This is a genomic window from Streptomyces sp. NPDC041970, assembly GCF_055588985.1.
The window spans coordinates 9,429-60,932 of record NZ_JBVJCD010000031.1 but is presented as its reverse complement, the minus strand read 5'-3'; the positions used below and the strand labels follow the sequence as shown (position 1 = coordinate 60,932).

Here is a 51,504-nt window from a genome sequence, read left to right as displayed (position 1 = left end):
TCCCCCCCCCCACAACCACCCCCCCCCCCCCCCCCCCCCTCCCCCCCCCCCCCCCCGCCCCCCCCCCCCCCCCCCCCCCCCCCCCCCCCCCCCCCCCCGCCGAGCGGGAAGACGAAACTCCCGCCAGGCCGGAGCGATCCGTACACCTCGGCGAAGAGGCCGAAGCGTTCGGAGGGCAGGAAGTGGCCGAACGCGCCGAGGCTCAGGGCCAGGTCGAAGGCGGGCGCGAAGGGCAGGGCGCGAGCGTCGGCCCGCACCCAGTCCACGGCCGGGCCCTCGCCTCCGGACGGGAACGCGGTTCGGGCCTCGGCCAGCATCCCCGCGCTGAAATCGACCCCGGTCACCCGCTCCCGGCACACCTGGCGCAGCACGCCGACCCCCGCCCCGGTGCCGCAGCACACGTCTAGTCCGGCGCCGAAGGGGCCCAGCGGGCGCAGCGCCCGTGCGACGGCGTCGAGCACGGCGTCCGGTGTGCGGTAGGGGGTCCGGTCGAACTTGGGGGCGAGGAGGTCGTAGCCGCGCTCGGTCGAGGAGAGCGCCTGGACGGCGAGTTCGCGCACGGTGGGGCCCTGGTCGGTGGACATCGGGACCACCCTACCGACGCGGCGCGCCCTGCGGGGCGCATCCGCCGGTCCGCGCACGGGACCGCTCCGGGCTCCCGCGTGCGGCTCGTGCCCGGTTCAGTCGTCGGCGTCCGCGCCGGGTGCGGTGGCTCGCGGCGCCGCGGGGAGCCGGCTGACGCAGACGTGGTCGTCCGACGCGGCGGGGAAGGGGGCGCGGCCCGCCGGCGTGCCTGGACTCCGGCGCGGGAGCGGCCAGTTGGGCCGGAGGGTCCGACGCGGACGGCCGGACGCCCCCGGTGGGGGCCGCGGAGCGGGCGGGGTCGCTCCCGCCGAGGCGGAAGTGGCACGAGACCGGGCGCTGACGCACGGCGTCGCAGGCGTCCGGTCCGGTGCGACCGGGGTCCGCCTGCCGGACGGTCGCGACGCGACGGGTGACACGGGGGCTCAACGGCCGGTGGGCTGCCGACGCTTGAGGGTGACGGCGGCGTCCGTGTCGTACGCCTGGGTCCAGACGCGGCCGGCCGGGGACTTCCAGGTGACGTGGACGGCGGAGCCGTCGGACCGCACCCCCTCCACGGCCATGGCCCGTGCGCCGTCCCGTACGTCGCCGCAGCGCAGCTCGCCCGCCCGGACGGTGACGGGCTCGTCCCCGGCGGCGCTCTCGGCCTCCTCGGCCGCCCGGAGGAGCGAGGCGGCCAGTTCCCGCGCCGCCTCGGGGGAGCAGGACCAGGCGAGGGGGCCGACCGGGGACGACAGCCGGACGGTGACGCGGGGGGCCTGGCCCGCCTCTTCCGCGGCGACCTCCGCCGCCGCCTCGCGGCCCTCGGCGTCCGTGATCCCGCTGCCCATCGCCGTCTCCTCGTGTCCGCCGCCGTGATCCGGCCGCCGCCATCATGACAGCCGCCGGGGCGGCGCGCGGGCCGCTGTCGGCGGCCAGGTGCAGACTGGGACCGTTCCGGCACAACGGCGTATCGGGAGGTTTTCCGACCATGACCGACGTACTGCTCACCGTGGGCACCCGCAAGGGTCTCTTCATCGGCCGCGGGCGCGGCGGCGCCTGGGAGTTCACCGGCCCGCACTTCACCGCGCAGGCGGTCTACTCGGTCGCCGTCGACACCCGCGGGACGACGCCGCGGATCCTGGCGGGCGGGGACAGCGCGCACTGGGGGCCGTCCGTCTTCCACTCCGACGACCTGGGCGGGACCTGGGTCGAGCCGCGGGAGCCGGCGGTGAGGTTCCCCCGGTTCACCGGGGCGTCGCTGGAGCGCGTCTGGCAGTTGCACCCGGCCGGCCCCGAGGCGCCGGACGTGGTCTACGCGGGGACGGAGCCCGCCGCGTTGTTCCGCTCGGCGGACCGGGGCGAATCCTTCGAGCTGGTGCGTCCGCTCTGGGAGCACCCGACCCGGTCGCGGTGGCAGCCGGGCGGCGGGGGCGAGGGGCTGCACACCGTCCTGACCGACCCGAGGGACGCGTCGGCGGTCACCGTCGCCGTCTCGGCCGCGGGCGTGTTCCGGACGAAGGACGGCGGAGCGAGCTGGGCCCCGTCCAACAAGGGCGTCTCGGCGGTGTTCCTCCCGGACCCCGACCCGGAGTTCGGCCAGTGCGTCCACAAGGTCACCCGCGACGCCGCCGACCCGGACCGGCTCTACCTCCAGAACCACTGGGGCGTCTTCCGCAGCGACGACTCCGGCGGGCACTGGCGCGACATCGGAGCGGGCCTGCCCTCCGACTTCGGCTTCGCCGTCGCCGCGCACCCGCACCGGGGGTCCACGGCGTACGTCTTCCCGATCAACGCCGACGTCGACCGGGTCCCGGCGGGGCACCGCTGCCGGGTCTTCAGGACGGCCGACGCGGGGTCCACCTGGGAGCCGCTCACCGCGGGACTGCCGGACGGCGCGCACTACGGCACGGTGCTGCGGGACGCCCTGTGCACCGACGACGCCGATCCCGCCGGGGTCTACTTCGGCAACCGCAACGGCGAGTTGTACGCGAGCGCGGACGACGGGGACAGTTGGCGGCAGCTCGCCTCGCATCTGCCGGACGTCCTGTGCGTACGGGCGGCCGTGCTGGACTGACGGCGGTTCACGGGTGCGCCGGCGCCACCAGTAGAGTGCGGGCCGTGGCAGCACGACCGTTGAAAGAGATCATCGAGCCGGGGTGGGCCGACGCCCTCGAACCCGTCGCCGAACGCATCGCCGCGATGGGCGACTTCCTCCGGGCGGAGATCGCCGCAGGGCGCACGTACCTCCCCGCGGGGGCCCATGTACTGCGGGCGTTCCAGCAGCCGTTCGAGGAGGTGCGGGTGCTCGTCGTGGGCCAGGACCCGTATCCCACGCCGGGGCACGCGATCGGGCTGAGTTTCGCCGTGGCCCCGGACGTCCGGCCGCTGCCGGGCAGCCTGGAGAACATCTTCCGCGAACTGCAGGCGGACCTGGGGCTGCCGAGGCCGTCCAACGGCGATCTCACGCCGTGGACGCGGCAGGGGGTGCTGCTGCTGAACCGCGCGCTGACCACCGCGCCCCGGCGGCCCGCCGCGCACCGGGGCAAGGGCTGGGAAGAGGTGACCGAGCAGGCCATCCGGGCCCTCGTGGCCAGAGGCACGCCGCTGGTCTCGGTCCTGTGGGGGCGCGACGCCCGCAACCTGCGCCCGCAGTTGGGCGACTACCCGGCGATCGAGTCCTCGCACCCCTCCCCCATGTCCGCGGACCGGGGGTTCTTCGGCTCGCGCCCGTTCAGCCGCGTCAACGAGCTGCTGGAGCGCCAGGGGGCCCGACCGGTGGACTGGCGCCTCCCGTGACGCCCCCGCCGCACCGGCCTCCGGGACGCTCCGGGGGCCCGAGGCGGCGGGAGAGCGCTTCGGGCGGAGGCGTTCGAGCGGGGGCGGCGGGAGAGCGCTTCGGGCGGAGGCGTTCGAGCGGGGGCGGCGGCCGGCAGCCCGCTGACCGGTGCGCCGTGGACCCCCGCGCCCCCGCCGCGGGGGTCCGCGGCTGCCGCGCCGTCCGACGACGCCGTTCGCGCCCGCGGCGGGCGTCCGGAGCGCGCGGGACGGGGGCGGGAATCCGGTCGTCGGCGCGACAAGACGTACGAACGGACGGACGGATCGGGGCGAAAGACGACGAGTTCGGACGACGACGACCAGCCGACAGACAGGGACACTCGGGCGGTAGGCCACTCATCGGACATAAGCGGATAGTTAACGCTCGATTGGGCCCTCCCCGAACGGGGCGGCGGGCAAAACCAGTAGCATTCCGCGCCATGAGCACCCCCACTGGGCCCGCTTCCGGCCTGCCTGTACGAATGCCGCGACCTCGCCAGTCCGGACGGCACCGCCGCCCAGAGCCGGTGGTCGCGCCCGAGGGCGCCGCGGCGCTGGTCCTCGTCGTCCCCGGTACCCCCTCCCCGGCCACGCGCAACCTGGCCGAAGAGGTGATCAGCATCGCCCGTGCCGAGCTGCCCGGCCTCGACGCCCGCATCGGCTACCTCGACGGCGAGGCCGACGACGCCGCGTACCCGGCCCTCGCCTCCGTCCTCGCCCGGACCGCCGCCGAGCGCGTCGCGCGCTACGAGCGGGCCGTCGCCCTCGGGCGCGAGGTCGCCGAGCCGTCGGGACCGGCCGCGGTCGTCGTCCCGCTCCTCGCCGGGCCCGACAGCGCGCTGATCCGGCGGATACGGCAGGCCGTGATGGACAGCGGCACGCAGGTCGAGCTGACCGACGTGCTCGGCCCGCACCCGCTGCTCGCCGAGGCGCTGCACGTCCGCCTCTCGGAGGCCGGCCTGGCCCGCGCCGACCGTGCCAGGCTGTTCACCGTCACGACCGCCGCCGACGGCATCGTGCTGGCCACCGTGGGCGGCGAGGAGGCCGTGCGGGCGGCCGGGATCACGGGGATGCTGCTGGCCGCCCGGCTCGCCGTGCCGGTGATGGCCGCGGCGCTGGACGTGGACGGCTCGGTGGCCTCGGTCGCGGAGCAGTTGCAGAGCTCCGGTTCGGGGCAGCTCGCGCTGGCGCCCTACCTGGTGGGCCCGGAGATCGACCCCGGTCTGCTGGAGGCCGCCGCGAAGGAGGCGGGGTGCGCGACGGCCGAGCCGCTGGGGGCCTACCCGGCCATCGGCAAGCTCGTGCTCTCCCTGTACGCCACGACGCTGGGCATCACGCCCGCGACCCCGCAGGGGGCCCAGGGCGCTCCGGTGCGCTGACCGGCCGCCGCCCCGCGCGGCTGGGGAGCTCGCACAGCGCGGCGGGCCCGGACCGAGGACTTCCTCGCTCCGGGCCCGCCGCGCTGTGCGGGGCGTGTCAGGCGAGGACGACGCAGGAGGCCGCCGGGACGTCGATGGAGCCCGCGTGCCGCGGCACGCCCGTCTCGGCGTCCACGGCGAACCAACTGACGTTGCCGGAGCGTTCGTTGGCCGCGTACAGCCACTGGCCGCTCGGGTCGAGGGTGAGGTCGCGGGGCCAGTGTCCGCCGCAGCCGACGGTGGCCGCCAGGGCGGCGTTCTCGCCGGTCTCGTCGAGGGTCAGCACGGAGATGCTGTCGTGGCCCCGGTTGGCCGTCCACAGGAAGCGCCCGTCGTGCGCGACGACCACCTCGGACGGGTACGTGCGCTCCTCGTCCTCGGCGGGCTCGTGCTCGGGCAGGACCGGCGTCGTCCGGAGGACGTCGAAGCGGCCCTCGACCGCGTCCCAGCGGCAGATCGTGAGGGTCGGCTCCAACTCGCCCAGGACGTAGGCGAGGCGGCCGCCGGGGTGGAAGGCGAGGTGGCGCGGCCCGGTGCCGGGGCGCAGCGCGGTCTCGCCGTGCGGGCTCAGGACGCCGGTGGCGGGGTCGAGGGCGCAGACGTGCACCGAGTCGGTGCCGAGGTCCACGCTGACGACCCAGTTCCCGGAGGGGTCGGCGAGCACCTGGTGGGCGTGGGGCCCCTCCTGGCGCTCGGGGTCCGGGCCGGAGCCCTCGTGCTGGAGCACGGAGGTCGCCTCGCCGAGCGATCCGTCGGCGAGGACGGGGAGGGCGGTGACGCTGCCGGAGCCGTAGTTGGCGGTGACCACGTGGTCGGCGGCGAGCGCGAGGTGGGTGGGGCCGTCGGCGCCGACGGGCCGGGCCGGGCCCAGGAGGACCGGCGTCTCGCCGCTGACGTCGAAGGCGGCGGCGACGCCCGGCGTGCTCTCGCCGACCGCGTACAGGGTGGGGGCGGCGGTCGCGGGCCCGAGCGCGAGGAACGAGGGGTCGGGCACGGCGTCGGTGGACCCGAGCACGGTGAGCGCGCCGGTGCTCCGGTCCACGGCGGCGGCGGTGACCCCCCAGCCGCCCGCCGTGGTGAACGACCCCACGAATGCCCGCCCGGCGCTGTCGCCACTCATCGCACTACCCCACTTCACCGTCGCCGTGATCTTCCGGGGCGACGGTAGCAGGGACCCTCGCGGTCTAGACCAAGACACGGCGGGAAGGCCACCGGGTCGTGGCCCGGCGGGGTCAGGCGCGGGCGGCCGTCGCCCGGCCGCCCGGCCCGCCGAGCGGTGCGGCCAGGGCGGCCAGCGCGTGCTCCAGACCGTGGAGGTGGGCGAGTGCGGGGTCGGCGGCGGCGGGCAGCTCGGCCGGGCGCCAGGTGCGGCGGTGCGGCCCGCCCGGCCGGGTGAGCGCCTCGACGGCCGCCTCGACGCGGGCGCAGGCGGCGGAGAGGCGGGCGTCGTGCGAGGCGTCGGGGCCGGCGGCGATGGAGGCGAGGCCGCGCACCTCCCGTACGCAGTCGTCGAGCGGCGCGAGCACCTGCCGGGCCCGCTCCTTGCGCGCCGCCAGCGGGCTCAGGGGGTGGACGAGCGGCGCGGGCGAGAGCCGGACCCGGCCGAGCAGCACCTCCAGCTCCGCGACGCGCGGGCCGGGGTCGGCGAGCGCCCGGCCGGCGAGGCGGTCGACGGTCTCGGCGGTGCAGGCGTGCACGCACCGCAGGGCCTTCTGGACCCACGCGTCGGTGACGGCGTGGGTCGTGACGGGCAGGACCAGCAGCACGGCGAGGGCCGCGCCGAGCGACCCCACGGCCGTCTCCGCGACGCGCAAGGCATCGGCCCCATCGTCCAAGCCGTCCGCATACTGCTGACCCGCAACTATTTAGAATGAAAGAGGCTCAGTTTCCGATCAATCAGTTTCCGATCAATGGGATAGCGATCTTTTCAATGCCATGATCTATCGAAATTCACGATCTTCCGCCGCGTATTTTTAGCCAAAAACATGCGGCAGACTTGCGCCGTGCCAAGAAAATAACTTAAATAGATCTTACCTGTGCCATTAATCTAGATCAACAAATACACCTTACCGCGATCTTGGCCGAATCAAGCGATCATCAAAAGTTGACCTTTAGGTATGACTTGACAGGTGCACGAGTAGCAGGAAGGCTGATTAAGCTACCCAGAGGTGGCAATTCTCCGAAATCGTGAGGAGGTTAAGATGAAGCGCACTCCGAAGTTCCAGACCAAGAGTCTCAAGACTCCCATCAGGACCTGTGCATGATGAGAGCACATAAGGGCATACGCCCTTAAGTTCAAAAGTTGATGTCGGCGCCTGTTTTTCCGGTGTCGACATCAACTCCAGGAATCAACTACTTCTTGCAATGGGAGATCGATCATGATGAAGGCAGGAATGACTTTTGGCACTTGGCTGCACCGCCCCTTCGTTGACCTAGGCCCGTTGCCCGGTGAGGCGGCTGCGTACACAGTTGCCCTGGACGTAGACCGGCTAGCACTAGTAGAAGAGCGCGATCACCCAGTTCTTTGGCAAACAATGAATCCATCATTCAGGTATGAGCTGTTCCTCGGATCCGGCTTGGAAGAATATGATGTAGAAAATCCTCTGGACCTTCCTGCGGCGCTCCGCACTGAGGATTGGAATACACTTTGCCATCATATCGAGAATTTCGACAGTTTGCCTCCAGGCCATCGAGTGAGAGCCGCTCGCCTTCTCAATAAGATGGGATTTTTTCAGACTTTAGCAGAGATCCTCCCTCGGGAGATTTATCTGCGTTCTCACGAAAGTGAGAGCTACGCAGGGCTGGCCTGGCTCCGTTCATATGCCGGATATCGCATGGCCCTCGAAGGACTGGATTCTACCTACGACCTGAGCGCTTTCCAGTACATAGCGAATAATGCCCCGAAGGGGCAATGGCGACTGGCTGCGCTATATCAGCTGGTAATGCAGAACGTTAAGCACAGAGGTGCACTCGACGAAGCTGAGGGGTGGCAGAACATCCACACTCGTGAAGTCAACGAACTGAAGCCGGATCTCGATCGGCAAGATTACCTCATGGCTGCAAGCCGGTTGCACCGGGTGGGAGCATTTATTCCCCAAATGAAACGGGACAAAGAGGGCACCAGACTGGAAATGGATCTTTCACAAGAGTACGCCGAGCAAGCGGCCATCAATGACGGCAGCCCGATTGGACAAGCTTATTCCGAGGAAATAATCTGGTCAGTTCGAGAAAGCCGCATCAAGGAAGCTTTGTGGACTAAGGAATACGATCTCGCACTTCAACGAGCCCATGCACATCGTGATGCAGGAATTTATGATGCACGCTCTTGGAACAACTGTGGCGAAGTCCACTTGGAGCGAGACGAACCAGAAGAGGCTCTCAAGTGCTACATAGAGGCATCACGACTTACGCCGCCGGGTGGAGCTTTACTCCACTTCATGGTTGGTCATTGTTACGAGCTGTTGGGTCAGCCCGATGCGTCCTTGAATCATTACCTACTTTCATTGAAGAATGATCCTCTTTCCGTTTCTGCAGCAGATGCCGCAGCAAGGACAGCAAAGAGAATCGGTTCTAAAGTGCAACCATGGCTTGCGTATCACATCGCGAAACTGAATGAAATTGAGCCGCCCCTGGCTACCATTAAGGACGCGCCTTATCGGAATTTTCCTCCTCCCGCCCGATAGACCACGTCTTGACTTCAGATACCGCTTGTCAGCCTTCGGTTCGATCTGTTCGACCAGACTCCAGTCGGGGCCACGATGAGGGACCAGATGGACAAGCCGATCCACCCGTAGTGACTCATCGGCCTTCGCCTCAAGTCAGGGGGCCACCACCCTTAAACCAGCAGAAGAACAACATACTCAGGAGGTTCCGGAATGACTGAGATGGCAAAATCTTATACATCCCTGAGGCCGGCACACCTAACCCATGGTTACGCAGTAACCGAAGAAGGTCATGCCAAAGAACTAGAAGAAACTTGGGAGTGGATCCGCCCCATAGTGCCTAGAGTGCCTATTACAAGGGTGTATGAAGCAACTCCAATAGACTATATCGGGTCTCCTGTTTGGGCAGCGGTCACCCCCACCGCCTGCGACTTGACGGTGCACGCCGGTAAAGGTTCCACCGACTTGGCGGCTAAATTAAGTGCAGTTATGGAAGCGATAGAGCGAGTGTCTGCGGAGAAGGTGGAAGAGCGATACGCGCTAAGGGGGACATACCAAGAACTAGAAGAAGTAGGCGCAGTTGATCCCAAGATTTTCAACTTACCCATTAACAGTGAATTCGATCCTGAAAAAATCTTCTCATGGACCGGCGCATATGACCTTATAAACGACAATTATCGCCTGGTGCCAGTCGACTTGGCCATCAGTCCTGGGCGAGAAGGAATGGCCGTGGGGCCAGAAACCAATGGGCTTGCTTCAGGGAACACTTATTCTGAGGCTGTCCTTCATGCATTGTATGAGGTCATTGAACGCGATGCCGCTGCTGAAGAGAATTTCTACAGCAGTCATTATGACTATGAATCGTCTACGCCCCGTCCTTTGCGTCTAATAAAACTGGACACTATACCGGAAGGAGTGTTGAGATCTCTCATCGTTTCCCTTCACGGTAAAGGAGTCGGCGTTCGCATTGACAATATTACCAATATTGTGGGCATTCCTGTGTATCGCTGCACCTTGGTGGACTCGAACTTTATGGGTTACGAAGGGCAGGCGATTACTTTTGTGGGCTATGGATCCGATTTGAATTCCGTTCGTGCGGCGCTGCGGTCCGTTACAGAAGCATGTCAAGCCCATACAGTTTTCACAGTAGGGGCACGAGACGAATTCGAAGGATTGGATTCTTCACCTTTAAGGTCTGCAACGCTGCGTAGGCTTGCCTATTTGTACTATGCGGAGGCGCACGAAAGTTTTGACCCTGAAATATGGGAGGGCCGTTGCATTAGATCGAACATAACGGAGGTGATTCGGCATTTGGAGAATGCCGGCCATCGTGAATGCTTGGTTGTGAAGTTGAGCCGTGAAGATCTGGGTGTCCCTGTTGTTCGCATCCTTGTACCTGGACTCGCTGCGCCTTATGGCGACACCTCCAAAGCTCCGACTAATCGAATTATGAGGACGGTGATGTAGTATGTCTACCATTGTCTTTTCAGGCCCCTCCATAGCTGCTGATGAGATTCACTCTCTACTTCCTCGAGCCACCGTTCTAGCTCCAATTGCACGTGGGGACTTGTACGCAGCCAGGGAAGCGGGGGCAACAAAGATTCTCATTATAGACGGGGCCTTCTCGCACAGCCTTGCTGTCTCTCCGCGTGAGGTGGTAGATGTTTCGCGTAGCGGAACAAGAGTTTTTGGGGCGTCGAGCATGGGAGCCATACGTGCTGCAGAGTGCTGGCCGGCGGGTGTACGTGGTATCGGAGCGATTTATCGGATGTATCGATCAGGTGTCGCTACCACTGATGACTTAGTGGCTGTGGCTACTGACCCGGAAAATCATCACCGTGCCGTAAGTGTGGCGCTGATCAATGTTCATGCGGCCTCAGTGATTCTTCGGGGGCGTGGACTAATAACGAAGAATGAGGCGATAAACCTAGTAAAAGTTGCGAAAGGAATGTTTTACCCTGATAGATTGTGGCCTTTGATGCTACGCAGAGCGAATATAACCGATCCGGACGGAAACCTGGCAAGAGTATGCGTGAATGTCGATATAAAGAAGTTGGATGCTTTCCGGGCTGTACGATTCATTGGCAGTGTTCCAGACCTTTCAGTTACCAAAGGCTTCGAATTACTGCCTCGAAAACCCCGTTATGCTGGATATGATCCTCTAGGGGGAGAGGCTGTAGAAAGCATAAGCAAAGAGCTTCTCTACTGGATTTTCGGTACAGGGCGCTATCAGAAGTACATATGGCCGCTCGTCGTTACATCCACCGCCTTCAGTCAGGGTAAAGGGCTCGATAGCACCCCAGAGTCCTTGCGTGAAATTCTCGCTATTGCTATTAAGGAAATGCTTAGCAATGTCGAGGATGCCGCTGCGCGGATTGTAGATGAAATGAGATTTCTGGGAGAGCTCGAGACGGAAGTAATGGTCTGGATAGCTGCCAAAAAACTTTATCACGATAGTTCACACAAAGAGATTCCGGTTGCTTTTTCCGTGCAACAGAAGGTGAGGGAGGAGATAGCCATATCGCATGGGTACGACGGATGGTCCTCCTTGATTTCAGACTGTAATTCAGGGAAAATATTTGACGCCATTCCAATGCGATGGATAGAAAATGCTTGTCTTGTCAAAGCCCGTGCTCAATCTGTATCTGCCGACTCGATTCCACCTCGTGTTGACAGGTGAAATCCCGCATTCGGTGTTACTGAGCCTCTTTCATCCTAAGTAGTCGCAGGTCGGCAGTATGGGGACGGCTTGGACGATGGTGCCGATGCCGCGGGTGAAGCATCTGGCTCGGTGGAAGATCCGCCAGGTCTTCCGCTGGGCGAAGGCGCGTCCGCCGCGGGCTCTGAGTCGTACGTGGTCGCGGTTGAACTGCTGGTAGTGCTCGGGCTGTTCGCGGTGGTGGTATGACGTCTGCCCGTTCTCCCCGCCGACGCGGGGGTGTTCCGTCCGACCAGCGTGCCCGATGGCGTCTCGTGCTGTTGCGAGCTTTCATTCAGCGCCTCGACTCGCGCCCGGCCTGTCACGATCCGACCTGCTACCGCCATACGCCGCCAACAGCGGGGCTCATGACCGGCCCGTGACCAGCAGCGTCCAGGAGCCGGCAGAGGTTCTCCCGTGGGAGTCCGGCCAGAGGTGGCGGTCCCACAGGATTGATAGGCGAAGACCGAAGCCGACTGCCCTCTTTCAGCTCGCCCCATGACTTGCTCCAGTACCGCGCCCTTGGCCGGGAACACGTGTCAGAGGTCCTCTCCACCTCTTCGTCCGCACTGGTCTCGTCCCCGATCGGGTACGTCGGCCGGCGTACGCTGCGGCGACAGCACACCACCACGCCGTCTTCCACCCTCGGTGGCGGGCTTTGTCGGCGACGATGAGCTGCACTCGGCCACCACGTACGACTGCGAACCTCAGGTGTTCACCGACGCCGTGTACGGGGCGTGGCTGAGCGGGCTCACGAGTTCGGCGAGGGCGCGTTCCAGGTCGTGGAGGTGGGTCAGGGCGGGATGTGCCGCGGTGGAGCGGTGGGCGTGGGCGGGTGCGGCCGGGATCGCGCCGGGCCGGGGCGAGGTGAGGACCTCGACCGCGGACCGGACCCGCCAGCAGGCGGCCGTGAGGCGGTCGTCGTGCGAGGCGTCCGGGTCGGCGGCGACGAGAGCCAGGCCGCGGACCTCGCGGGCGCAGTCGTCGAGGAGAGCCAGGACCCTGCGGGCGCGCGCCTTGCGGGCGCGCAGTGGGTTGAGCGGGTGGACCAGGGGCGCGAGGGAGAGCCGTACGCGCCCCAGCAGCATTTCGAGCTCGGCGATGTGGGGCTCCGGGTCCGTATCCGGGGTACCGGCGAGCCGCGCAGCGGCCTGGGCGGTGCACTCGTGAACGCAGCCCAGTGCGCGCTGGATCCACGCATGGGTCGTCGCGTGCGTGGTCACGGGGAGCACCAGCAGCACCGCGAGGGCCGCCCCGAGCGCCCCGATCCCGGTCTCCGCCAACCGCAGGAGGAGCAGTTCCGGGTTCAGCACCCCCAGCAGGCCGTAGAGGAGCGAGATCATCAACGTGACGGCGAACATCATCCAGGAATACGACACCGCGGCTGTATAGAAGATCCCGAAGACGCACACCGCGACGACGGCCGCGGTCGGGGCCCCCGCGCCGTCGAGGGGGAGGGCCACGACGAACCCGGCGGCGATGCCGACGACGGTCCCCAGGACCCGCCGGAACCCCCGGACCAGGGTCTCTCCGCGCGAGGTCGTGTTCACGAAGACCCACCAGGTGGCGCCGACCGCCCAGTACCACCGCTGGTCCGACAGCACCTGCCCGAGGCCCAGCGCGAAGGCCCCGCCCAGCGTGGCCTGGACGGCCTGCCGGGTGGTGATCCGGGCCAGCCCGCGGCCCTCGGGGGGCGCGGGCTGGACCGCGGCGGGCAGCCGCCGCTCGTAGCACCACACGCCGAACCGCACGGTGGAGGAGGCGGCGAGGGCCAGCGCGACGGCGGCGTACAGCTCGGGCAGCCGCTCGGGCGCCGTGTGCAGGAACTGGGCGGCGAAGAACATCATGAACGCGAAGACGCCGAGCGCGTGCCCGCGCGGCCCCCACCGCCGGGCGTACACGCCGGCGCCCATGACGGCGAGGAAGGCGAGGTCGCGGGCGACGGGATGGCCGTGCAGCGTCGCGGCGACGGCGAGCACGGGCAGGCCGGCCACCGGCAGCAGGGCGGTGGTGACCGCCTGTCCGCGCACGGTCGGGTCGCTCACGGTGAAGAGGGCGAGCAGCGCCGCGAGGCCGCCGGTGACGGCGGCGTCCAGCGGATGGCCCGCGAGGCCGCACAGCACGACCGCGAGAGTGATCCCCAGCACGGCCCGCGCGGCGAACCGCAGCCGCACCCGTCCGGGGTCCGGGGCCACGAACACCCTCTTCAGCACGTTTCCACCCCTTCCGCGTCCACCGCGGCACTCGCATGAAAAAGGCGCCGCGGAGATCCGCAGCGCCATCGACACCCCCATGACAGCACCCGGTGGGCGCGTGGATCAACCGGAGCGGGTCGCAGTGGGCCATTGGCCCAGCACATCGAGCAGACGGTCGACCATCGGCAGGCCAACGGACCACAGGGGCGGACATCGGGGTGATCCGGCCCCCGGATACAGTCGGGGCCGCACCGGACGCGACGGAGAGGACCCGCGGATCATGGCGGTGGACGTGCTCGACACCCGCATCCTGCGCCTGCTGATCGAGCGGCCGCGCACCAGCGTGCGGGAGTACGCGCGCATCCTCGGCGTGGCCCGCGGCACGTTGCAGGCCCGCCTGGACCGGCTGGAGCGGGACGGCGTGATCACCGGGACCGGGCCGACCCTCTCCCCCGCCGCCCTCGGCCACCCGGTGCTCGCCTTCGTCCACCTGGAGGTCACCCAGGGGCGCCTGGTGGAGGTGGGCGACGCGCTGGCGGCCGTGCCGGAGATCATCGAGGCGTTCTCCACGACGGGCGGCGGCGACCTGCTGACCCGCGTCGTGGCCCGCGACAACGGTCACCTGGAGGACGTGATCCAGCGGTTGATCCAACTGCCGGGGGTGGTCAGGACGCGGACGGACGTGGCGCTGCGCGAGCGGGTGGCGCACCGGGTGCTGCCCCTGGTGGAGTCCGTGGGCCGGGCGGCGGGGGGCCGGGAGCGGAGCGGACCGGCGCGCTCCGCCGAACCGGCCGGGGGCGACCCGGCCTGACCGTCCGCTGCGCCATGCTGGGGTCCATGACCACGCACTCCGCCGCCCCGTCCGCCGCGCCCGTCCACGTCGTCTTCGATCTCGACGGGACGCTGGTGGACAGCGAACCGAACTACTTCGAGGCGAGCCGCCGCCTGCTCGCCCGGTACGGGGTGCGGGACTTCGGCTGGGAGGACCACACCCGGTTCATCGGGATCGGCACCCGCGAGACGCTGACCGCCCTGCGCGCGGAGTACGGGATCGACGCCCCGGTCGACGAGCTGCTCGCCGGGAAGAACGCCCTGTACCTGGAGTTGGCGGGGGCCCGCACCGAGGTGTTCCCGCAGATGCGCGCCTTCGTGGAGCGGCTGCACGCCGCGGGGGCGCCGATGGCGGTCGCCTCCGGCTCGTCCCGTGCCGCGATCGGGGCGGTGCTCGCCGTGACGGGGTTGGACGCGTACATCCCGCTGTACGTCTCCGCCGAGGAGGTCGCGCACGGCAAGCCGGAACCCGACGTGTTCCTGGAGGCGGCGCGGCGGCTGGGGGCGCGGCCGGCCGACTGCGTGGTGCTGGAGGACGCCCCGCCCGGTGCGGCGGCCGCGCGGGCCGCCGGCATGAGGTGCGTCGCCGTCCCCTACCTGCCCGCGACCGCCGCCGACCCGGCGTTCGGGGCGGCGGACCTGCTGTTCGCGGACGGGCAGTCCGCGTTCACCGCCGAGGCCGCGTACGCCTGGCTGTTCGGCTGATCCGCCCGCGCGGCGCGGACCGCGTACGCCCGGCCGCCCGGCCGGTCCGCGCCGCTGCTCGCGGGGAGGGGCGCGCAGGGGCGGGCGGGCCGTCAAGCGGGCCCGGCGAAAGGGCAGTCGGGGCGCCTGGGGTCCGCCGGACGGATATCCTGATCATGTCCTTCGCCCCACCGCCCCGGACTCCGCCGGAGACCGGTCGCGCGAGGTGGGCCGACTGTCGGAACGGGCCACCATTCGAGAGAGGTGTACAGGTGCTGGTAGCTGGTCGGTACCGGTTGGTATCCCCCATCGGCCGTGGCGGCATGGGCGAGGTGTGGCGCGCCACGGACGAGGTGCTGGGCCGGTCGGTGGCGGTGAAGCTGCTGCTGGGGGACCAGGCGGACGCCTCCTCGACCGCCCGCTTCCGGCTGGAGGCGCAGACCGCCGCCCGCCTCAGCCACCCGCACCTGGTGGCCGTGTTCGACTTCGGGGCCTGGGAGGACCGCTTCTTCCTGGTGATGGAGCTGGTCGAGGGGCAGAGCCTGGGGGACCTGTTGGCCGCCCAGGAGCGGGTCCATCCCGAACAGGTCGCGCTGATCGCGGGTCAGGCGGCCGCCGGGCTGGCCGCCGCGCACCGCCAGGGCGTCGTCCACCGGGACATCAAGCCGGGGAACCTGATGCTGGGCGCGGACGGTTCGGTGAAGATCGGCGACTTCGGCATCGCCCAGTTCGTCGACGACCCCTCCACCGCGCTGACGACGGCCGGCCAGATCGTGGGCACCAGCCTCTACCTGGCGCCCGAGCGCGCCCTCGGGCGCACCGCGGACGCGGCGTCCGACATGTACTCCCTCGGGTGCGTCGTCTACCAACTGCTGCTCGGCGATCCGCCGTTCCGCTCCGACACGGCGACGGCGACGCTCTACCAGCATGTCGACACCCCGCCGGTGCCGCTGCGCCAACGGGGCGTCGACATCTCCCCCGCCTTCGACGCGTACCTGCTCGGCCTGCTGGCCAAGCAGCCCGAGGAGCGGCCCACCGCGCAGCAGGTCTCCGACTGGTTCCGCACCGACGCCTGGCGCGGCCGCCCGGAGCCGCTGCCGATGCAGGCGGCGGCGCCCCGCCGGGCCGCCGCCCCGGCCCCCGTGCCGTCCGTCCCGGCGGGTCCGCCCGCGGCGCCCACCGGCCCCATGACGTACCGGCTCCCCCAGCCCACCGGTCGAAGACGCGGCGCGCCCGCCCGGTCCGCGCCCGCCCGCCGGGGCGGGGCCCGCGAGGCGATCCGCCGGCGGCCGAGGGTGGCCAGCGCCATCGCGGGGACGGCGACGTTCCTGGCCGCCGTGTATCTGGGGATGATCCTGTTCTCCCCCGAGTCCAGCTCGGCCGACACGCCGAACCCCGGCACGTCCACCGGCCCTGCCGAGACCGTCGGGGACGGCGGGGAGCGGCAGAGCCCCGAACCCGGCGGGGGGCAGGGGCGGGGCGAGCAGGACGACTGACGCCCGCGCTGCCAGGACGGGTTGGGCGGACCTCGGGCCGCGGCGCGGCGAGGGGCGCTGCCGGGACGGCGGTTCGGACGGCGTACGGTTTCGCCTGCCCACGGACAAGCGGTGGGCGGCCACCGGAGGAACGGACCGAGGACGGCATGGAGATCAGCGCACGGGAACTCAACCGCTCCACGCTCGCCCGGCAGTTGCTGCTGGGCCGAGAGCCCCTGGACGCCGCCGAGGGGGTCCGCCGCGTGGTCGCGCTCCAGGCCCAGCAGCCGGCCTCGCCCTACCTCGCCCTGTGGAACCGGCTCGCGGAGTTCGACCCGGCCGAGCTCGACCGGGCGTTCGCGGACCGCACCGTCGTCAAGGCGACGCTGTTGCGGCTCACGCTCCACGCCGTGCACGCCGACGACCACCCCGCCTTCCGGGAGGCCATGCACCCGGTGATCCTGGCCGCCCGACTGGGCCCCCGGTTCGCCGCGTCCGGGCTGACGGCCGAGGACGCCGACGCGCTCGTCCCCGCCCTGCTGGAGTTCGCGGACCGGCCGCGCACCACCGCCGACTGCCTGGCGTGGCTGGGCGAACGGCTCGGCGCGCCGCCGGAGCCGGAGGCGTGGTGGGGGCTGCGGCAGTTCGCGCCGCTGCTCCACGCGCCCACCGCCCCGCCCTGGTCGTTCGGGCACCGGCCCTCGTACATCGCGCCCCGGACCGGCCCCGTGCGGACGGACCCGGAGGCGTCGGCCGCGTCCCTGCGGACGCTCGTCACGCGCTACCTCGAAGGGTTCGGGCCCGCCTCGGTCGCGGACGTGGCGCAGTTCGCCCGGATCACCAGGGGCCGGGCGCGGACGGCGCTGACGCAGCTCTCCGGGGGCCTGGAGCGGTTGGCGGGGCCGGGGGGCGAGGAGCTGTTCGACCTGCCGGGCGCGCCGCGCCCGGACGGGGCGACGGCCGCGCCGCCCCGGCTGATGGCGATGTGGGACAGCGTCCTGCTGGCGTACGCGGACCGCGGCCGGGTCCTGCCCGAGCCGTACCGCAGGACAGTGATCCGCACCAATGGCGACGTACTGCCGACGCTGCTGGTCGACGGGTACGTGGCCGGGGTGTGGCGGCCGGTCGCCGGGGGCGTCGAGGCGACGGCGTTCCACCCGCTGTCCGACGAGGTCTGGGAGCGGCTCGGCGCCGAGGCCCGCGCGCTGGCCGCGTTCCTCGCCGACCGCGAACCGGAGGCGTACCGGCGCTACGGCCACTGGTGGAGCCGCCTCCCGGAGGCGACCGTACGGCTGCTGCCGACGGACTGACCCAGCGGCCCCCGGGCGCCGGAGCGGCGGCCCCTACAGCGGGGTCGCCGCCCGCAGGACGAGGAAGAGCGCCACGGCCGCGTTGAGCGCGGACAGCGCGGAGACCGTGGTCCCGGCCGCCGCGACGAACGCGGCGGCCCCTGCGGGGGTGAGGGCGGGGGGCCAGCCGCGGTCCGGGGGGACCGGGCCCAGGAGCGCGGCCACGCGGCGGGGCACCGGGCCGGCGGCGGCGAGTGCGGCGAAGGCCGGGGCGGTGGGGGCCGGGCCGGAGACGAGCGCCGCCTTGCCGACCGCGCGGGCGGTCGCCCGGCGGTCGCCGGTGGCCTGGGCCGCCTCCTCGTCGGCCCAGCGCTCCGTGCTGTAGACCAGGGCCGCGTGCAGCGGGCGCAGCAGGGGGTTGACGCAGCCGGCCAGCCGGGTCGCGAGCAGCAACCGGTGGTGGTGTCCGGCCAGATGGGCCCGCTCGTGGGCGAACAGGGCCCGCCGCTCCGCCGGTTCCAGGGACCGCAGCATGGCGGTGGAGACCATCACCCGGCCCGGCGAGCCGGGCAGCGCGTAGGCGTACGGCACGGTGTCGGGGAGCACGGCGACGTCGCCGCCGGGCAGCCGGGCGGCGACCCGGTGGGCCCGCGCGCGGAAGCGGTAGTGGCGTCCGAGCGTGAGCGCGCAGGCGGCCGTGACGGCGGCGAGCGCGAGGACGGCGGCCTTGCCGGCGAACGCGTCGTGCGGGACGGCGTCGCGGACCGCCTTGTCGGACCACCCGTCGGGCAGCGGGTTGCCGGGCAGTTGGGCGGTGCCGACGACGACCAGCAGCCCGAGGCAGAGCAGGCTGCACGCGGCGAGGATGACGGCGACGGCGGCCAGCAGGCGGGCCGCCCTGCGGGGGTGCAGGTGCTGTTCGGCGAGGCGGGCGATCGGCAGCGCGGTCAGCGGCAGGACGAGGGGCAGGTAGACGAACACGCCCATCGTCAGCGCTCCGGCCGGTCCGCGGTCGCGCCGGGGTCCTCGGGGCCGGTCTCCGCGAGGAGGGAGCGCAGCAGCTCCTCGTCGTGGGGCGACAGCACGGAGACGAAGCTGGAGAGGACCGCGTCCCGGTCGCTCTGCTTGTCCAGCAGCCGGCGCATCCGCAGCGCCGCGAGGCCCGCCTCGTCCGCGACGGGCTGCCACAGGACGGGGCGCCGCGGCCCGCTGCGGGCGACCGCCTGCTTGGCGTGCAGCCTGGTCAGGATGGTGATGACCGTGCTGTACGAGAGGGTGCCGCCGAGACGCTGGAGCACCCAGGCGGCGGTCACCGGCTCGCCGGCCTCGCCCAGCGCCGAGAGGACCTGTGCCTCCAGCTCGCCCTGTCCGCGTCTGCGGGCGGGCGTCGCCCGCTCCCCACCGGCTCCTTCGGCGTCCACGGTCTGCGGCTCCCCTCTCCGTTCGGCGGCCCGGTCCGGCCGTCGGCCGGCCGGGCATCAGGCGATCGTATCCAGCCCGCCGAGCCCCCGGCCACCGGCCGGGGGCGCGCCCGCCCCGGCCCCGTAAATCTACAGTGCTGTAGATTGACGGGGTCGCCGCAGCGGGCCCGTGCCGCCATCCCTGGCGCGGTCGCCCCTGCGCACGCATCCGTCACCGCAAGGGAGAACACCATGGGCGTGAGCCTGGCCAAGGGCGGAAACGTCTCGCTGAGCAAGGAGGCCCCCGGTCTGACCGCGGTCCTCGTCGGCCTCGGCTGGGACGTCCGCACCACGACCGGAGCCGACTACGACCTGGACGCGAGCGCGCTGCTCTGCGACGCGTCGGGCACGGTCCTCTCCGACCGGCACTTCGTCTTCTACAACAACCTCACGAGCCCGGACGGCTCGGTCGAGCACACCGGGGACAACCTCACCGGGGAGGGCGAGGGCGACGACGAGACCGTCAAGGTCGACCTCGCGGCCGTGCCGGCGGCCGTCGCGAGGATCGTCTTCCCGGTCTCGATCCACGAGGCGCAGGACCGGGGGCAGAGCTTCGGCCAGGTGCGCAACGCCTACATCCGCGTGGTGAACCAGGCGGGCGGCGCGGAGATCGCCCGCTACGACCTCAGCGAGGACGCCTCCGCCGAGACGGCCATGGTCTTCGGCGAGCTGTACCGGCACGGGGCGGAGTGGAAGTTCCGGGCGGTCGGCCAGGGTTACGCCTCCGGTCTGGGCGGTATCGTCGCCGACTACGGCGTCCGCCTCTGAGCCTCGGACACCTCGTCCGCCGACGGGCCTCCGCCGCGGGGCGCGGAGGCGACGCGCCCACACCCCAGCCACCACCGCACCGAAGGCGGCACCATGACGATCAACCTCACCAAGGGCCAGCAGGTCAGCCTCACCAAGTCCGGCGGCGGCGAACTCGACGTCGTCCGCATGGGGCTGGGCTGGAAGTCCGCGCCCCGCAAGGGGTTCCTGGCCCGGCTGACCGCGCGCGAGATCGACCTGGACGCCTCGGCGGTGCTCTTCGCGGGGGCGGACCCGCAGGACGTGGTCTTCTTCCAGCACCTGACCAGTGACGACGGCTCGGTCCGGCACACCGGGGACAACCGGGTGGGCGGGGCGGGCCAGGGCGGCGACGACGAGTCCATCGTCGTCGACCTGCGGCGCGTGCCGGTCCACGTGGACCAGATCGTCTTCACGGTGAACTCCTTCACCGGTCAGACCTTCGAGGAGGTGGAGGCCGCGTTCTGCCGGCTGGTCGACGAGAGCACCGGCCAGGAGCTGGCCCGCTACACCCTGACCGGCGGCGGGCGGCACACCGCCCAGATCATGGCCAAGGTCCAGCGCGCCGGCTCCGGTTGGCAGATGAAGGCCATCGGCGCGGCGGCGGACGGGCGGACCTTCCAGGACCTCATGCCGGCGGTCGCGCAGCACCTGTAGCCCCGTCGCCCGCCCCCGCGCCGACCCCCTCGGCGTCGTGCGCGCGGCCGGGGCCGCCCACGGGCCCCGCGAGCGGCCCCGGCCGCACCGCAAGGCGGCGGGCGGCGCGGTCGCCGTCGCGCCGGTGGCGCGCGGCCCTGACCAGGGCGGCCATGACCCGGACGTCCTCGCCCATCTCGGGGTGCCACTGGACGCCGAGCACCAGGCTCTCCGCTCCCGGCAGTTCCAGCGCCTCCACGGTCCCGTCCGGCGCGTGCGCCGACGCCGCCAGGCCGGCGCCGAGCCGGTCCACGGCCTGGTGGTGGTAGGCGGGCACCACCACCGTCTCGGGCACGGCCTCGGCGTACGCCGTACCGGGCACGGGGGTCACCGGGTGGCTGCCGAAGACGCCGGGGCCGCCGGTGTGGTCGTCCAGGTGCTGGTGCAGGGTGCCGCCGCGGGCGACGTTCAGCAGTTGCATCCCGCGGCAGATGCCGAGCAGGGGGACCCGCCGCTCGAGCGCCGCCGTGATCAGGGCCAGTTCCCAGGCGTCGCGTTCGGGGGCCGGGGGGCCGGTGCGGGGATCGGCGGCCGCGCCGTAGCGGGCCGGTTCGACGTCCGCGCCGCCCGCGATGACCAGGCCGTCCAGGGCGGCGACCGCCTCGCCCGCCGCGCCCGGCGCGTCGTCGGGCGGCAGCAGCACCGCGAGCCCGCCCGCCGCCCGGACCAGGCGCGGATAGGCGGCGGGCAGCAGTACGGCGGGCATGTCCCACGCGCCCCAGCGGGCGGGGTCCTGGTAGGTGGTGACGCCGATGACGGGCCGGGGCACGGGGCACACTCCTCGGATCGCGGTGGTGGGGGCGGGCGCGTTCAGTCACGGGCCAGTTCCGCCTGGGCGGCCGCCAGTGCGGCGAACTCCTCCTCGGGGGCCTCGGCGACCAGCCGGTGGCGGCTGTAGAACGCGAAGTAGGCGAGCGCGACCGCGTAGACGCCGAGCGCGACGAACGCCGCGTCGCGGTCCACCAGGAAGGTCGCCACCAGGGCCGCGCACGCCAGGAGCAAGGCGACCGACGAGGTCAGCGCGCCGCCGGGCGTCCGGTAGGGGCGCGGCAGGTCCGGTTCGCGGCGGCGCAGCACCAGGTGGGAGAGCGCCATGAGGGCGTAGCTGATGGTGGCGCCGAAGACGGCGGCGTTCAGCATCCGGCCGCCGTTCCCGCTCCAGGCGGCGAGCGCGAACCCGATGGCGCCGGGGACCACCAGGGCGAGGTAGGGGGACTTGCGGCGGTTGGTCAGCGACAGGAAGCGCGGCAGGTAGCCGGCCCTGGACAGGGCGAACAACTGGCGGGAGCCGGCGTAGACGAGGGAGAAGAAGGAGGCGACGAGGCCGGCGAGGCCCGCGTAGTTCACGAACCGGCTCAGGGCTGTCGGCCCGCCGCCGCCCTCCAGGGCCACCACGAGCGGGTCGCCTGCCTCCTTGATGGCGTCGGCGCCCCGCACCCCGGTGGCGGCGACGAAGGTGACGACCGCGAGGCCGACCAGCACGAGGAGCGAGGCGGTGAGCGCTCTCGGCATCGAGCGGACCGGGTCCTCGGCCTCCTCGGCGGCGAGCGGCACGCCCTCCACGCCGAGGAAGAACCACATGCCGAAGGGCAGGGCGGCCCAGATCCCGAGGAGCCCGAAGGGCAGCCAGGACGAGGACCCGAACGCCCCGGCGTCCGGCGGGATGTCGTCGAGGCGGCCCGCGTCGAACGCGGTGAGCGCGCCCGCCGCGAACACGAGGAGGGCGGCCACCGCGATCGCGGTGACCACCAGGCTGAAGCGCAGCGCCTCGCCGACGCCCCAGAGGTGGATGCCGATGAAGAGCGCGAAGCAGGCGGACAGGACGGGCAGGCCGGAGGTGAGGCCGAACAGTCCGAGCGATTCCACGTAGTCGCCGATGAAGAGGGAGATGGCGGCGGGGGCGAGGACGTACTCGATGAGGATGGCCGTGCCGGTCAGGAAGCCGCCCCAGGGGCCGAGCGCGCGCCGGGCGAAGCCGTAGCCGCCGCCCGCCGTGGGCAGGACGGCGGAGAGTTCCGCGAGGGCGAAGACGAGGCACGCGTACATGACGCCCATCAGGACCATGGCCGCGGCGAGGCCGCCGAACCCGCCCTCGGCCAGCCCCATGTTCCAGCCGGAGAAGTCGCCGGAGACGACGTACGCCACGCCGAGCCCGGTCAGCAGCAGCCATCCGGCGCTCCCCCGCCGCAGGGTCCTGCGGCGCAGGTACGCGTCGGCGTCCGAGGCGTCCGGGCTCGCGTCGCCGGGCGGGTCGGCGGGGGTGTCGGTTCCCTGGGCCATGGGGTGCTCCAGACGTGGGTCGACGGCGCGGCGGGCCTCCGGCGCGGGCGGGCCTGGGTCGAAGTCTCGTCGCCACACCCTTGTGGAAGGTCCAGGCGCAGCACAAGGGGCGTGCGTTCGTCAGCGGTCGCGCCGCGCCGCCGGCCGGCTCAGGCGAGGAAGCCGCGCAGCAGTGCGGCGGTGCCGCCGCAGTGTTCGCGCATCGCCTCGCGCGCCGCGTCCGCGTCCCGGTCGAGGACCGCCTCGACGACGGCCGCGTGCTGCCGCTGGGAGTGCTCCAGGTTGCGCACCAGCAGGGGTATGCAGTCGAGCAGGTCGTTGAGGGCGGCCCGGACGGCGGCGTAGCGCCCGGCGAGGGAGGGGGAGCCGGCCAGTTCGGCGAGCGTGAGGTGGAACAGGGTGTCCTGCCGGCGGTAGTCCTCCAGTCGGGCCGCGCGCGTCGCCGCGAGCGCCGCCCGCAGCCGGGCCGCTCCGTCGGGGGCGAGCCCTTCGGCGCACAGGCCCGCCGCCCCCGTCTCCAGCACCTCGCGGAAGCGCAGGGTGTCCTCGACGTCCACGGCGGCGACCCGGCGGCGCAGTTCGCCGCCGCCGTCGGGGGCGGCGCGCGGCAGGACGAACGTGCCGCCGTAGCGCCCGCGCCGGCTCTCCACCAGCGCCTGGTCCTGGAGGACCTTGAGCGCGTCGCGCAGGGTCGCCCTGCTGACGCGCAGGCGGCGGGCCAGCTCCCGTTCCGGGGGCAGGCGTTCGCCGGGCGGGACCAGGCCCAGGCGCAGGAGCTGGAGGAGCTGTTCGAGCGCCTCCTCGAAGCCGTTGCCCGCGCGGACCGGGCGCAGGACCGTGCCCGGCCCGGCCGGCGCCGTCGCGGCGGACCCCGGCGGCCGGTCGGCGCCGGGCGGGGCGGCCGGGGGCGCCGCCGCCGGACGGGTGCCGGACGCTCTCCTTCCGGTGGTCATCCGCGCATTCCCTTCCCAAGCAATGGTCCAGCGTCATACCTTATGCCTCCCGTTTCTCCCCGAGGAGGCGTCCCGTGGCAGAGCGCACACCCCCGCTCGGCGTCGACCAGCTCCGCTCGCGCGTCGCGGACGGGTCGCTGGACACCGTGGTGCTGGCCTTCCCGGACATGCAGGGCCGCCTCCAGGGGAAGCGGTTCGCGGCCCCGTTCTTCCTGGAGGAGGTGCTGGAGCACGGCTCCGAGGGCTGCGCCTACCTGCTCGCCGTGGACACCGAGATGCGGACCGTCGACGGCTACGCGATGTCCTCGTGGGAGAACGGCTACGGCGACTTCGCCATGGTCCCCGACCCGGCGACGCTGCGGCCCGTCCCGTGGCACGAGGGGACGGCCCTGCTCATCGCGGACCTCGCCTGGCACGACGGCAGCCCGGTGGCGGCCGCGCCGCGCGGGATCCTGCGCCGCCAGCTCGACCGGCTCGCCTCGCTGGGCTACCGGGCGCAGGTCGGCACCGAGCTGGAGTTCATCGTCTTCCGCGACAGCTACGAGGAGGCCTGGGACCGCGACTACCGCGGGCTGACCCCGGCCAACCAGTACAACGTCGACTACTCGATCCTCGGCACCGGCCGCGTCGAGCCGCTGCTGCGCCGCGTCCGCAACGAGATGCGGGCGGCCGGGCTGAGCGTCGAGTCCGCCAAGGGCGAGTGCAATCCGGGCCAGCACGAGATCGTCTTCCGGTACGACGAGGCGATGACCACCTGCGACCAGCACGCCGTCTACAAGACGGGCGCCAAGGAGATCGCGGCCCAGGAGGGCCTCTCGCTGACGTTCATGGCCAAGTACGACGAGCGCGAGGGCAACTCCTGCCACATCCACCTCTCGCTCACCGACGAGGACGGCGGGAACGCGATGGCCGGGGACGGCCCGGACGGCATGTCGGAGCTGATGCGGCACTTCCTGGCCGGACAGCTCGCCGCCCTGCGGGACTTCTCCCTGCTGTACGCGCCCAACATCAACTCCTACAAGCGCTTCCAGCCCGGCTCCTTCGCCCCCACCGCCGTCGCCTGGGGCGTCGACAACCGCACCTGCGCGCTGCGCGTCGTCGGCCGGGGCCGCTCGAAGCGCTTCGAGAACCGGCTCCCCGGCGGCGACGTCAACCCGTACCTCGCCGTGGCCGGCCTGGTCGCCGCCGGGCTGTACGGGGTCGAGCGCCGACTGCCGCTGCCGCCGGCCTGCACGGGCAACGCCTACACCGGGGAATGGGACCGGGTGCCGACGAGCCTGCGCGAGGCGGCCGAGCTGTGGGAGGCCAGCCCCATCGCGAAGGAGGCGTTCGGCGAGGAGGTCGTCGATCACTACCTCAACATGGCGCGGGTCGAACTCACCGCGTACGACGCGGCCGTGACCGACTGGGAGCTGCGCCGCTCCTTCGAACGCCTCTGACCCGGCGCACGCCCTCCGCCCCCACGCCCCCGACCCGCGATCGAGGCCCGCACGTGACCCACCCCGCACCGCACGCCCTGGACGTGCTCGACCCGGCGACCGCCGAGGTCGTCGCCACCGTCCCCGCGGCCTCCGCCGCCGACGTGGACGCCGCCGTGGTCCGCGCCGCCGCCGCCCAGCGCTCCTGGTCGGCGGCGGCGCCCGCCGACCGGGCCCGGCTGCTGCGCCGCTTCGCCGCCGTCGTCGACGAGCACGTGGAGGAGCTGGCGCGGCTGGAGGTCCGCGAGGCCGGCCACACCATCGGCAACGCCCGCTGGGAGGCCGGCAACGTCCGCGACCTGCTCGACTACAGCGCGGGCGGGGCCGAACGCCTCCTGGGGCGGCAGATCCCGGTGGCGGGCGGGATCGACTTCACGCTCCTGGAGCCGCTCGGCGTCGTCGGCGTCATCGCTCCGTGGAACTTCCCCATGCCGATCGCCGCCTGGGGCACGGCCCCGGCGCTCGCGGCGGGCAACGCCGTCCTGCTCAAGCCCGCCGAGACGACCCCGCTGACCGCGCTGCGCCTGGCCGGACTCGCCCTGGAGGCGGGGCTCCCCGACGGGCTGTTCCAGGTGCTGCCGGGCGAGGGGCCGGTGGCCGGGGGCGCCCTGGTCGAGCACCCCGGCGTCGCCAAGATCGTGTTCACCGGCTCGACCCGGACCGGCAAGCGCGTCATGGCCCGCTGCGCCGAGCACGTGAAGCGGCTGACCCTGGAACTGGGCGGCAAGAGCCCCAACATCGTCTTCGCCGACGCCGACGTGGAGGCCGCGGCGGCGGCCGCGCCCATGGCCTTCGCGGACAACGCGGGCCAGGACTGCTGCGCCCGCACCCGCGTCCTGGTCCAGCGGTCCGTGTACGAGCGCTTCCTCGACCTGCTCGTCCCGGCCGTCGCCGCCGTGGTGGTGGGCGACCCCGCCGACGAGAGGACCCGCATGGGGCCGCTGATCTCGGCCCGCCAGCGGGACCGGGTGGCGCGGTACGTCGACGGCGCCCGCGCCGACGACGGCGTACGGGCCATCGTCGGCGAGGCTCCCGAGGGGCCCGGATTCTGGTATCCGCCGACCGTGCTCGCCGGGGTGTCGCCGGACGCGCCGGTGGCCGCGGAGGAGGTCTTCGGGCCGGTGGCGGTGGTCCTGCCCTTCGACGACGAGGAGGACGCCGTGCGCCTGGCGAACGCCACCGCCTACGGTCTGGCGGGCTCGGTCTGGACGCGGGACGTCGGCCGCGCGCTGCGCGTCGGCCAGGGCCTGCGGGCGGGCAACCTCTCCGTCAACTCCCACGCGAGCGTGCGCTACGCGACGCCCTTCGGCGGCTACAAGCAGTCGGGCATGGGCCGTGAGCTGGGCCCGGACGCGCTGGCCGCCTTCACCGAGACCAAGAACGTCTTCATCAGCACGGAGGCCTGACACCATGACCGACCCGTCTTTCGTCTGCCGCCGCCTGGTCGGCCGCACCGCCGTCGTCACCGGGGCCGGCAGCGGCATCGGACGGGCCGCCGCACGCCGGCTGGCCGCCGAGGGCGCGCACGTGGTCTGCGCCGATGTGGACGAGGAGAACGGCAGGGCCGCCGCCGAGGAGGCCGCCGGACTCTTCGTCCGTACCGACGTCACCGACGCCGCGCAGGTGGACGCCCTGTTCGAGGCGGCGTTCGACGCGTACGGCTCGGTCGACGTCGCGTTCAACAACGCGGGCATCTCACCGCCCGAGGACGACTCCATCCTGGAGACCGGGCTGGAGGCCTGGCGCCGGGTGCAGGAGGTCAACCTCACCTCCGTCTACCTCTGCTGCAAGGCCGTCCTTCCCTACATGCGCGCCCAGGGCAGGGGCTCCATCATCAACACCGCCTCGTTCGTGGCCCGGATGGGCGCGGCCACCTCGCAGATCTCCTACACCGCCTCCAAGGGCGGCGTGCTGGCGATGTCGCGGGAGCTGGGCGTGCAGTTCGCGCGGGACGGCATCCGGGTCAACGCCCTGTGCCCCGGACCCGTCGACACCCCCCTGCTCCGGGAGCTGTTCGCCAAGGACCCGGAGCGGGCCGCGCGCCGGCTGGTGCACATCCCGCTCGGCCGGTTCGCCGAGCCCGCCGAGATCGCCGCCGCCGTCGCCTTCCTGGCCAGCGACGACTCCTCGTTCGTGAACGCCACGGACTTCCTGGTCGACGGCGGCATCGCCGGAGCCTACGTCACCCCGCTGTGAGCGGAGCCGCCGCCGGGCGCCGCGACCCGGTCCGGCCGCGGCGCCGCCCGGCTCAGCCCGGAACGGGCGCCGGGTTGCCCCGCAGCCGCTGGGCGCGGAGCACGAGCAGCATCGCGAAACGCTGGTCCGGCTCGTCGATGGCCTCCCCCCACAGCTCGCGGATCTGCCGCAGCCGGTAGCGGGCCGTCTGCGGGTGGACGCCGAGCCGGGCGGCCACCTCGGGCGCGCCGCCGGACGTCTCGATCCAGGCCAGCAGGGTCTCGGCCAGCCGCCGGGCCTGGCTCGGGCCGACGCCCTCCAGCGGGGCGAGGCAGCGCAGGGCCGACGCGTCGATCAACTCCTGGGCGGACAGCAGGAGCAGTTCCTCCGTGTGTTCGGTGCAGTGCAGCACCTCCCCCTGCGGCAGCAGATCCCTCTTCATCAACTGGACCGCCGTCTCCGCCCACCGCAGCGACGTCGCCGCGGCCGCCAGCGGCACCGGCGGGCCGATCGCGCCGGACCAGCCGGCCGTGGCCCGCCGCACCATCTCCGCACGGCCCGCCGTGTGCGGTTCCGGGATGACGATGCGCGGCTGCTCGCTCTCCATCTCCAGCAGGATCTCCTGCCCGACCGCCGGGGCCACGGCCTCGCGGGCGGGGCGCACGAGCACGCCCACCGCGATCGTCCCGGGCAGCTCCCAGCCGATGCGGGCCGCCCGCTCGGCCAGGGTCCGGGCGGACTCGCCGTGCTGCTCCGTCAGCAGGAGTTCGATCAACTGGCGCTGGAGGCGGAGCCGTTCGCTGGCGCGCCGGGCCGCCGCCTCGGCGTAGCCCCGTACCGACTGCTCCACCAGCCCGTCCAGGTACTCGAATCCCGACTCGGCCAGCTCGTACATGGCGGGCGCGGCGATGTCGACCTGCTGGCCGATCTCGGCGAACCGCCGCCAGGTGAGCCGTACCCCCAGGCGGTAGATGGCCTGGAGCGAGTCGAGGCTGCGGCCGTTCAGCCCCTCGCCCCGGCCGAACTCCTGGAACATCTCCGGCGGCACCCTCGGGTGGGCGCCGGAGGTGAAGTTGTGGACGAACCCCTCGATGGCGCGGCGGATGCCGACGAGGGCCAGGGGCTCCCCGGACTCCTCCTCGACGAGGTGGAGATAGGGGTAGTCCCGGCGGATCTCGTTCAGGATCGTCTGCGCCAGCTCCGGGGCCTCGGACAGGGCGATGGCGGCGAACCGGTCCAGCTTCGGCCGGGGGACCTCCTGCCAGGCGGGGCGGGTCATGGGGCCGCCGGTGCGGTGTCGTAGCTGATCAGCGGCGTGTTGGGCTGCTCGGGGGTGGCGTCGAGCAGCGCCACGGCACCGAACGCCGCACCGGTGGCGAGCGCCGCGGCCACCAGTGCGGTGACGGCGGCGGCGATGAGTCTGCGCATTGTCGGGTCAACTCCTTGCTGGAGGCGATCCCCACCCCGATAGCCGGGCCCCACCGGCTGGCACACAGTGTCGACAGCTCATTGACTTCCGTCAAGGGCTTGCCTACTGTCACGCCCATCAAGGGCTGACCGGCCCTGGGGCCCGTGCACCTCCGCGAAGAGATTCGACATCAGGAGTGCCCGGATGCGCCACCACGCTTCTCCCCTTTCGCTCGTCCTGCTGGGGGCAGGGGTCTTTCTGCTCGTACTCGCGCCGCTGCTCGTCTGGTACGTGCAGCCGCACGCCAAGCGCACCCCCATCGACATCGACACCACGACCGTCTTCACCGGGTCCGGCCGCTACTTCGACACCTCCCGCGTGGAGACGGTCCAGGGCGGGATCACGATCACCCGGCAGGTGCGCGGGGACGTGGCCGACAGCGTGGAGAGCGGCAACGCCGTCTGGGACGTGTCGACCTCGGTCGACCACGACGGGACGCTGCCCGCCTCCGACCCGCGCGACGCCCTCCAGTGGACGATGGAGCGCTGGGTGACCGACCGGTCCACCAACGAGCCGGTGCACTGCTGCGAGGAGTCCCCGGTCTTCGACGGCGAGGCGTACCTCAAGTTCCCCTTCGACGTGGAGAAGCGGGCCTACCGCTGGTGGGACGGCACGCTCGGCGGCGTGGTGCGGCTCTCCTACGCGGGCGAGAAGGAGGTGCAGGGCTACCGCGGCCTGCGCTTCACCGGCGAGGTCGCCCCCACCCGGACCGGGGTGCGGCAGGTTCCCGGCGTGCTCGTGGGCAGGGCGAAGACGCCCCAGGTGCTGGCCGAGGAGTGGTACGCCAACAGCGGCATCGAGCTGGTCGTGGACCGGCGGACCGGCCGCATCATGAACGCGGCGATCGGCCCGAGGAAGACGCTGCGCGCGCCGGGCTCGTCCAAGGACGCCGTCGTGCTGCTGGAGAGCGACCGGGTGGAGTTCACCCCCGAGACCCAGCGCAAGCAGGTGGAGCTGGCGTCGGCGGACAGCGACCGGCTGGCGATGCTCGGCACGACCGCGCCGGCCGGGGCGGCCGGAGTGGGCGGCGTGCTCACCGCGGTGGGAGTCTTCCTCGTCGCGCGGGGCCGGCGGGACCGGGCCGCGGAGGCGAACACTCACATGATGACGAGTCTGCCCCTCTGAGCGACGGTCAAGTTGTCGCTCCGGTGAGTAGCCGGGCGGGGACCCGTGGCCAAAACTGTCTATCCCCACCACAGCACGGCCCCCCGGTCACCCTTTTCCGCTCATCCCACTCCCGTACCCCGCGTCCCCGCCCGTCCGCGACCGTTCCCGCTCTCCCACCCGAGTCCCCGTTCCCCGAGCCGAGTTGGAGCGCCCCATGCCCCGGCACGTACCTCCTCCCCCGCTGCTCGATCCCGCTCCCCGTCCGGCCCCGGCCCGCACCGCCGCCTCCCCCGGACGCATCGTCTTCCTCGCCCACCGCGACCTGAGCAGCCCGTCCGCGGGCGGCTCGGAGCTGCTGGTCGACCAGCTCGCCCGCGGCCTCACCGAGCGCGGCCACGAGGTCACGCTGCTGTGCGGCGGGCGGGCCGCCGGCCGGTCCTACCGGGTCGTCTCCGCGGGCGGCCCGCTGGGGCACTACCTGGGCGCGCGCTCCGCGTTCGCCCGCCTGATCGGCGACTGCGACCTGCTGGTCGAGGTCTGCAACGGCGTGCCGTACCTGGCACCGCTGTGGCACCGCGGCCCCACGGTGTGCCTCGTCAACCACGTGCACACCGATCTGTGGGACATGCGCTTCCCCGCGCCGGTGGCCCGTGCCGGACGCGGGCTGGAGCACTGGGCCCTCTCCCGCGCCTACCGCGACCACCTGATGATCGCCGTGTCGCCGTCCACCGCCGGAGCCCTGCGCGAGCTGGGCGTTCCCGACCGGCGCATCCGGGTGGTGCACAACGGCGTGGAGGAGCCGGCCGCACAGGGCGACCGGTCCCCGACCCCGCTGTTCCTCGCCCTGGGCCGGCTCGTCGACTACAAGCGCATCGACCTGCTCCTCCAGTTGTGGGAGCGGGTGCGACCGGTCACCGGCGGCCGCCTCGTCATCGTCGGCGACGGCCCGGAGCGCGACCGGCTGGAACGACTGGCCGGGCCGGGCGTGGAGTTCGCCGGCCATGTGTCGGAGGCGGAGAAGCACCGGCTGCTCTGCGCCTCCTGGCTGCTGCTGCACCCGGCGGCGGTGGAGGGGTGGGGCCTCGTCGTGACGGAGGCCGGCGCTCGGTCCACCCCGACCCTGGGCTTCGACGTGCCGGGGCTGCGCGACTCCGTCGAGGACGGCGTCACCGGCGTCCTCGCGCGGGGCGCGTCCTCCTTCGCCGCGGCCTGGTGCGCGCTGGCGCTGGACGACGAGCGGCGCGAGGCGATGGGCAAGGCCGCCCGTGAACGCGCCGCCGCCTTCCGCTGGAGCGCCAGCGTGCGCCGGTTCGCGGCGGTGGCCGCCGAGGCGACCGGCGGCGCGCCGGCCCCGGCGATCGGCGCGAGCGCGTGAAAGACCCCTCCTTCCGCCGGTCGGCGACCCTGTTCCGCGCCTTCCTGCGCGAACAGGGCGACCCCGCCCGCGCGTACACCCTGCTGGCCCGCGACGCGGCCGACCAGATCGAGCGGTACGTGCCGCTCCGGGACAAGGTCGTCGTGGACGTCGGCGGCGGCGACGGCTACTTCACCCGCGAGTTCCGCCGGCGCGGCGCGCACGGCTACCTCTTCGAGCCGGACCCCGCCGAACTCGGCGCGGGGCGGGCCCCGCACGCCGTCGTCGCCGACGGCTACCTGCTGCCGCTCGCCGACGGCGCGGCCGACGTCTGCTTCTCCTCCAACGTGCTGGAGCACGTCGCGGACCCGCACACCTTCCTCAGCGAGATGGTCCGCGTGACCCGCCCCGGCGGGCTGCTCTACGTCTCGTTCACCAACTGGCTCTCCCCCTGGGGCGGCCACGAGTGGGCGCCGTGGCACTACCTCGGCGCCGAGCGCGCCCGCGCCCGCCACGAGCGGCGCACCGGCCGCCCGGCCAAGCACCGGCTCGGCGACAACCTCTTCCGGATCGGCGTCGGCGAGACGCTGCGCCACGTCCGGGGCCGCGACGACGTGGCCGTCGTCTCCGCACGCTCGCGGTACTGGCCCGTCGTCCCCCAGCTCGTGCCGCGAATCCCCGGACTGCGGGAATTCGCCACCTGGAACCTCCTCCTCATCCTCCGGCGGTGTTCATGACCAGCGCTGTCCACCCACCCCGGTCCGCGGCCCCGGCGGGCCCCGGCCCCACGCCCGCGGGCCCCGGCGACGGTCCGCCGCGGCCCCGTTCGCGCCGCTGGCTGCTGGGGTTCTGGGCCACCGCGTTCCTCGCGTTCCTGGCGGTGTCGCCCGGCCGGATGACGTTCGACACCAAGCTCGGCGTCGTCACCGACCCCCGCCGCTTCCTGGGCGACCTGGGCGAGCTGTGGCACAGCCGGGCCGGGTTCGGCGGCATCGCCGACCAGTACATCGGCTACCTCGTCCCGATGCTGCCGTACTACACGGCGGCCGACCTGGTGCGGCTGCCCGTGTGGCTCGCGGAGCGGCTGTGGCTGTCGCTGATCGTGGCGACCGCGTTCTGGGGCGCGCTGCGCCTGGCGGAGCGGCTGCGCGTGGGGTCCTCGGCCACCCGGCTGCTCGGTGCGGCCGTGTACGCGCTGTGGCCGACGTACACCATCGTCGTGGGCTCGACCTCGGCGGCGGCCCTGCCCGGAGCCCTGCTCCCCTGGGTGCTGCTGCCGCTGACGAACCCCGCTCTCGCCCCGAGGATCGCGGCGGCCCGCTCGGCGCTGCTCATCCCGCTGATGGGCGGGGTCAACGCCGCCTCCACGCTGGCCTCGCTGCTCCCGGTGGGGCTGTACCTGCTGTCCCGGCCGGGCGGTCCGCGCAAGCGCGCGCTGCTCGCCTGGTGGGTGCCGGGCGTGGTCCTGGCGACCGCCTGGTGGGTCGTTCCGCTGCTGCTGCTGGGCGCCTACGGTGAGAACTTCATGCCGTACGTGGAGTCCTCGGCCACGACGACGGCCACCATGTCGGCGACCGAGGCGCTGCGCGGCGGCGGCAACTGGGTGGGCTACCTGAACTTCGGCGAGGCGTGGCTGCCGGCCGGACTGACCGTCGCCACCGCGACCGTCACGATCCTGGGCTCGGCGCTCGCCGCCGCCCTCGGCCTCGCGGGGCTGGCCCGGCGCGACCTGCCGGAGCGGCGGTGGCTGGTGCTGACCGTCCTGGCGGTCGCGCTCGTCACGCTCGCCGGGTACGGGGGCGCGCTGGGCGGGCCGTTCCACGGCACCGTGCAGGGGTGGTTGGACGGTTGGCTGGCGCCGTTCAGGAACATCTACAAGTTCCAGACGGGCCTGGCCCTGGCCCTGGCCATCGGGCTGGCGCACGCCACCGCCGTCGCCGCCCGTGCGGCCGCCGCGCGCTCCACGCGCGAGCCGGCCCGCGTCCGCCGGTTCGCGCCGGTGCTCGCCGCCGTGCTCGTGCTGCCGGGGCTGGCCTGGCCGTACGCCAACGGGTCGATCCTCCAGCCCGGTTCGTTCAAGGAGCTGCCGGAGTACTGGGCGAGCACGGGCGCGTGGCTGAAGGACAACTCGGCCGACGACCGGGCCCTCGTCGTCCCGGCGACCGCCCACGGCATCTACACCTGGGGCTCCCCCATCGACCAGCCGCTGGACGTGCTGGCCGACTCGCCCTGGGCGCAACGGGACTACGTGCCGTTCGGCACGCCGGGCAACCGGCGGGCGATGGACGCCGTCGAGCAGGCGCTGACCTCCGGGAGCGAGGTGCCGGGGCTCGGCGCGTACCTGAACCGGGCCGGGCTGCACTATGTGGTGGTCCGCAACGACCTGGACCCGGACCAGTTGGGGTACGTCCCGACCACCACGGTCAAGCGCACCCTGGAGGCGTCCGGCTACCGGCGCGTCACCGGGTTCGGCCCGGTGATGACCGGCGGCCGGATCGCGGCGGACACCCCCGTGCAGATCGAGGGCCTCTACCCGCGGCAGCAGGCCGTGGAGATCTACCGACCGCCCGCCGGGACCGAGCGCCCCGGCCGGGCCGGGGCGCTCCCGGCGGCCTCGACCGCCGTCGTCAGCGGCGGCCCGGAGTCGCTGCTGCCGCTGGCGGCGAGCGGCGCGCTCACCGGGCGGCCCGCCGTGCTGGCCGGCGACGCCCATCCGGGCGTGGACCGTCCCTCGCTGTACGCGGCGGGCGACGGGCTGCGGCGCGCCGACACCCGGTTCGGGCTGGTCAACTCCAACACCTCGCACACCTACACCGCCGACGAGCGCAACGCCGCGGAGTCGGTGCAGGACGCCGGGAAGGAGCCCCGGCAGATCCTGCCGGAGCGCGGGGCGCGGCACCAGACGACGGCGGTGCTGCGGGGGGCGAAGGCGGTCAGCGCCTCCTCGGTGGGGAACTGGCTGTTCCACCTGCCGCAGTACGACCCGGCCAACGCCTTCGACGGCGACCCGGACACCGGCTGGGCCGAGGGGTCCCCCGGCTCGCCCGAGGGCGAGTGGGTGCGGATCGACTTCACCGCCCCCACCGACCTGCCCGCCTCGCTCCAGGTGACGCCGCTGCCCAGCGGCGACGTCCGGGCCGCGCCGACCGTCGTGCGGGTGGAGAGCGACCGGGGTCACGAGGACAGCCCGCTGCGGCCGGACGGGACCGCCCAGCGGGTGGCCGCGCCCGCCGGGCCGGCGGCCTGGCTGAAGGTGACGATCCTGGAGTCCCAGCAGGGCCGGCCCGGACTCACCGGGGCCGGGTTCAGCGACATCGCCGTCCCCGGCGTGCAGGTGACCCGGCTGCTGGAGCTGCCCTCCGACGCGCCGCGCGGGGGCGCGGACTCCGCCGTCTACTCGCTGCGGCGGGGCAGCGACCCCGGCGGGCTGTCGTCGGCGGCCGCCGAGGTCGGGCTGCACCGGCAGTTCACCGCGAGCGCGCCGGGCGACCACACGGTGGCCGCGCGCGCGGTGCCCGTCCCCGGTGAGGCCCTGGACAAGCTGCTGTTCGACCTCACGGGCGAGCGGGACAGGATCACGGTGAGCGCCGACTCGACGGCGCGCCTGGGCACGAATTTGAGCCCGCGCAACCTGACGGACGGCGACCTGACCACCGCGTGGATCGCGGGCGAGCGCCCCGTGCTGCGGCTGTCGTGGCCGGAGCGGAAGCAGGTCGGGGAGATCGTCTTCGCGGCGGCGGGCGGACTGTCCACCCGCCCCGAGCAAGTCCACATCAGCTCGCCCGACGGCACCGCGGTGGCCTCGGTGGACGAGAACGGCATGGCCCGCTTCTCGCCCATCACGACCGACCGGATGGAGATCACCATCTCGCGCCGGGCGCCGCTGACCGTGCACAACCCGGTCGCCGACAGCCAGTTGCAGTTGCCGGTCGGCCTGAGCGAGATCCACGTCCCGGCGCTGAAGGAGTACCGCACCCCGCAGCCCGACCCGGAGAAGACCTTCAGCCTGCCCTGCGGCAAGGGGCCGGTGCTCTCCGTCGGCGGCACGTTCCTGGAGACGCGGGCCGAGGGCCGGGTGCGGGACCTGACCGAGCGCCGCCCCATCGCCGTCTCCCTGTGCACCGAGGGCAGCCGGGTGGAGCTGCCCGCCTCGTCCACCACCGTCGAGGCGGGGGACGCCGGGCCGCTCGCCATCACCGACGTCACGCTGAGCAGGGGCGCCCCCGAGGCGGAGCCGGCGACCCCGCGCACGGTGGAGGTCGAGGAGGGGGACGGCGACCGGCGCACGATCGCCGTCGGGGCCGGCGAGGCCTCCTACCTCCAGATCCACGAGAACTACAACACCGGCTGGAAGGCCACGCTGGACGGCCGGGAGCTGGAGCCGCTGCGGATCGACGGGTGGCAGCAGGCCTGGCTGGTGCCCGAGGGGGAGGGCGGCGCCGTCACCCTGGAGTACGCGCCGGCGGCGCTCTACCGGGCCGGGCTGATCGGCTCCGGGGTGCTGTTCCTCGCGCTGGTGGGGCTCGCCCTCGTACGGCGGCGGGGCTCGGCGCCGTACGCCGCCGAGGAGCGGCCCGTCCCGCCGGGGCCGGGGCCGGTCCTGGGCACGGTGGCCCTCACGCTGGTGGGGGTGGTGATCGCGGGGCCGCTCGCCCTGGCCGTCCCCGTCCTCGCCGTCCTGGCCCACCTGCGGCCGAGGCTGCTCGCGCCGGTCGCCTTCGCGGCCATGGCCGCCGCGGGCGTCGTCGCGGCGGCGGGCACCGGGCGGAGCACGGCGGCGGACGCCGGTGCGTTCGGCCCGGCGGCGCAACTCCTCGCGGTCCTCGCGCTGTTCGCCGCACTGGTCACCGCGTGGCGGGAACCGCGCGGCCGCAGGGCCGCCGGGGGTCCGGGCGCCGGCGACGACCCGACGGTCCCGGTGCGGACCGTCCCCTCCGCCGGCCGGACGCTGTCCACCGACGGCGGGCCCCCGGCGGGCGGGGCGGAGCCCTCGCCCCAGGCGCCGGGAGGGGACGTCCGATGACGACCGTGCGACCGCCGGGCGCCCGAGGCGGAGCGCCGTCGGGGCCGCCCGTCCGGGTGCCGTTCCCGGTCGTCGACGAGGTGGCCCGGCACTGCGCGCGGGAGGCCGAGCCGAACACCGTCCACATCGAGATCCACCTGCCCGGCCGGGTGGACGAGGGGCGGCTGCGCTCGGCGTTCGCCGCGGCGCTGGCCCGGCACCCCCGCGCGCTGATGCGGGAGTCGCCCCGGGGGCCGCTCGCCCGGCGCTACACGTGGGAGCTGACCGGCGGACCGGACACCGACCCGGTCGCGTTCCCCCCGTGCGCCGCCGGGGCGCTCGACCGGGCGCGGGCCGACGCGCTCGGCCAGGCCCCGCCGCTGGCGCTCTCGCCGCCGCTGCGGCTCACCGCGGTGCGGGAGCCGGGGCGGGCGGGATGCGTGCTGGTGTTCACCGTGCACCACACGGCCCTGGACGGTCCGGCGTGCCTGCGGCTGGCGGCGACGGCCGCCGAGGTCTACAGCGCCCGCCCCGCTCCCCCGCCCCCCGCCTCGGTCCGGCCGTCGTCGACGCCGGCGCCCCGGCGGCCCCGGACGCCGCCGGCGGCCCGTCCGGCCCATGTCGCGGCGGGCTCGCCGGGCCCCGGCAGGCCGCGCGGCAACGCGGTGCTCCTGGCCGAACTGCCGGTGCCCCGGCGGGAGTCGGGCGCGCCGTACACGGTGAACGACCAGCTCATGGCGGCCACCGCCCTGACGGTGGCCGAGTGGAACCGGACGCGGGGCGCGCGGGGGGCCGACCGGCGTCCGCTGCGGATCACGATGCCGGTCGACGACCGCACCCGCGGCCCGGAGATGCCGATCGGGAACGGGACCCGGCTGGTCGAGGTCGGTTTCGCCGCGCGGGAGCTGGCCCCCGGCGCGGACGTCGCCGCCCTGCTGCGGGCGACCGCGGAGCGGACACGGGCGCTCAAGGCGACTCCCCGCCCCCAACTGGGTCACGCGGCCGACCTGTTGACCGCACCGCTGCTGCCCGTCGCGGCGCGCGCCGCGCTCACGCGGGGGGCGCGGGCGCTGGCCGGCCCGTGGACCTCGACGACGCTGCTGAGCAACATCGGCCGGGTGCCGTACCCGCTGGACTTCGGGGACGCGGGCCGGGCCACCGCCGTGTGGTTCTCCGCGCCCGCGCAGATGCCCCGCGGGCTGACGTTCACCACGGCGTCCACGGGCGGCCGGCTCCATCTGGCGCTGCGCTGGTCGCGCGCCCTGCTGGGCGACGCCGACGCCGTACGCCTGCGCGACCTGTTCACCGGCCATCTGGCCACGACGTCCTCGGAGGCCCTGTGACCGGCGCCGCCCCTCCTCCCCCCGCCCCCTCCGCCGGGCTGCGGGACTTCTACGAGAACCCGGCCGTCCCCGTGGCGTCGGGCGACGGGCGCAGCACGCGGCAGGCGCGGCTGCTGGCCGCCGCGCTGGGCGCGCCGGGGCGGGTGGTCGTGGACGTGGGGTGCGGCGACGGCACGGCGGCGGCCGCGGCGGCCCCCTTCCTCGCCGGGCACCGGGTGGTCGGCGTGGACTGGTCGCAGGACGCGCTGCGCAGGGCCCGGCCGCGGATGGGCTCGGTGGTGCGCGGCGAGCTGGAGCACGGCGGGCTGCCGCTGGCCGACGGCTGCGCGGACGCCGTGCTGTTCAGCGAGATCCTGGAGCACCTGGTCGACCCGGACCAGGCGCTGGAGGAGCTGCGGCGCGTCCTGCGCCCCGGCGGCCATCTGATGCTCTCCACCCCGAACCTGGCGGCCTGGTACAACCGGGCGCTGCTGCTCGCCGGGGTGCAGCCGGTGTTCTCCGAGGTCAGCCTGCGCGCGATCCACGGCCGACCGGGCTCCGAGGTGGTCGGCCACCTGCGGCTGTACACCGCTCGCGCGCTGCGCTCCTTCCTGTACGCGTCCGGCTTCCGGGACGTGCGGATCACGGGCGCCCCCTTCCACGGGGTGCCGCGTCCGCTGCGGCTGCTGGACCGGGCGGCGTGCGCGGTGCCGGGCGCGGCCTCGATCCTGCTGGCCCACGCGCGGCGGAGGTAGCGCGGTGTGGTGGGGTGTGGGCGCGGCGCTGCTGGCCAACGTGCTCTACAGCGTGGGCTTCGTGGTGGAGAAGCGGGCCCTGGGCTCGCTGCCCGCGCTCTCGGCCGACCAGCCGCTGCACGCGGTCCGGACGCTGCTGGGCAGTCCGCTGTGGATGGTGGGCGCGCTGGCGCTGGCGGGCGGGTTCGGGGCCCAGTTGGTCGTGTACCGGGCGCTGCCGATCGCGGCCGCGCAGGGCATCTTCGTCTCCGGCCTGGTGCTGCTCCTGCTGCTGTCCTCGGCGGTCCTCGGCGAGGAGCCGTCGGGGCGCGAACGCTACGCGCTGGTCGGTGTGCTGGTCGCGCTGCTGATGGTCGTCGCCTCGGTGCGCGAGGGCGAGGACGTGGTGAGCGCCGGGGCCCCGTGGGCGCTGGTGCTCCTCGTCTGCGTGCCGGCGCTGGCGGCGGGCGTCTGGCTGTACGCGCGGGTCGAGAGCCGGGCGGTGCGGCGGCACCGCGCGCCGACCAGCGGCATCGGCTACGGGGTGGCGGTGGGGCTGCTCTACGGGGTCAGCTCGCTGGCCGTCAAGGGCGCCTCCAGCCGCCTGACGAGCACCGATCTCGGCGAGGCCGCGGCGTCGCTGCTGGGGTCGCCGTACCCGTACCTGCTGCTGTTCACCGCGGTGGCCGGGCTGGTCATGTCGCAGGCGGCGCTCCAGCGCTGCCGGGCGTCCTTGATCGTGCCGGTGTGCACCACGGTGACCTGCCTGTTCACGGCGGTCCTCGGGACGCTGGCCTTCGGCGAGTCGCTCCCCGACGACCCGCTGCTGCTCACCCTGCGGGTGGCCGGGACGGCGCTGGCGCTCACCGTCCTGCTGGCCATGCCCCGCCACGACGCGGCGCCCGCCGCCCCGTCCTGACCGCCCGCGTCCGCCGGGCCCCGCCCGGTGCGAGACCTGTCCGAGGAACGCCCGCCGTTCCGCCCGTCCATCCGAGGGAGCTGTTGCGATGAAGCCCGACGACCCGCTGCTCGCCATCCTGGCCTGTCCGCTCGACAAGGGGCCGCTGGCCCTGCTCCCCGAGGAGGAGGCGCTGTACAACCCCCGGCTGCGGCTCAGCTACCCGGTCGTGGAGGGGATACCGCAGCTCCTGCCCTCCTCGGGGCGGCGGGTCGGGCAGGACGAGCACGAGCGCTACCTGGCGCGTCTCGAGGTCCCGGCCACGTGACCACGTTCGCCGCGGCCGTGGCGTCCCTGCTGCCCGACCGCCTCGTCGGGTCCGCCGCGGTCGCCCTGTACCCGCGCTTCGAACCCGAGCTGCGGCGGCTCGCGGACTTCTGCCCGCCGGGCGGCACGGCCCTGGACATCGGGGGCTGGTACGGCCCCTGGTCGCGGCGGCTGGCCGCGCGCTGCGCCGAGGTGGTCACGGTCGAGCCGGTGCCCCGGCTGGTGGAGCACCTGCGCCGGACGCTGCCGTCGAACGTCCGGGTGGTGGAGGGCGCGGCGGCGGACCGCGCGGGCACGGCGCGGCTGTGGCTGCCGGAGGGGGACGGGGGCGAGCGGGGGGTGTCCTCGCTGGCCCGCCGCGACATCCACGGGCACTGCCTGGAGGTGCCGTCGCTGACCGTGGACGGTCTGCGGCTGCGCGGCGTGGACTTCGTCAAGATGGACGTCGACGGCGGCGAGCGGGCCGCGCTCCTCGGCGCGGTGGGGCTGCTGCGCCGGGACCGGCCGGCGCTGCTCGTCGAGTTGGAGAGCCGGCTCGGCCCGATCGGCCCGGTGATCGGCATGTTGGCCGACCTGGGGTACGCGGGGTGGGTGCTGGCGGCCGGGGACTGGACCGCGCTCGCCGATTTCGACCTGGTGGGCCATCAGGCGCGGACCGAGCACCTGGTGCACCGGGGTCTGCTGCACCGGGCGTTCGCGCCGGGCCGCGAGCGGTACGTGAACTCGGTGCTCTTCCTGCCGGACGGCCGGGCGCCGGGGGCCGCGCACACGGCGCGCGGGCGCGGCGCGCCGGGGCCGCCCTGAGCGCACCCGGCCCCCGTCCGGCCGCGGCCCCCGGGCACGGCCCCTCTCAGCCGGCCGGCGCCTGTGCGTCCCCGTCCCGCCCGCTCTGCGCCTCGGCGTCCTCGGCGCTCGCGGCGGGGCTGCCCTTGCGCACCGTGCAGTGCAGCGAGTCGTCGGCCACGTCGGCGACGATCGTGTCTCCGGGGTCGGCCTCGCCGCCCAGGAGCAGGGAGGCGACGCGGTTGTCGAGTTCCGTCTGGATGGTGCGGCGCAGCGGGCGGGCGCCGAACTCCGGCTGGTAGCCGTGGGCGACCAGGAGCTTCCTGGCCGCCTCGGTGACCTCCAGGGTGAGCCCCTGGGCGTGGACGCGGTGCTTGCTGCGGTCCAGGAGGTGGTCGACGATCTCGGACAGGTCCTCCTCGGTGAGGCTGTGGAAGACGATGATGTCGTCGATGCGGTTGAGGAACTCGGGCAGGAACCGCCCCCGCAGGTCCTCCATCAGCTCGTCCCTCAGCTCGGCGGCGTCGCCCTCGTGGGCGAGGATGCGGTGCGCGCCGATGTTGGAGGTCATGATGACGACGCAGTGGCGGAAGTCGACCGTGCGGCCCTGGCCGTCCGTGAGCCGTCCGTCGTCGAGGATCTGGAGCAGGGTGTTGAAGACGTCGGGGTGCGCCTTCTCCACCTCGTCGAACAGGACCACGCTGTAGGGCTGGCGGCGGACCTTCTCGGTGAGCTGACCGGCCTCGTCGTAGCCGACGTATCCGGGGGGCGCGCCGACGAGCCGGGCGACGGTGTGCTTCTCCTGGAACTCGCTCATGTCGAACCGGATCATGCGGTCCTGCTGGCCGAACAGCAGCTCGGCGAGGGTCTTGGCCAGTTCGGTCTTGCCCACGCCCGTGGGGCCCAGGAAGAGGAACGAGCCGACGGGCCGATCGGGGTCGCCCATGCCCGCGCGGTTGCGCCGCACGGCCTGGGAGACCGCGGTGACCGCCTCGTCCTGGCCGACGATCCGGGCGTGCATCTCCTCCTCCAGCTTGAGGAGCTTCTCCTTCTCGCCGGCGGTGAGCTGGGAGACGGGGATGCCGGTGCGGCGCGAGACGATGTCGGCGATGTCGGCGGCCGTGACCGTGACGACGCCCTCGCGCCGCTCCTCGATGCCGGCGAGCTCGCCCTCCGCCTCCGCGATCTGCTCCTTGAGGGCCTTGGCCCGCTCGAACTCCTCGGCGGCGACGGCCTGGTCCTTCTCGCGCCGCAGCCGGGCGAGGCGGTCCTCGCGGCTGACGACCGCGGTGGAGCGGCCCGCGCTGCGCAGCCGTACGCGCGCCCCGGCCTGGTCCATCAGGTCGATGGCCTTGTCCGGCAGGAACCGGTCGCTGATGTACCGGTCGGACAGCTCGGCGGCCGCCGCCAGCGCGCCGTCGGCGAAGCGCACCTGGTGGTGGGCCTCGTAGGCGTCCCGCAGCCCTTCGAGGATCTGCACGCTCTCCTCGACGGTGGGCTCCGGGATCAGGACGGGCTGGAAGCGGCGTTCGAGGGCGGCGTCCTTCTCGACGTGCTTGCGGTACTCGTCGATCGTCGTCGCGCCGACCACGTGCAGCTCGCCGCGGGCGAGGGCGGGCTTGAGCATGTTGCCCGCGTCCATGGAGCCCTCGCCGGTGGCGCCCGCCCCGACGACCGTGTGGAGTTCGTCGATGAAGAGGATGATCTCCCCCTCGGCCTGCTGGACGTCCTCGATGACCTTCTTCAGGCGCTCCTCGAACTGGCCGCGGTACTGGGCCCCGGCCACCATCCCGGACAGGTCCAGGGAGACGACCCGCTTGTCCTTGAGGGTCTCGGGGACCTCGCCCGCGACGACGCGCTGGGCGAGTCCTTCCACGATGGCGGTCTTGCCGACGCCGGGTTCGCCGATGAGGACCGGGTTGTTCTTGGAGCGCCGGGACAGGATCTCGATGGTCTGCTCGATCTCGTCGGCGCGGCCGACCACCGGGTCGAGCCTGCCGGCCCTGGCCTCCTCGGTGAGGTCCCTGCCGAACTCGTCCAGGGTCTCGGAGGGCCGCCGACCGCCGGCGGGCGCCCCTTCGGCGCGCGCGGCCCGGTCCGTCTCGCCGCGCAGCCGGCCCACGTCGAGGTCGTCCGCGCGCAGGAAGCGGGCGGCCCCGGAGTCCGCGTCGTCGATGAGCGCGCCGAGGATGTGCTCGGGGCCGATGTAGGAGACCCCCGCCGCCTGCGAGCGGGCGTAGGCGGCGGTGAGGGTCCGCTTCGCGGCCGGGGTGAGACCGGGTTCCGACGACGGCTCGGCGGCCTCGCGGGGCAGGACCGCGTCGAGCTGCGCCGCGAGCGCTTCCGGGTCCACCCCGGCCTGGGCCAGCACCCGCCGGGAGGGCTCCACCCGGGTGGTCGCCCACAGCAGGTGCTCGGTGTCCAGGTCGGCGGTGCCGCCCTCGACCGCCTTGCGGGCGGCGAGGCCCAGGAGTTCGTGGGAGGACTCCGTCAGCAGCCGTCCGATGGGGACGCGCTGCACGGCCGGGGGCGAGGACGCCGGTGACATGCCGAAGAACCGGTTCAGCAGGTCGCTGAAGGGGTCGGAGGGGCCGAGAGGTGAACCGAACGCCATCGACATGTCAGCTCCAGGGAGGCGAGGCAGGGCTCTCCCACTCAAACGCGGTGCGCACGCCTCCGCAAACGGAGCGAACCGCCCGGCCCGCCCCCCGGCCCGCTCAGGGCGCGTCGGTCACGGCGCCGTCCCGTACGCCCCCGACAGCGCCTCGACCCGCTCCCAGACCCGCGCCGAGCGCGCCGCGTCGGCGACGGGGCGGCGTACCGCGCCCAGCGCCCAGCTCTGCTGGTCACCGGTGGCGGAGTCCTTGCCGTGCAGCTCGACGGCGTGCGCGGAGAAGTCGCGTACGAGGACGGCGAACAGCTCGTCGAGCACGTCCTGGTCCAGGCCGGTCAGCCGGGCCTGCTCCAGGATGAGCTGGCCGTGAACGACGAGGGCGAACAACTGCCCGACGGCCAGGAGGAGGTCCAGGTCGCGGCTCTGCTCCTCGTCGGGGGCGGCCGTCTCGACGAACGCGCACAGGGCGTCCGCCTGCTCCCGGAAGCGGGCCACGTTGGGCACGTCGGCGTACGCGTCGAAGGCGGGGCGCCAGTCGTGGAAGCGCACGGAGCCCAGGCCGCGGGCCGGCCCCTGCCGGAACAGGAAGGCGTCGTCGGCCGCGTCGAGCCGGGTCGGGACGGGCGGGTGGTCGACCGGGTGCAGCAGGTGGTTGCGCAGGAACTTCAGGATCAGCGCGAGGTTGACGTGGACCGTGCCCTCCAGCTTGGGCAGCCCCCGGATCTCGACGGCGGCCTGGGCGAAGTAGGTGTCCTTCTCGAAGCCCTTGGCGGCGATGACGTCCCACAGGAGGTCGATGACTTTCTCGCCCTCCGTGGTCACCTTCATCTTCGTCATCGGGTTGAAGAGGAGGTAGCGGCGGTCGTCGGGCCCGGCGGAGCGGAAGTAGTCGACGGCGCGCTCGCTGAAGAGCCTCATCCCGACCAGGCGGACGTAGGCGTCGGTCAACTCGCGGCGCACGTGCGGGAACGCGGTGACCGGGCGGCCGTAGAGGACGCGGTTGTCCGCGTGGGTGACGGCCTCGTACATCGCGTGCTCGCAGATGCCGATCGATGCGGTGCAGAGGTTGAACTTGCCGACGTTGACGGTGTTCAGGGCGGCGTCGAACGCGGCGCGGCCCGTGTGCAGGACGTCGTCCGGGCCGACCGGGTAGTCCTCCAGACGGAACTCGCTGACGTACTTGGAGGAGTCGACGACGTTCTTCACCAGGCGGTACGCCGGGTGGCGGCTGTCGGCGGCGAAGAAGACGTAGCCCTCGGGGCCCTCGACGTCGGCGCGCCGCCCGAAGACGGAGACGAGGCCGGCCGCGTTGCCGTTGCCGATGTAGTACTTGGAACCGGTGGCCCGGAAGCCGCCGGCGACCTCGCCGTCCGGCTCCAGCAGCATGTCGGTGGAGTAGATGTCCGCGCCGTGCGCCTTCTCGGAGAGGCCGAAGGCGAACACCTCGCCCTGGGAGAGGAGGGCGGCCGCCCGCTCGCGGGCGGCGGCGTTGCCGCTCTGCCAGACCGGGCCGAGGCCGAGGATGGTCACCTGCCAGGCGTACCAGTAGTCCAGGCCGTAGAACCCGAGGATCTCGTTGAGGGCGGCGATGCGGGCCGTGTCCCAGCGCCGGTCCCCGTCGCCCTCGGGGGCGGCGGAGGCGGGCGTGAGGAAGGTGGCGAACAGGCCCTCCTCGGCGGCGAAGGCGAGGAAGTCGCCCAGCCAGGCGCGGGAGCGGTAGTCCTCGATCAGCCGTCGCTTGCCGCGCGCCTCGAACCAGTCCACCGTGGCGCGGAGCAGCCTGCGCGTCTCCGGGTCGAAGTGGCGCGGGTCGTAGGTGCGCGGGTTGAACAGCAGGGACTCGGCCATGGAGGGCCCCTTCCGGAGGCGGCGGGTGGTGGTCACGGGTGGTACGGGCGGGGCGGCAGGCGTTCAGGCGTCCGCGCCGGGCCCGGCGAGCCGGTGGAGCGTGGCGAGCACGTCGTCGAGCCAGGCGATGGTCATGCGCTCGTACGCGATGCCGCCGCGCAGGACGACGTGCTGGAGCTCGCGTCCGGCGTCCGGCGGCTCGGGCGCGGGGGGCCCGGTGAAGTCGCGCGCCTCCCCGGCGAGGTAGTGGGCGAGCCGGTCGCGGTGGGCCTGGCGGTGGCGCTCGACCTCGCGGATCAGGGCGGCCGGGTCGTCGAAGGCGGCGCCCCGGATCTTCACGGCGAGGTCGTGCCGCAGGCTCTCCGGCTCGATCGGCCGGTGCAGCCACGCGGCGAGCGCGGCGCGGCCGGCCGGGGTGACGGAGTACTCCTTCTTGTCCGGCCTGCCCGCCTGCGGCACCTCGCGGACCAGGAGCAGGCCGTCGCTCTCCATGCGCCCCAGCACGCGGTAGATCTGCTGGTGGGTGGCGGTCCAGAAGTAGCCGATGGACCGCTCGAAGCGCCGGGCCAGCTCATAGCCGGAGCCCGGCCTCTCCAGCAGCGAGACGAGGATCGCGTGGTCGAGCGCCATGCCGCGATCCTTCTATGCAACTCGTTGCATAGGCAAGGCGGTGGGCCGGGATGAGACGGGGCTCACCCCGCCGCACGGAGGGGGCGGCCTCCCTTCGCCGTACGCGGAGGAGCGGGGCGCCCCGCCGAACCCCCGCCCCTCATCCGGACGGGGGCGTGAGCCGCCCGCGCCGGGGGTACGCGCAGGGCTCCGGGCGGTCGGCCCGGATCGCGGAGCCGCCCGCCGGGGCGGAGGATCGAACCGGGCCCGCACACGGCACGGTTCGCCGCCCGCCGACGCGTCGCCGCCCGCCCCCGCCCGTACCGCAGAGCAGGAAGGCAGGAACATGACGAAGAGCGAACAGCCGCAGGACCCGACCCGACGCCACCCCCGCCCCGACTTCCCCCAGCAGGAGCAGCAGCACCCCGGCTGGACCGGGCCCATGGACCCGCCGCCGGACCACGGCGAGGACTCCTACCGGGGGAGCGGCCTGCTCGTGGACCGCAAGGCCCTGATCACCGGCGGCGACTCCGGGATCGGCCGCGCGGTCGCCCTGGCGTTCGCGCGGGAGGGCGCGGACGTGGTGCTGACCCACCTCCCCGAGGAGGAGAAGGACGCGCGGGAGACCGTCCGCCTGGTGGAGGAGGCCGGTCGCACGGCGGTGGCCGTCGTCTGCGACATCCGCGACGAGAAGCAGTGCCGCTCGCTGGTCGAGGAGACGGTGTCCGCGTTCGGCCGCATCGACGTGCTGGTCAACAACGCGGCGTACCAGATGTCGCAGCCGGACGGGATCTCCGCCATCTCCACCGAGCAGTTCGACCGGGTGGTGCGCACCAACCTGTACGGGATGTTCTGGCTGTGCAAGATGGCGCTCCCGCACATCCCGGCGGGCGGCTCGATCATCAACACCACGTCGGTGCAGGGGTACAAGCCCAGTCCGCACCTGCTCGACTACGCGATGACGAAGGGCGCGATCGTCACCTTCACCCAGGGGCTCGCCCAGATGCTGGCCGCCGACGGCATCCGCGTCAACGCGGTGGCCCCCGGCCCGGTCTGGACCCCGCTCATCCCGGCGACCATGCCGGACACCGCCGAGTTCGGGAAGCAGAGCCCGCTGGGCCGTCCCGCGCAGCCCGCGGAGATGGCGCCCGCCTACGTCTTCCTCGCCTCCGCGAACGCCTCGTTCATCACCGGCGAGATCATGAACGCCACGGGCGGCACGCCCCTTCCGTAACCCCCTGGTTGGCGGGCGCACGGAGCGGGAAGGCGTCGTAAATGACTGCGAACCACCATGAAGCACCCGTCCTCGACGCCCTCGCCGCCTACCACGAGCGGGACGAGCTGGGCTTCTCCCCGCCCGGCCACAAACAGGCCCGAGGGGCCGCGCCGGAGGTGCGCGCGGTCCTCGGCGACGCCGTGTTCCTGGGCGACGTCCTGTCCACGGGCGGGCTGGACGACCGGCGGGAGAAGTCCGGCGTCCTGCAGCGCGCCGAGAACCTGATGGCCGACGCCGTGCACGCCGAGCACACCTTCTTCTCCACCTGCGGCAGCTCGCTGTCGGTCAAGGCGGCCATGCTGAGCGTCGCGGCCCCCGGCGCCAAGCTGGTGGTGGGCCGCGACGCCCACAAGTCCGTCATCGCCGGGCTGATCCTCTCGGGGGTGGAGCCGGTCTGGGTGGAGCCCCAGTGGGACGCGGAGCGGCATCTCGCCCATCCGCCGTCCCCGGCCTCCGTGGAGCGGGCGTTCGCCGAACACCCCGACGCCCGCGGGGCCCTGGTGACCAGTCCGACCCCCTACGGCACGGCGGCGGACCTGCGGGCCATCGCCGAGATCTGCCACCGGCGCTCGAAGCCGCTGATCGTGGACGAGGCGTGGGGCGCCCATCTGCCCTTCCACCCGGACCTGCCGTCCTGGGCGATGGACGCCGGCGCCGACGTCTGCGTGACCAGCATCCACAAGATGGGCAGCGGGCTGGAACAGGGGTCGGTCTTCCACCTCCAGGGCGACCTGGTGGACCACGACACGCTGGCCTCCCGCGCCGATCTCCTCGGCACCACCAGCCCCTCCGTCCTGCTCTACGCGGGGATCGACGGCTGGCGCCGCCAGATGGTGCTGGAGGGGCGCGACCTGCTCTCCCGCGCCCTGGAACTGACCGCGACGGTCCGCGGGCGCATCGAGGAGATCGACGGGATGCACGTCAACGGGGAGGAGGACTTCTGCGGGCCCGGCGCGGCCGCCGAGTTCGACCCGCTGCCCGTGATCATCGACATCGGGCGCCTGGGCACCACCGGCTACCGGGCGGCCGACTGGCTGCGCCGCCACCACCGGATCGACATGCACCTCGTCGACCACCGCCGGATCAGCGCCCAGATCACCCACGCCGACGACAAGGACACCGCCGACCGGCTGCTGACGGCGCTGCGCGACCTGGCCCGGCACGCCGGCGACCTGCGGCCCGCGCCGCGGGTGCGCGTCCCCTCCCCCGACGAACTCCGCCCCGACCAGGTCCTCCTGCCGCGCGACGCCTACTTCGCCCGGACCGAGGACGTACCGGCCGAGCGGGCCGTCGGCCGGATCGCGGCCGAGATGATGACCCCCTACCCGCCCGGCATCCCCGCCGTGCTGCCCGGCGAACGGATCACCGAACCCCTGGTGCGGTACCTGCGTTCGGGCGTCGAGGCGGGCATGAACGTGCCCGATCCCGCCGACCCCACCCTGGCGCACATGCGGGTCTGCGCCGAGGAGCCCCGCTCCTGACCGGCCGCCCCGCCGCTCCCCCTCATCCGTCCGGACCCCGCCACGAAGGAGACCCCTCCCATGCGCGCCCTCGCCCTCGTCTGCACGTTGAACGCCTCCCCCGCCCCCTCCAGCAGCCACCGCCTCGCCGAGCAGGTCATGGCCGAGTTCGCCCGCCACGACGTGCGCGGGGAGATCGTCCGGATCGCCGACCACGACGTACGGCCGGGCATCGGCGTGGACATGGGCGACGGCGACGCCTGGCCCGCCATCCGCGAGAAGGTCCTGGCGGCCGACATCCTGCTGATCGCCACCCCCATCTGGCTCGGCCACCCCGCCAGCCTCTGCCAGCGGGTGCTGGAACGCCTCAACGCCGAATCGTCCGAGACGGACGACCAGGGCCGCCCCCTCGTCCAGGGCAAGGTCGCCGCCGTCGCCGTCGTGGGCAACGAGGACGGGGCGCACAAGGTGAGCGCCGACGTCTTCCAGGGCCTCGACGACATCGGCTTCTCCCTGGCCCCCGGCGCGGTCACGTACTGGGTGGGGGAGGCGATGCAGGGCACCGACTACCAGGACCTGGACAGCACGCCCGAGCCCGTCGCCTCGACGACCCGCGCCCTCGCCGCCAACGCCGTCCACCTGGCACGCCTGCTCACCGACCACCCCTACCCGGCGCCCTGACCCGCACGACGCCGCCCGCCCCTTTCCCCGTGCGGGGGAAGGGGCGGGCGGCGAGGGGGTCGCTCAGGCGGTGGCCACCGCGCCGCCGCCCAGGGCCGAGCGCCGCAGGTGACGGCGGGCCGCGGCGAGCGCGGAGGCCACGTCGCGGGTCCCGGTGGAGACGCACAGGGTGTAGCTCACGTCCTCCAGCCGCCGACGCGCCTCCTCCAGGCCGTCTCCGCACTGCGCCCGGAGTTCGTCGTAGCGGCGCAGAAGCTCTTCGAGTACCGCGGGGTGAGCCATCAGCATCGCGCTCAGCCTTTCTCTCACAACCAGGGAGGACAACGGGACGGGAATGCCCGCCGCGCAGAGCACATGGCCCGCAGGGCGTCGCGCGAGAGACAGAGGGGAGTGAATCGGCGGCATCACGGATCACTTCCGGAAAACGGACGGCATTTAGTCGTCCGCTCACCGACCTCGCCCTCTTACTGTGCCCAGCACCACGGCGTCCACGCAAGCGTGGAATTCCGTACGCGATATCCCTCCGTCCTCTCCGCCGGTTCGGGCGGACCCGCCCCGCGGGACGGGGCGACACGGCCGCGCAAGGGCCCGACGTGCGGCGATTCACCCGAGTGGACGCGGTCGTACCGAGCGGCCACCGGCCTCCCGCGCCCCCGGACCACCGCCCCCGGCGCGCTCGGGCCGGGTCCGGGAGCCCCGGTCGGGCGCGCCCCGTCCCGGTCGGCGCTGTTTAGTTGTCCTGAAACGGGAAACGCGGGTGAGCGCACCACGGGACAAGGGTTCTCCTCCTCCGGCGCGCCGCTCGCGGCCCCGAGGGAGAGGGGACCCGGAAAGGAATACGCCATGCCCGCTGGTTCGAATGCCAAGCGTGAACGGCAGTACGAGCACATCAAGGAGAGCGAAGAGGAAAGGGGCGCGTCCGAAGGGCGGGCGAAGGAGATCGCCGCCAGGACCGTGAACAAGGAGCGCGCCCGCGCCGGCGAGTCGAAGACGGCGAGCAGGACCTCGACGCAGGACGAGAAGTCGGCCTACCAGCGTGGTGGGGAACGCTCCCACCGGGGCGCGCAGGGGCCGACCAGGGACCAGCTCTACGAGGAGGCCAGGAAGAAGAACATCGACGGGCGCTCCTCCATGAACAAGGCCGAGCTGCGCAGGGCCCTCGGACGCTGAGGCCCGCGGACCGACCCGCACCACCCGCGACGCAGAGGAGCACGACATGCCCGACCAGGGCCGCGGCGACGACGTGTACCAGCCGCAGAACGACGGCGCGCAGGAGCCGCCGAACGACGACCTCGACCTGCAGAACGCGCTCGGCGAACGCGATCTGGACGACGTGATGGACGAGGGCTACTCGCCGCCCGAACGCCCCCTGGGGGTGGACAGGTTCGGCACCACGGGGGCCGAGGAGCGCGAGGGCGAGTCGCTGGACCGGCGGCTGGCCCAGGAGGAGAGCGACGTCGGCGCCGGACGGCCCGAGGGCGACGGCATCGGCGACCTCCCCGGCGGGGAGGGCGAACCGCGGGAGGAGATCAGCGGCGAGCGGCGCGCCGGCCGGCTGAGCGCCACGGACGACGGGACGGGCCGGCAGACGGACGTGTTCGCCGAGGACGTCGGCATCGACGGCGGAGCGGCGTCGGCCGAGGAGGCGGCCGTCCACGTCGAGGACGAGCCGGACGGCGCATGACGGACGAGGAGCCGGGCGGGCGAGGGCCGGACGCGAGGAAGGCGGGCGACATGGCGAGAGCGGCGGTCTTCGACGTGGACGGAACGCTCACCGACACCAACTACCTCCACGCGGTGGCGTGGTGGGAGGCGTTCCGGCAGGCGGGCCACACCGTCGCGATGCGGGACGTGCACCGGTCGATCGGCCTGGGCTCGGAGGATCTGATCGAGCGGGTCCTCGGGGACGACCGCGACCGGGACCAGGACTCCGCCGTCAGCGCCGCGCACAAGGCGCTCTACGGGACGTACTACGACCGCCTCCCCGCCTTCGAGGGCGCGGGCGACCTCCTGCGCACCCTGGCGGGGCGCGGCTGGCGGGTGGTGCTCGCCACCTCGGCGAGCGGACCGGAGCTGAAGGCGCTGCGCCGCGCCCTGGACGCGGACGAGGCCATCGAGGACACGGCCAGTTCGGACGACGTCTCCGAGGGCAAGCCGGCCGCCGAGCCGGTCCGGCTGGCCCTGGAGCTGGCCGGGGTGGACGCCGAACGGGCGGTGTTCGTGGGCGACACCGTGTGGGACATGGAGGCGGCCTCGCGCGCCGGGGTGCGGTCGGTGGCCGTGCTCTCGGGCGGCATCCCCCGCGCGGACCTGGAGGACGCGGGCGCGGAGGCCGTGTACCGGGACACCGCCGACCTCCTCGCCCACCTCGACGACTCCCCGTTCGGCGCGCTGTCCGCCTGACGTCCGGCGGGTCCGCCCGCGGGCGGTGACGAGGCCGCAGGGCCGCAAGCGGAGGCGGGGGGGGGGGGGGTGGGGGGGGAGGGGGGGGGGGGGGGGGGGGGGGGGGGGGGGGGGGGGGGGGAAAGGGGGAAGCCGACCACCCCCCCCCCCCCTCCCGGGG

The 51,504-nt window shown here is 73.0% G+C and carries 44 protein-coding genes and 3 pseudogenes; 30 read left to right on the top strand and 17 right to left on the bottom strand.

Annotated features, from left to right (window positions below):
* Positions 1-98: 98 nt before the first annotated feature.
* Both ACZ6EJ_RS17135 and ACZ6EJ_RS17130 read right to left on the bottom strand, forming a co-directional pair.
* Positions 99-584: pseudogene (locus ACZ6EJ_RS17135) on the bottom strand (class I SAM-dependent methyltransferase); the annotation flags it as partial.
* Between the two features lie 423 nt (positions 585-1,007).
* Complete coding sequence (locus tag ACZ6EJ_RS17130) at positions 1,008-1,412, bottom strand: hypothetical protein (protein ID WP_469267916.1); 405 nt, start codon at positions 1,410-1,412, stop codon at positions 1,008-1,010.
* A gap of 140 nt (positions 1,413-1,552) precedes the next feature.
* On the opposite strand from ACZ6EJ_RS17130, the gene ACZ6EJ_RS17125 reads away from it, so the two are divergent.
* From ACZ6EJ_RS17125 to ACZ6EJ_RS17115, 3 genes are all read left to right on the top strand, one after another.
* Positions 1,553-2,638, top strand: coding sequence for a WD40/YVTN/BNR-like repeat-containing protein (locus ACZ6EJ_RS17125; RefSeq protein WP_469267915.1), 1,086 nt, complete (start codon positions 1,553-1,555; stop codon positions 2,636-2,638).
* Positions 2,639-2,682: 44 nt separating this feature from the next.
* Positions 2,683-3,360 carry a uracil-DNA glycosylase gene (locus ACZ6EJ_RS17120; protein ID WP_469267914.1) on the top strand — a complete coding sequence of 226 codons (678 nt, stop codon included), beginning with the start codon at positions 2,683-2,685 and terminating at the stop codon, positions 3,358-3,360.
* A 458-nt stretch (positions 3,361-3,818) separates the two neighbouring features.
* Positions 3,819-4,757 carry a sirohydrochlorin chelatase gene (locus tag ACZ6EJ_RS17115; RefSeq protein WP_469267913.1) on the top strand — a complete coding sequence of 313 codons (939 nt, stop codon included), beginning with the start codon at positions 3,819-3,821 and terminating at the stop codon, positions 4,755-4,757.
* Positions 4,758-4,854: 97 nt separating this feature from the next.
* Here ACZ6EJ_RS17115 and ACZ6EJ_RS17110 read toward each other — a convergent pair whose 3' ends face one another.
* Both ACZ6EJ_RS17110 and ACZ6EJ_RS17105 read right to left on the bottom strand, forming a co-directional pair.
* Positions 4,855-5,916 carry a lactonase family protein gene (locus ACZ6EJ_RS17110; RefSeq protein WP_469267912.1) on the bottom strand — a complete coding sequence of 354 codons (1,062 nt, stop codon included), beginning with the start codon at positions 5,914-5,916 and terminating at the stop codon, positions 4,855-4,857.
* 112 nt (positions 5,917-6,028) lie between these two features.
* A pseudogene (locus ACZ6EJ_RS17105) lies at positions 6,029-6,631 on the bottom strand (FUSC family protein); the annotation flags it as partial.
* Between the two features lie 543 nt (positions 6,632-7,174).
* Here ACZ6EJ_RS17105 and ACZ6EJ_RS17100 point away from each other — a divergent pair.
* From ACZ6EJ_RS17100 to ACZ6EJ_RS17090, 3 genes are all read left to right on the top strand, one after another.
* The gene (locus ACZ6EJ_RS17100) at positions 7,175-8,479 is read left to right on the top strand and encodes a hypothetical protein (RefSeq protein ID WP_469267911.1); all 1,305 of its coding nucleotides are present in this window, start codon (positions 7,175-7,177) and stop codon (positions 8,477-8,479) included.
* Positions 8,480-8,671: 192 nt separating this feature from the next.
* Entirely contained in the window at positions 8,672-9,925 is a 1,254-nt protein-coding gene (locus tag ACZ6EJ_RS17095; protein ID WP_469267910.1) for a YcaO-like family protein, read from the top strand.
* Between the two features lies 1 nt (position 9,926).
* A complete protein-coding gene (locus tag ACZ6EJ_RS17090; RefSeq protein WP_469267909.1) occupies positions 9,927-11,138 on the top strand; it encodes a TfuA-like protein in 1,212 nt (403 codons plus the stop codon).
* A 30-nt stretch (positions 11,139-11,168) separates the two neighbouring features.
* Here ACZ6EJ_RS17090 and ACZ6EJ_RS17085 read toward each other — a convergent pair.
* Both ACZ6EJ_RS17085 and ACZ6EJ_RS17080 read right to left on the bottom strand, forming a co-directional pair.
* Positions 11,169-11,363: pseudogene (locus ACZ6EJ_RS17085) on the bottom strand (IS5/IS1182 family transposase); the annotation flags it as partial.
* 500 nt (positions 11,364-11,863) lie between these two features.
* A complete protein-coding gene (locus tag ACZ6EJ_RS17080) occupies positions 11,864-13,369 on the bottom strand; it encodes an FUSC family protein (RefSeq protein ID WP_469267907.1) in 1,506 nt (501 codons plus the stop codon).
* Between the two features lie 262 nt (positions 13,370-13,631).
* On the opposite strand from ACZ6EJ_RS17080, the gene ACZ6EJ_RS17075 reads away from it, so the two are divergent.
* From ACZ6EJ_RS17075 to ACZ6EJ_RS17060, 4 genes are all read left to right on the top strand, one after another.
* On the top strand, positions 13,632-14,162 hold the full coding sequence (locus tag ACZ6EJ_RS17075) for an Lrp/AsnC family transcriptional regulator (RefSeq protein WP_469267906.1): 531 nt from the start codon (positions 13,632-13,634) through the stop codon (positions 14,160-14,162).
* Positions 14,163-14,188: 26 nt separating this feature from the next.
* A complete protein-coding gene (locus ACZ6EJ_RS17070) occupies positions 14,189-14,887 on the top strand; it encodes an HAD family hydrolase (protein WP_469267905.1) in 699 nt (232 codons plus the stop codon).
* A gap of 251 nt (positions 14,888-15,138) precedes the next feature.
* Complete coding sequence (locus tag ACZ6EJ_RS17065) at positions 15,139-16,362, top strand: serine/threonine-protein kinase (protein ID WP_469267904.1); 1,224 nt, start codon at positions 15,139-15,141, stop codon at positions 16,360-16,362.
* A gap of 146 nt (positions 16,363-16,508) precedes the next feature.
* Positions 16,509-17,651, top strand: a complete 1,143-nt coding sequence (locus ACZ6EJ_RS17060) for a winged helix DNA-binding domain-containing protein (protein WP_469267903.1) — start codon at positions 16,509-16,511, stop codon at positions 17,649-17,651.
* 33 nt (positions 17,652-17,684) lie between these two features.
* On the opposite strand, the gene ACZ6EJ_RS17055 is transcribed toward ACZ6EJ_RS17060, so the two are convergent.
* Positions 17,685-18,617: a M56 family metallopeptidase gene (locus ACZ6EJ_RS17055; RefSeq protein ID WP_469267902.1), complete on the bottom strand. Its 933-nt coding sequence runs from the start codon at positions 18,615-18,617 to the stop codon at positions 17,685-17,687.
* A gap of 2 nt (positions 18,618-18,619) precedes the next feature.
* The gene (locus ACZ6EJ_RS17050) at positions 18,620-19,051 is read right to left on the bottom strand and encodes a BlaI/MecI/CopY family transcriptional regulator (protein ID WP_469267901.1); all 432 of its coding nucleotides are present in this window, start codon (positions 19,049-19,051) and stop codon (positions 18,620-18,622) included.
* Positions 19,052-19,282: 231 nt separating this feature from the next.
* On the opposite strand from ACZ6EJ_RS17050, the gene ACZ6EJ_RS17045 reads away from it, so the two are divergent.
* Both ACZ6EJ_RS17045 and ACZ6EJ_RS17040 read left to right on the top strand, forming a co-directional pair.
* Positions 19,283-19,858, top strand: a complete 576-nt coding sequence (locus ACZ6EJ_RS17045; protein WP_469267900.1) for a TerD family protein — start codon at positions 19,283-19,285, stop codon at positions 19,856-19,858.
* 93 nt (positions 19,859-19,951) lie between these two features.
* A complete protein-coding gene (locus tag ACZ6EJ_RS17040; RefSeq protein WP_469267899.1) occupies positions 19,952-20,533 on the top strand; it encodes a TerD family protein in 582 nt (193 codons plus the stop codon).
* Here ACZ6EJ_RS17040 and ACZ6EJ_RS17035 read toward each other — a convergent pair.
* From ACZ6EJ_RS17035 to ACZ6EJ_RS17025, 3 genes are all read right to left on the bottom strand, one after another.
* Positions 20,505-21,341, bottom strand: a complete 837-nt coding sequence (locus tag ACZ6EJ_RS17035) for a gamma-glutamyl-gamma-aminobutyrate hydrolase family protein (protein WP_469267898.1) — start codon at positions 21,339-21,341, stop codon at positions 20,505-20,507. The two genes, ACZ6EJ_RS17040 and ACZ6EJ_RS17035, sit on opposite strands and share 29 nt — an antisense overlap.
* 41 nt (positions 21,342-21,382) lie before the next feature.
* Positions 21,383-22,852, bottom strand: a complete 1,470-nt coding sequence (gene eat, locus ACZ6EJ_RS17030; protein WP_469267897.1) for an ethanolamine permease — start codon at positions 22,850-22,852, stop codon at positions 21,383-21,385.
* Positions 22,853-23,001: 149 nt separating this feature from the next.
* Positions 23,002-23,805: a FadR/GntR family transcriptional regulator gene (locus tag ACZ6EJ_RS17025; RefSeq protein WP_469267896.1), complete on the bottom strand. Its 804-nt coding sequence runs from the start codon at positions 23,803-23,805 to the stop codon at positions 23,002-23,004.
* A 74-nt stretch (positions 23,806-23,879) separates the two neighbouring features.
* Here ACZ6EJ_RS17025 and ACZ6EJ_RS17020 point away from each other — a divergent pair, with 74 nt between their 5' ends.
* Genes ACZ6EJ_RS17020 through ACZ6EJ_RS17010 form a run of 3 tightly spaced genes read left to right on the top strand, consistent with a single transcriptional unit; the run spans position 23,880 to position 27,479 of the window.
* The gene (locus tag ACZ6EJ_RS17020; RefSeq protein WP_469267895.1) at positions 23,880-25,244 is read left to right on the top strand and encodes a glutamine synthetase family protein; all 1,365 of its coding nucleotides are present in this window, start codon (positions 23,880-23,882) and stop codon (positions 25,242-25,244) included.
* Positions 25,245-25,297: 53 nt separating this feature from the next.
* Complete coding sequence (locus ACZ6EJ_RS17015) at positions 25,298-26,689, top strand: aldehyde dehydrogenase family protein (protein WP_469267894.1); 1,392 nt, start codon at positions 25,298-25,300, stop codon at positions 26,687-26,689.
* A gap of 4 nt (positions 26,690-26,693) precedes the next feature.
* Positions 26,694-27,479 (top strand): 3-oxoacyl-ACP reductase, encoded by a 786-nt coding sequence (locus ACZ6EJ_RS17010; protein ID WP_469267893.1) that lies wholly within the window; start codon positions 26,694-26,696, stop codon positions 27,477-27,479.
* Positions 27,480-27,531: 52 nt separating this feature from the next.
* On the opposite strand, the gene ACZ6EJ_RS17005 is transcribed toward ACZ6EJ_RS17010, so the two are convergent.
* Positions 27,532-28,737, bottom strand: coding sequence for a PucR-like N-terminal domain-containing protein (locus ACZ6EJ_RS17005; RefSeq protein ID WP_469267892.1), 1,206 nt, complete (start codon positions 28,735-28,737; stop codon positions 27,532-27,534).
* Positions 28,734-28,886 (bottom strand): hypothetical protein, encoded by a 153-nt coding sequence (locus tag ACZ6EJ_RS17000; RefSeq protein ID WP_469267891.1) that lies wholly within the window; start codon positions 28,884-28,886, stop codon positions 28,734-28,736. The genes ACZ6EJ_RS17005 and ACZ6EJ_RS17000 overlap by 4 nt, the downstream gene beginning before the upstream one ends.
* A gap of 184 nt (positions 28,887-29,070) precedes the next feature.
* On the opposite strand from ACZ6EJ_RS17000, the gene pgfA reads away from it, so the two are divergent.
* The 9 genes from pgfA (at position 29,071) to ACZ6EJ_RS16955 (ending at position 40,474) form a co-directional block, all read left to right on the top strand.
* Positions 29,071-30,051, top strand: coding sequence for a cell envelope lipid trafficking protein PgfA (pgfA, locus tag ACZ6EJ_RS16995; protein ID WP_469267890.1), 981 nt, complete (start codon positions 29,071-29,073; stop codon positions 30,049-30,051).
* Between the two features lie 196 nt (positions 30,052-30,247).
* Positions 30,248-31,408: a glycosyltransferase family 4 protein gene (locus ACZ6EJ_RS16990; RefSeq protein WP_469267889.1), complete on the top strand. Its 1,161-nt coding sequence runs from the start codon at positions 30,248-30,250 to the stop codon at positions 31,406-31,408.
* Entirely contained in the window at positions 31,405-32,124 is a 720-nt protein-coding gene (locus tag ACZ6EJ_RS16985; RefSeq protein WP_469267888.1) for a class I SAM-dependent methyltransferase, read from the top strand. Before ACZ6EJ_RS16990 ends, ACZ6EJ_RS16985 begins: the two co-directional genes overlap by 4 nt.
* Positions 32,121-36,410, top strand: a complete 4,290-nt coding sequence (locus tag ACZ6EJ_RS16980; protein ID WP_469267887.1) for an alpha-(1->3)-arabinofuranosyltransferase domain-containing protein — start codon at positions 32,121-32,123, stop codon at positions 36,408-36,410. The genes ACZ6EJ_RS16985 and ACZ6EJ_RS16980 overlap by 4 nt, the downstream gene beginning before the upstream one ends.
* A complete protein-coding gene (locus ACZ6EJ_RS16975) occupies positions 36,407-37,732 on the top strand; it encodes a condensation protein (RefSeq protein WP_469267886.1) in 1,326 nt (441 codons plus the stop codon). The genes ACZ6EJ_RS16980 and ACZ6EJ_RS16975 overlap by 4 nt, the downstream gene beginning before the upstream one ends.
* The gene (locus ACZ6EJ_RS16970; RefSeq protein WP_469267885.1) at positions 37,729-38,466 is read left to right on the top strand and encodes a class I SAM-dependent methyltransferase; all 738 of its coding nucleotides are present in this window, start codon (positions 37,729-37,731) and stop codon (positions 38,464-38,466) included. The genes ACZ6EJ_RS16975 and ACZ6EJ_RS16970 overlap by 4 nt, the downstream gene beginning before the upstream one ends.
* 4 nt (positions 38,467-38,470) lie before the next feature.
* Positions 38,471-39,364 (top strand): hypothetical protein, encoded by an 894-nt coding sequence (locus ACZ6EJ_RS16965; protein ID WP_469267884.1) that lies wholly within the window; start codon positions 38,471-38,473, stop codon positions 39,362-39,364.
* 88 nt (positions 39,365-39,452) lie between these two features.
* The gene (locus ACZ6EJ_RS16960; RefSeq protein WP_469267883.1) at positions 39,453-39,671 is read left to right on the top strand and encodes a Trm112 family protein; all 219 of its coding nucleotides are present in this window, start codon (positions 39,453-39,455) and stop codon (positions 39,669-39,671) included.
* The gene (locus ACZ6EJ_RS16955) at positions 39,668-40,474 is read left to right on the top strand and encodes an FkbM family methyltransferase (RefSeq protein WP_469267882.1); all 807 of its coding nucleotides are present in this window, start codon (positions 39,668-39,670) and stop codon (positions 40,472-40,474) included. Before ACZ6EJ_RS16960 ends, ACZ6EJ_RS16955 begins: the two co-directional genes overlap by 4 nt.
* A 46-nt stretch (positions 40,475-40,520) precedes the next feature.
* On the opposite strand, the gene ACZ6EJ_RS16950 is transcribed toward ACZ6EJ_RS16955, so the two are convergent.
* From ACZ6EJ_RS16950 to ACZ6EJ_RS16940, 3 genes are all read right to left on the bottom strand, one after another.
* A complete protein-coding gene (locus tag ACZ6EJ_RS16950; protein ID WP_469267881.1) occupies positions 40,521-43,073 on the bottom strand; it encodes an ATP-dependent Clp protease ATP-binding subunit in 2,553 nt (850 codons plus the stop codon).
* Positions 43,074-43,184: 111 nt separating this feature from the next.
* The gene (locus ACZ6EJ_RS16945) at positions 43,185-44,915 is read right to left on the bottom strand and encodes an acyl-CoA dehydrogenase family protein (protein ID WP_469267880.1); all 1,731 of its coding nucleotides are present in this window, start codon (positions 44,913-44,915) and stop codon (positions 43,185-43,187) included.
* 63 nt (positions 44,916-44,978) lie between these two features.
* Complete coding sequence (locus ACZ6EJ_RS16940; RefSeq protein ID WP_469267879.1) at positions 44,979-45,545, bottom strand: PadR family transcriptional regulator; 567 nt, start codon at positions 45,543-45,545, stop codon at positions 44,979-44,981.
* Positions 45,546-45,870: 325 nt separating this feature from the next.
* On the opposite strand from ACZ6EJ_RS16940, the gene ACZ6EJ_RS16935 reads away from it, so the two are divergent.
* From ACZ6EJ_RS16935 to ACZ6EJ_RS16925, 3 genes are read left to right on the top strand one after another with little or no spacing between them, the layout of a single operon-like run.
* A complete protein-coding gene (locus ACZ6EJ_RS16935; protein ID WP_469267878.1) occupies positions 45,871-46,758 on the top strand; it encodes an SDR family oxidoreductase in 888 nt (295 codons plus the stop codon).
* 41 nt (positions 46,759-46,799) lie between these two features.
* Entirely contained in the window at positions 46,800-48,281 is a 1,482-nt protein-coding gene (locus tag ACZ6EJ_RS16930) for an aminotransferase class I/II-fold pyridoxal phosphate-dependent enzyme (protein WP_469267877.1), read from the top strand.
* 60 nt (positions 48,282-48,341) lie between these two features.
* Positions 48,342-48,941 carry a flavodoxin family protein gene (locus tag ACZ6EJ_RS16925; RefSeq protein ID WP_469267876.1) on the top strand — a complete coding sequence of 200 codons (600 nt, stop codon included), beginning with the start codon at positions 48,342-48,344 and terminating at the stop codon, positions 48,939-48,941.
* A 63-nt stretch (positions 48,942-49,004) separates the two neighbouring features.
* Here ACZ6EJ_RS16925 and ACZ6EJ_RS16920 read toward each other — a convergent pair whose 3' ends face one another.
* Positions 49,005-49,229, bottom strand: a complete 225-nt coding sequence (locus ACZ6EJ_RS16920) for a DUF5133 domain-containing protein (protein WP_469267875.1) — start codon at positions 49,227-49,229, stop codon at positions 49,005-49,007.
* 555 nt (positions 49,230-49,784) lie between these two features.
* On the opposite strand from ACZ6EJ_RS16920, the gene ACZ6EJ_RS16915 reads away from it, so the two are divergent.
* Genes ACZ6EJ_RS16915 through ACZ6EJ_RS16905 form a run of 3 tightly spaced genes read left to right on the top strand, consistent with a single transcriptional unit; the run spans position 49,785 to position 51,344 of the window.
* On the top strand, positions 49,785-50,111 hold the full coding sequence (locus ACZ6EJ_RS16915; RefSeq protein WP_469267874.1) for a plasmid stabilization protein: 327 nt from the start codon (positions 49,785-49,787) through the stop codon (positions 50,109-50,111).
* Positions 50,112-50,157: 46 nt separating this feature from the next.
* Positions 50,158-50,625: a DUF5709 domain-containing protein gene (locus ACZ6EJ_RS16910; RefSeq protein ID WP_469267873.1), complete on the top strand. Its 468-nt coding sequence runs from the start codon at positions 50,158-50,160 to the stop codon at positions 50,623-50,625.
* Positions 50,626-50,675: 50 nt separating this feature from the next.
* A complete protein-coding gene (locus ACZ6EJ_RS16905) occupies positions 50,676-51,344 on the top strand; it encodes an HAD family hydrolase (RefSeq protein WP_469267872.1) in 669 nt (222 codons plus the stop codon).
* The last annotated feature ends 160 nt before the right edge of the window (positions 51,345-51,504 follow it).

Coding starts and splice junctions, on each gene's coding strand:
- ACZ6EJ_RS17000 (WP_469267891.1), bottom strand. CDS start 28,886: ATGCGCAGACTCATCGCCGCCGCCGTCACCGCACTGGTGGCCGCGGCG.
- ACZ6EJ_RS16950 (WP_469267881.1), bottom strand. CDS start 43,073: ATGTCGATGGCGTTCGGTTCACCTCTCGGCCCCTCCGACCCCTTCAGC.
- ACZ6EJ_RS16905 (WP_469267872.1), top strand. CDS start 50,676: ATGGCGAGAGCGGCGGTCTTCGACGTGGACGGAACGCTCACCGACACC.
- ACZ6EJ_RS16910 (WP_469267873.1), top strand. CDS start 50,158: ATGCCCGACCAGGGCCGCGGCGACGACGTGTACCAGCCGCAGAACGAC.
- ACZ6EJ_RS17040 (WP_469267899.1), top strand. CDS start 19,952: ATGACGATCAACCTCACCAAGGGCCAGCAGGTCAGCCTCACCAAGTCC.
- ACZ6EJ_RS17025 (WP_469267896.1), bottom strand. CDS start 23,805: ATGACCACCGGAAGGAGAGCGTCCGGCACCCGTCCGGCGGCGGCGCCC.
- ACZ6EJ_RS17045 (WP_469267900.1), top strand. CDS start 19,283: ATGGGCGTGAGCCTGGCCAAGGGCGGAAACGTCTCGCTGAGCAAGGAG.
- ACZ6EJ_RS16990 (WP_469267889.1), top strand. CDS start 30,248: ATGCCCCGGCACGTACCTCCTCCCCCGCTGCTCGATCCCGCTCCCCGT.
- ACZ6EJ_RS17090 (WP_469267909.1), top strand. CDS start 9,927: ATGTCTACCATTGTCTTTTCAGGCCCCTCCATAGCTGCTGATGAGATT.
- ACZ6EJ_RS16925 (WP_469267876.1), top strand. CDS start 48,342: ATGCGCGCCCTCGCCCTCGTCTGCACGTTGAACGCCTCCCCCGCCCCC.
- ACZ6EJ_RS16915 (WP_469267874.1), top strand. CDS start 49,785: ATGCCCGCTGGTTCGAATGCCAAGCGTGAACGGCAGTACGAGCACATC.
- ACZ6EJ_RS17130 (WP_469267916.1), bottom strand. CDS start 1,412: ATGGGCAGCGGGATCACGGACGCCGAGGGCCGCGAGGCGGCGGCGGAG.
- ACZ6EJ_RS17010 (WP_469267893.1), top strand. CDS start 26,694: ATGACCGACCCGTCTTTCGTCTGCCGCCGCCTGGTCGGCCGCACCGCC.
- ACZ6EJ_RS16935 (WP_469267878.1), top strand. CDS start 45,871: ATGACGAAGAGCGAACAGCCGCAGGACCCGACCCGACGCCACCCCCGC.
- ACZ6EJ_RS17075 (WP_469267906.1), top strand. CDS start 13,632: ATGGCGGTGGACGTGCTCGACACCCGCATCCTGCGCCTGCTGATCGAG.
- ACZ6EJ_RS17005 (WP_469267892.1), bottom strand. CDS start 28,737: ATGACCCGCCCCGCCTGGCAGGAGGTCCCCCGGCCGAAGCTGGACCGG.
- ACZ6EJ_RS16960 (WP_469267883.1), top strand. CDS start 39,453: ATGAAGCCCGACGACCCGCTGCTCGCCATCCTGGCCTGTCCGCTCGAC.
- ACZ6EJ_RS16920 (WP_469267875.1), bottom strand. CDS start 49,229: ATGCTGATGGCTCACCCCGCGGTACTCGAAGAGCTTCTGCGCCGCTAC.
- pgfA (WP_469267890.1), top strand. CDS start 29,071: ATGCGCCACCACGCTTCTCCCCTTTCGCTCGTCCTGCTGGGGGCAGGG.
- eat (WP_469267897.1), bottom strand. CDS start 22,852: ATGGCCCAGGGAACCGACACCCCCGCCGACCCGCCCGGCGACGCGAGC.
- ACZ6EJ_RS16980 (WP_469267887.1), top strand. CDS start 32,121: ATGACCAGCGCTGTCCACCCACCCCGGTCCGCGGCCCCGGCGGGCCCC.
- ACZ6EJ_RS17070 (WP_469267905.1), top strand. CDS start 14,189: ATGACCACGCACTCCGCCGCCCCGTCCGCCGCGCCCGTCCACGTCGTC.
- ACZ6EJ_RS17110 (WP_469267912.1), bottom strand. CDS start 5,916: ATGAGTGGCGACAGCGCCGGGCGGGCATTCGTGGGGTCGTTCACCACG.
- ACZ6EJ_RS16930 (WP_469267877.1), top strand. CDS start 46,800: ATGACTGCGAACCACCATGAAGCACCCGTCCTCGACGCCCTCGCCGCC.
- ACZ6EJ_RS17095 (WP_469267910.1), top strand. CDS start 8,672: ATGACTGAGATGGCAAAATCTTATACATCCCTGAGGCCGGCACACCTA.
- ACZ6EJ_RS17055 (WP_469267902.1), bottom strand. CDS start 18,617: ATGGGCGTGTTCGTCTACCTGCCCCTCGTCCTGCCGCTGACCGCGCTG.
- ACZ6EJ_RS16940 (WP_469267879.1), bottom strand. CDS start 45,545: ATGGCGCTCGACCACGCGATCCTCGTCTCGCTGCTGGAGAGGCCGGGC.
- ACZ6EJ_RS17100 (WP_469267911.1), top strand. CDS start 7,175: ATGATGAAGGCAGGAATGACTTTTGGCACTTGGCTGCACCGCCCCTTC.
- ACZ6EJ_RS17115 (WP_469267913.1), top strand. CDS start 3,819: ATGAGCACCCCCACTGGGCCCGCTTCCGGCCTGCCTGTACGAATGCCG.
- ACZ6EJ_RS16945 (WP_469267880.1), bottom strand. CDS start 44,915: ATGGCCGAGTCCCTGCTGTTCAACCCGCGCACCTACGACCCGCGCCAC.
- ACZ6EJ_RS17060 (WP_469267903.1), top strand. CDS start 16,509: ATGGAGATCAGCGCACGGGAACTCAACCGCTCCACGCTCGCCCGGCAG.
- ACZ6EJ_RS16975 (WP_469267886.1), top strand. CDS start 36,407: ATGACGACCGTGCGACCGCCGGGCGCCCGAGGCGGAGCGCCGTCGGGG.
- ACZ6EJ_RS17125 (WP_469267915.1), top strand. CDS start 1,553: ATGACCGACGTACTGCTCACCGTGGGCACCCGCAAGGGTCTCTTCATC.